At 37.0% G+C, this 57,671-nt stretch carries 49 protein-coding genes, 1 pseudogene and 2 riboswitches (2 of these 52 running past the window's edge); of the genes and pseudogenes, 37 read left to right on the forward strand and 13 right to left on the reverse strand.

Annotation, left to right across the window (positions count from 1 at the left end):
* The 6 genes from MMB69_RS19175 to MMB69_RS19200 all read left to right on the forward strand — a co-directional run.
* Positions 1–27: the end of an aspartate aminotransferase family protein gene (locus tag MMB69_RS19175; protein ID WP_269870559.1), read on the forward strand. 1,290 nt of this gene lie to the left of the window's left edge; the window shows 27 of its 1,317 coding nt (coding positions 1,291–1,317); its start codon lies off the left edge, out of view; its stop codon occupies positions 25–27.
* A 63-nt stretch (positions 28–90) separates the two neighbouring features.
* Positions 91–1,497, forward strand: a complete 1,407-nt coding sequence (locus MMB69_RS19180) for a sodium:solute symporter family protein (RefSeq protein WP_221782116.1) — start codon at positions 91–93, stop codon at positions 1,495–1,497.
* Positions 1,498–1,627: 130 nt separating this feature from the next.
* On the forward strand, positions 1,628–2,965 hold the full coding sequence (locus tag MMB69_RS19185; protein WP_277448232.1) for an MFS transporter: 1,338 nt from the start codon (positions 1,628–1,630) through the stop codon (positions 2,963–2,965).
* Positions 2,966–3,296: 331 nt separating this feature from the next.
* Complete coding sequence (locus MMB69_RS19190) at positions 3,297–6,326, forward strand: efflux RND transporter permease subunit (protein WP_277448233.1); 3,030 nt, start codon at positions 3,297–3,299, stop codon at positions 6,324–6,326.
* Between the two features lie 486 nt (positions 6,327–6,812).
* Positions 6,813–7,076, forward strand: coding sequence for an autorepressor SdpR family transcription factor (locus MMB69_RS19195; protein WP_013082079.1), 264 nt, complete (start codon positions 6,813–6,815; stop codon positions 7,074–7,076).
* The gene (locus MMB69_RS19200) at positions 7,077–7,715 is read left to right on the forward strand and encodes an SdpI family protein (RefSeq protein WP_221782121.1); all 639 of its coding nucleotides are present in this window, start codon (positions 7,077–7,079) and stop codon (positions 7,713–7,715) included. It abuts the gene before it with no gap.
* A gap of 149 nt (positions 7,716–7,864) precedes the next feature.
* On the opposite strand, the gene MMB69_RS19205 is transcribed toward MMB69_RS19200, so the two are convergent.
* Both MMB69_RS19205 and MMB69_RS19210 read right to left on the reverse strand, forming a co-directional pair.
* On the reverse strand, positions 7,865–8,857 hold the full coding sequence (locus MMB69_RS19205; protein WP_277448234.1) for a DUF3231 family protein: 993 nt from the start codon (positions 8,855–8,857) through the stop codon (positions 7,865–7,867).
* 153 nt (positions 8,858–9,010) lie between these two features.
* Complete coding sequence (locus MMB69_RS19210; protein ID WP_277448235.1) at positions 9,011–9,526, reverse strand: cupin domain-containing protein; 516 nt, start codon at positions 9,524–9,526, stop codon at positions 9,011–9,013.
* 247 nt (positions 9,527–9,773) lie between these two features.
* On the opposite strand from MMB69_RS19210, the gene MMB69_RS19215 reads away from it, so the two are divergent.
* The 6 genes from MMB69_RS19215 to MMB69_RS19240 all read left to right on the forward strand — a co-directional run bounded on the left by MMB69_RS19215 (position 9,774) and on the right by MMB69_RS19240 (position 17,712).
* Positions 9,774–9,992 carry a hypothetical protein gene (locus MMB69_RS19215; RefSeq protein WP_277448236.1) on the forward strand — a complete coding sequence of 73 codons (219 nt, stop codon included), beginning with the start codon at positions 9,774–9,776 and terminating at the stop codon, positions 9,990–9,992.
* Positions 9,989–10,249 (forward strand): hypothetical protein, encoded by a 261-nt coding sequence (locus MMB69_RS19220; protein ID WP_277448237.1) that lies wholly within the window; start codon positions 9,989–9,991, stop codon positions 10,247–10,249. Before MMB69_RS19215 ends, MMB69_RS19220 begins: the two co-directional genes overlap by 4 nt.
* Before the next feature lie 281 nt (positions 10,250–10,530).
* Positions 10,531–13,062, forward strand: coding sequence for an EAL domain-containing protein (locus MMB69_RS19225; protein ID WP_277448238.1), 2,532 nt, complete (start codon positions 10,531–10,533; stop codon positions 13,060–13,062).
* 57 nt (positions 13,063–13,119) lie between these two features.
* Positions 13,120–13,764 (forward strand): GTP cyclohydrolase I FolE, encoded by a 645-nt coding sequence (folE, locus tag MMB69_RS19230; protein ID WP_025749591.1) that lies wholly within the window; start codon positions 13,120–13,122, stop codon positions 13,762–13,764.
* A gap of 48 nt (positions 13,765–13,812) precedes the next feature.
* Positions 13,813–14,739 (forward strand): NAD(P)/FAD-dependent oxidoreductase, encoded by a 927-nt coding sequence (locus MMB69_RS19235; protein WP_277448239.1) that lies wholly within the window; start codon positions 13,813–13,815, stop codon positions 14,737–14,739.
* A gap of 528 nt (positions 14,740–15,267) precedes the next feature.
* The gene (locus MMB69_RS19240; RefSeq protein ID WP_277448240.1) at positions 15,268–17,712 is read left to right on the forward strand and encodes a sensor domain-containing protein; all 2,445 of its coding nucleotides are present in this window, start codon (positions 15,268–15,270) and stop codon (positions 17,710–17,712) included.
* 33 nt (positions 17,713–17,745) lie between these two features.
* Here MMB69_RS19240 and MMB69_RS19245 read toward each other — a convergent pair whose 3' ends face one another.
* Positions 17,746–19,248, reverse strand: a complete 1,503-nt coding sequence (locus MMB69_RS19245; protein WP_208756107.1) for a glycosyltransferase family 2 protein — start codon at positions 19,246–19,248, stop codon at positions 17,746–17,748.
* Positions 19,249–19,271: 23 nt separating this feature from the next.
* Positions 19,272–19,357, reverse strand: a riboswitch (cyclic di-GMP riboswitch).
* An 839-nt stretch (positions 19,358–20,196) separates the two neighbouring features.
* Between MMB69_RS19245 and MMB69_RS19250 the strand changes: the two genes are divergently transcribed.
* A complete protein-coding gene (locus tag MMB69_RS19250) occupies positions 20,197–20,838 on the forward strand; it encodes a hypothetical protein (RefSeq protein ID WP_277448241.1) in 642 nt (213 codons plus the stop codon).
* A gap of 242 nt (positions 20,839–21,080) precedes the next feature.
* On the opposite strand, the gene MMB69_RS19255 is transcribed toward MMB69_RS19250, so the two are convergent.
* Positions 21,081–21,395 (reverse strand): hypothetical protein, encoded by a 315-nt coding sequence (locus MMB69_RS19255; RefSeq protein WP_277448242.1) that lies wholly within the window; start codon positions 21,393–21,395, stop codon positions 21,081–21,083.
* 299 nt (positions 21,396–21,694) lie between these two features.
* Here MMB69_RS19255 and MMB69_RS19260 point away from each other — a divergent pair, with 299 nt between their 5' ends.
* The 3 genes and pseudogenes from MMB69_RS19260 (at position 21,695) to MMB69_RS19270 (ending at position 24,453) form a co-directional block, all read left to right on the forward strand.
* Positions 21,695–22,435 (forward strand): flagellin N-terminal helical domain-containing protein, encoded by a 741-nt coding sequence (locus MMB69_RS19260; RefSeq protein ID WP_277448243.1) that lies wholly within the window; start codon positions 21,695–21,697, stop codon positions 22,433–22,435.
* A 344-nt stretch (positions 22,436–22,779) separates the two neighbouring features.
* A pseudogene (locus MMB69_RS19265) lies at positions 22,780–22,893 on the forward strand (flagellin); the annotation flags it as partial.
* 555 nt (positions 22,894–23,448) lie between these two features.
* The gene (locus tag MMB69_RS19270) at positions 23,449–24,453 is read left to right on the forward strand and encodes an endonuclease (RefSeq protein ID WP_277448244.1); all 1,005 of its coding nucleotides are present in this window, start codon (positions 23,449–23,451) and stop codon (positions 24,451–24,453) included.
* Positions 24,454–24,555: 102 nt separating this feature from the next.
* Here MMB69_RS19270 and pcp read toward each other — a convergent pair whose 3' ends face one another.
* From pcp to MMB69_RS19285, 3 genes are read right to left on the reverse strand one after another with little or no spacing between them, the layout of a single operon-like run.
* Positions 24,556–25,197, reverse strand: a complete 642-nt coding sequence (gene pcp / locus MMB69_RS19275) for a pyroglutamyl-peptidase I (RefSeq protein ID WP_277448245.1) — start codon at positions 25,195–25,197, stop codon at positions 24,556–24,558.
* A gap of 14 nt (positions 25,198–25,211) precedes the next feature.
* The gene (locus MMB69_RS19280; RefSeq protein ID WP_221782146.1) at positions 25,212–26,177 is read right to left on the reverse strand and encodes a DUF979 domain-containing protein; all 966 of its coding nucleotides are present in this window, start codon (positions 26,175–26,177) and stop codon (positions 25,212–25,214) included.
* Positions 26,178–26,882: a DUF969 domain-containing protein gene (locus MMB69_RS19285; protein WP_277448246.1), complete on the reverse strand. Its 705-nt coding sequence runs from the start codon at positions 26,880–26,882 to the stop codon at positions 26,178–26,180.
* Positions 26,883–27,258: 376 nt separating this feature from the next.
* Here MMB69_RS19285 and MMB69_RS19290 point away from each other — a divergent pair, with 376 nt between their 5' ends.
* Entirely contained in the window at positions 27,259–28,164 is a 906-nt protein-coding gene (locus tag MMB69_RS19290) for a zinc ribbon domain-containing protein (protein WP_221813174.1), read from the forward strand.
* A 65-nt stretch (positions 28,165–28,229) separates the two neighbouring features.
* Positions 28,230–29,696 (forward strand): zinc ribbon domain-containing protein, encoded by a 1,467-nt coding sequence (locus MMB69_RS19295; protein WP_221813173.1) that lies wholly within the window; start codon positions 28,230–28,232, stop codon positions 29,694–29,696.
* Positions 29,697–29,738: 42 nt separating this feature from the next.
* Here MMB69_RS19295 and MMB69_RS19300 read toward each other — a convergent pair whose 3' ends face one another.
* Positions 29,739–30,680: a thioredoxin domain-containing protein gene (locus tag MMB69_RS19300; protein WP_277448247.1), complete on the reverse strand. Its 942-nt coding sequence runs from the start codon at positions 30,678–30,680 to the stop codon at positions 29,739–29,741.
* A 307-nt stretch (positions 30,681–30,987) separates the two neighbouring features.
* Here MMB69_RS19300 and MMB69_RS19305 point away from each other — a divergent pair, with 307 nt between their 5' ends.
* From MMB69_RS19305 to MMB69_RS19315, 3 genes are all read left to right on the forward strand, one after another.
* Positions 30,988–31,878 (forward strand): zinc ribbon domain-containing protein, encoded by an 891-nt coding sequence (locus tag MMB69_RS19305; RefSeq protein ID WP_221813169.1) that lies wholly within the window; start codon positions 30,988–30,990, stop codon positions 31,876–31,878.
* Between the two features lie 78 nt (positions 31,879–31,956).
* A complete protein-coding gene (locus tag MMB69_RS19310) occupies positions 31,957–33,393 on the forward strand; it encodes a zinc ribbon domain-containing protein (RefSeq protein WP_221813167.1) in 1,437 nt (478 codons plus the stop codon).
* Positions 33,394–33,395: 2 nt separating this feature from the next.
* Entirely contained in the window at positions 33,396–34,655 is a 1,260-nt protein-coding gene (locus tag MMB69_RS19315) for a glycoside hydrolase family 3 protein (protein ID WP_277448249.1), read from the forward strand.
* Between the two features lie 50 nt (positions 34,656–34,705).
* On the opposite strand, the gene MMB69_RS19320 is transcribed toward MMB69_RS19315, so the two are convergent.
* Positions 34,706–35,263: an HPP family protein gene (locus tag MMB69_RS19320; RefSeq protein ID WP_257041210.1), complete on the reverse strand. Its 558-nt coding sequence runs from the start codon at positions 35,261–35,263 to the stop codon at positions 34,706–34,708.
* 232 nt (positions 35,264–35,495) lie between these two features.
* Here MMB69_RS19320 and MMB69_RS19325 point away from each other — a divergent pair, with 232 nt between their 5' ends.
* Genes MMB69_RS19325 through MMB69_RS19335 form a run of 3 tightly spaced genes read left to right on the forward strand, consistent with a single transcriptional unit; the run spans position 35,496 to position 36,728 of the window.
* Positions 35,496–36,287 carry a histidinol-phosphatase HisJ family protein gene (locus tag MMB69_RS19325; RefSeq protein WP_277448250.1) on the forward strand — a complete coding sequence of 264 codons (792 nt, stop codon included), beginning with the start codon at positions 35,496–35,498 and terminating at the stop codon, positions 36,285–36,287.
* 1 nt (position 36,288) lies between these two features.
* Positions 36,289–36,474, forward strand: coding sequence for an SMI1/KNR4 family protein (locus MMB69_RS19330; protein ID WP_277448251.1), 186 nt, complete (start codon positions 36,289–36,291; stop codon positions 36,472–36,474).
* A gap of 20 nt (positions 36,475–36,494) precedes the next feature.
* Positions 36,495–36,728, forward strand: coding sequence for a hypothetical protein (locus tag MMB69_RS19335; protein ID WP_277448252.1), 234 nt, complete (start codon positions 36,495–36,497; stop codon positions 36,726–36,728).
* A gap of 46 nt (positions 36,729–36,774) precedes the next feature.
* Here MMB69_RS19335 and MMB69_RS19340 read toward each other — a convergent pair whose 3' ends face one another.
* Together MMB69_RS19340 and MMB69_RS19345 are read right to left on the reverse strand one after the other, a co-directional pair.
* The gene (locus MMB69_RS19340) at positions 36,775–36,897 is read right to left on the reverse strand and encodes an anti-repressor SinI family protein (RefSeq protein WP_195695136.1); all 123 of its coding nucleotides are present in this window, start codon (positions 36,895–36,897) and stop codon (positions 36,775–36,777) included.
* Between the two features lie 20 nt (positions 36,898–36,917).
* Positions 36,918–37,004, reverse strand: a riboswitch (cyclic di-GMP riboswitch).
* Positions 37,005–37,115: 111 nt separating this feature from the next.
* Positions 37,116–37,451, reverse strand: coding sequence for a helix-turn-helix domain-containing protein (locus MMB69_RS19345; protein WP_088048741.1), 336 nt, complete (start codon positions 37,449–37,451; stop codon positions 37,116–37,118).
* Between the two features lie 554 nt (positions 37,452–38,005).
* On the opposite strand from MMB69_RS19345, the gene MMB69_RS19350 reads away from it, so the two are divergent.
* Positions 38,006–39,832, forward strand: coding sequence for a hypothetical protein (locus MMB69_RS19350; RefSeq protein ID WP_277448253.1), 1,827 nt, complete (start codon positions 38,006–38,008; stop codon positions 39,830–39,832).
* Between the two features lie 297 nt (positions 39,833–40,129).
* The gene (locus MMB69_RS19355) at positions 40,130–42,673 is read left to right on the forward strand and encodes an Ig-like domain-containing protein (protein WP_277448254.1); all 2,544 of its coding nucleotides are present in this window, start codon (positions 40,130–40,132) and stop codon (positions 42,671–42,673) included.
* 45 nt (positions 42,674–42,718) lie between these two features.
* Here MMB69_RS19355 and MMB69_RS19360 read toward each other — a convergent pair whose 3' ends face one another.
* Positions 42,719–44,701: an NPCBM/NEW2 domain-containing protein gene (locus MMB69_RS19360; RefSeq protein WP_277448255.1), complete on the reverse strand. Its 1,983-nt coding sequence runs from the start codon at positions 44,699–44,701 to the stop codon at positions 42,719–42,721.
* Positions 44,702–45,012: 311 nt separating this feature from the next.
* On the opposite strand from MMB69_RS19360, the gene MMB69_RS19365 reads away from it, so the two are divergent.
* Both MMB69_RS19365 and MMB69_RS19370 read left to right on the forward strand, forming a co-directional pair.
* On the forward strand, positions 45,013–46,020 hold the full coding sequence (locus tag MMB69_RS19365) for a serine O-acetyltransferase (RefSeq protein ID WP_277448257.1): 1,008 nt from the start codon (positions 45,013–45,015) through the stop codon (positions 46,018–46,020).
* Between the two features lie 296 nt (positions 46,021–46,316).
* Positions 46,317–46,754 (forward strand): VanZ family protein, encoded by a 438-nt coding sequence (locus MMB69_RS19370; protein ID WP_277448258.1) that lies wholly within the window; start codon positions 46,317–46,319, stop codon positions 46,752–46,754.
* A gap of 161 nt (positions 46,755–46,915) precedes the next feature.
* Here the strand turns inward: MMB69_RS19370 and MMB69_RS19375 are convergent, their stop codons facing one another.
* A complete protein-coding gene (locus MMB69_RS19375; RefSeq protein ID WP_277448259.1) occupies positions 46,916–47,365 on the reverse strand; it encodes a VanZ family protein in 450 nt (149 codons plus the stop codon).
* A 748-nt stretch (positions 47,366–48,113) separates the two neighbouring features.
* Here MMB69_RS19375 and galU point away from each other — a divergent pair.
* The 9 genes from galU to MMB69_RS19420 form a co-directional block, all read left to right on the forward strand.
* Positions 48,114–49,007 carry a UTP--glucose-1-phosphate uridylyltransferase GalU gene (galU, locus tag MMB69_RS19380; protein WP_277448260.1) on the forward strand — a complete coding sequence of 298 codons (894 nt, stop codon included), beginning with the start codon at positions 48,114–48,116 and terminating at the stop codon, positions 49,005–49,007.
* Positions 49,008–49,063: 56 nt separating this feature from the next.
* Positions 49,064–49,717, forward strand: coding sequence for a sugar transferase (locus tag MMB69_RS19385; RefSeq protein WP_277448416.1), 654 nt, complete (start codon positions 49,064–49,066; stop codon positions 49,715–49,717).
* 24 nt (positions 49,718–49,741) lie between these two features.
* Complete coding sequence (fcl, locus tag MMB69_RS19390; protein ID WP_277448261.1) at positions 49,742–50,683, forward strand: GDP-L-fucose synthase; 942 nt, start codon at positions 49,742–49,744, stop codon at positions 50,681–50,683.
* 58 nt (positions 50,684–50,741) lie between these two features.
* Entirely contained in the window at positions 50,742–51,821 is a 1,080-nt protein-coding gene (gene gmd, locus MMB69_RS19395) for a GDP-mannose 4,6-dehydratase (protein ID WP_277448262.1), read from the forward strand.
* A 252-nt stretch (positions 51,822–52,073) separates the two neighbouring features.
* Positions 52,074–53,354 (forward strand): glycosyltransferase family 4 protein, encoded by a 1,281-nt coding sequence (locus MMB69_RS19400; RefSeq protein WP_277448263.1) that lies wholly within the window; start codon positions 52,074–52,076, stop codon positions 53,352–53,354.
* A 14-nt stretch (positions 53,355–53,368) separates the two neighbouring features.
* A complete protein-coding gene (locus MMB69_RS19405) occupies positions 53,369–54,457 on the forward strand; it encodes a glycosyltransferase family 4 protein (protein WP_277448264.1) in 1,089 nt (362 codons plus the stop codon).
* Between the two features lie 233 nt (positions 54,458–54,690).
* Positions 54,691–55,815 carry a glycosyltransferase family 4 protein gene (locus MMB69_RS19410; RefSeq protein ID WP_277448417.1) on the forward strand — a complete coding sequence of 375 codons (1,125 nt, stop codon included), beginning with the start codon at positions 54,691–54,693 and terminating at the stop codon, positions 55,813–55,815.
* Positions 55,816–55,833: 18 nt separating this feature from the next.
* The gene (locus tag MMB69_RS19415) at positions 55,834–57,096 is read left to right on the forward strand and encodes an O-antigen ligase family protein (RefSeq protein ID WP_277448265.1); all 1,263 of its coding nucleotides are present in this window, start codon (positions 55,834–55,836) and stop codon (positions 57,094–57,096) included.
* A gap of 13 nt (positions 57,097–57,109) precedes the next feature.
* A protein-coding gene (locus MMB69_RS19420) for a hypothetical protein (protein WP_277448266.1) crosses the window boundary here: on the forward strand, positions 57,110–57,671 show its 5' portion. 353 nt of this gene lie beyond the right edge of the window; 562 of the gene's 915 nt are visible here — the first part of the coding sequence; its start codon is at positions 57,110–57,112; its stop codon lies off the right edge, out of view.

Raw genomic sequence — 57,671 nt, forward strand, 5'->3', positions numbered from 1 at the left:
GAAATCACAAGCCTTCACGTGATCTAAAGCTTTAAGAAGCTCTTTGTTTCAATAAAAGATAAATTGACCCATACTAAGGAGGAATCTGTTATGAACGGACTGGATATGACGGTTATGTTTGTCTATTTTGGCGTATTGGTTGTAGCTGGTATCATTGGCTCGTTAAAAGCAAAGTCATCAGAAGATTTTATTTTAGCCGGGCGAAACTTAGGAATGTTTATGTATTTAGGATGTTTGTCTGCCGTTATTTTAGGCGGAGCATCAACGATTGGAACGGCTCAGCTTGGCTATGAGCACGGGCTGTCTGGCATTTGGTTTGTGACGATGATTGGACTTGGAATCATTACGCTTGGCACGATTTTTATTAAGCGGATTTCGTCTTTGAAAGTGACGACTATCAGTGAGCTGCTAGGAAAAAGATATAACGCTCAAGCGCAAATTATCAGCGCGGTTGTTGCCGCTATTTATACACTCATGGTATCAGTCACTCAAGTGATTGGAATGGGAACAATCATTCATGCGCTGCTTGGATGGAACATGACGGCCTCGATGTTAATTGGCGGTTCGATTGTTCTGTTCTATACGATTTTAGGCGGAATGTGGAGCGTAACGGTCACTGATATTATTCAGTTTGTTGTGATGACGGTAGCGATTTTTGGATTTATGCTTCCAATGAGCGTATCAGAAGCAGGAGGTTTTAAAGCCCTTAGCGGAGACTTGCCATCATCTTATTTTGATTTTTCATCGATTGGATACGGTCAAATCTTTCAGTATTTCCTTCTATATACGCTTGGTATGGCAGTGTCTCAAGATATTTGGCAGCGAGTATTTACGGCGCGAACAGAAAAAATTGCGCGAAACGGCTCCATTTTTGCAGGGGTGTACAGCATTGCCTACGCGATTGCGGGAAGTGTAATTGGAATGTGTGCGTATTTGCTGCTACCAAATGCAGAAAGCAGTCAAAGCATTTTTGCGACGCTTGCAGTTCAGATCCTGCCTCAAGGATTATTAGGTCTCGTACTAGCAGGCGTTTGTTCGGCGCTGATGTCAACTGCTTCAGGAACGCTGCTTGCGTCTTCTACGCTGATTAGTAACGATATTATTAAAAAAGTGTGGCTTAAAAATATTTCAGAGAAAAATTATTTAATTTTAACGCGCGTTAATACGCTTATTGTCGGCGTCCTTGCTATTATTTTTGCTCTTTGGATTCAAGACGTGCTTGTTGCGCTAGACGTTGCGTATGCCATTTTATCAGGAGCGATTTTTGTTCCGTTTGTTGTGTCCCTATTCTGGAAAGACATTCATCCAAAAGCAGGAGTTTCGGCGATTGTTGTTAGTACGCTAGTAGTACTTGGAGGTCTATTGATTGAAGGACTTTCTTCTACTACGCCAATTCTATACGGAATTTCAAGCAGCATCATTGTAATGGCAGGGTTTGCGGTTATGGCTCGAAACAAAGAACTGTCTGATCAAGAAAAGGTTCAAGAAGATATGTGAATAAGGGGGTAAAAAGCTTCTCATAGTAAAGTGAGAAGCTTTTTAGCATTTTGTGTGCATAAATATAGACAACAAACGGCAAGGAGGAGTAAACTAGACGCTCAGATTATAGAGATAAGGAGATTGTTACATGAAAAGCAGAACGTCCGTAATGGTTAGTATTGTTCTGGCAATGCTAGTGGCTTCGCTTGATTCAACGATTATGAATACGACGATGCCCGTTATTGCAAAAGAGCTTGGAAGATTTGATTTGTACGCGTGGTCGTTTGCTTCGTACATGATTGCAAGCACGATTTTATCTCCGGTAGCGGGAAGATTATCGGATTTATTTGGCCGCAAAAAAGTATTTGGGTTTGGTATCATTGCTTTTTTAATTGGTTCGATGCTTTGCGGCGTGGCAAATACGATGATTCAGCTTGTTCTTTTCCGTGCGGTTCAAGGAATAGGAGCCGGGTTTATGGTGGCGTTTCCTGCTATTATTGCCGGAGACTTATTTCCCGTAGAGAAGCGAGGGAAAATTCAGGCGCTGTTTACAACAATGTGGGGATTATCAGCTGTGTTGGCTCCGCTTTTAGGCGCTTTTTTTGTGGATTATTTAACGTGGAGATGGATTTTCTTTATTAATTTACCCGTATGTATTGTTTCATTTCTGACGTTAATGCCATATCAAGAAAGCTATGAGCCGAAAAGAGCAAAAGTCGATTACATCGGTGCCATATTGTTTGGAGCAGGCGTTACGTCACTGCTGCTTGTGACGGTAGTGGAACAGAATCGAGTTGTGTATGCAGTCGCTGGACTTATTTTATTAGTGATTTTTTATCTCCATGAACGAAAACATGCTTCTCCGATTGTACCGCTGTCTATGTTCCAAAACAAAACGCTGTCATGGATTAATATCAATGCGTTTATTGGAACGGTGGCTTTATTCGGAACGTCAAGCTACATTCCGTTATTTTTACAGCGAGTAGCGCATTTGTCACTGTTTATGAGCGGAGTGGCGCTGTTAGGAACAGCGGTTGGATGGATGTCTGTGTCCGTGCCGGCGGGTAAATGGATTTTAAAACACGGCTATAGAAAGCTGTTGTTAATTGGGAATGTGCTGCTGGTTGGTTCGGGAACACTTCTGCTTATGCTAAATGAAAGTCATGGCTTCTTTTATGTGTTTTGCGTCATGATTGTACAAGGGCTATCGTTTGGTCTGCTGTCTACGGTTGGAGTCATTGGTGTACAGCAATTAGTAGGAGGACACGAAAGAGGTATTTCAACGTCATTTTTTATGTTTTGCAGAAACATGGGAACAGCAATCGGCGTTACAATTATGGGTGCGTTGCTGACTTCAGGCGGAAGCTTTATGGCAGGCATTCATCACTTGTTTTTATTTGGCTTTGCCGGAAGTATCGTAGCTTTATTGACTTCCTTAAAAATTCAAAACGATACGGAATCAAAGCACAATCGAGCTGCTAGTTAAGGGAATTTATGCTAAATATGTTTATTTCATAAAAAAACGGGAAGAAACCAAATAAGGTCATAGAATTGCCTGAGAAATCGTAGGCATATTCTTCTTCTTCTTTCACTTACTACATGTGGGACGCCGGGTATCGGCGTCTTTTTTTGTGCTGGAAAGAGACTGATTACATAACTAAAAGCATATACATAAACGATTTTGTTCAAATAATGGGACTTTTCACAAAAAATAAGTCTTTAAATGGTAAGGATCATTAGGTATAATTTAGTAGTTATTTAGCATATTTTAGAAATGTTTGACTGAGTTCGTACGAAAAAGTGAAAGGGGAAATTTCATGTCTTGGCTCACCAAATGGTCGTTTAAAAACAAAGCGGCTATCACCATTATGTCTATTTTAATTTTAGCTTTAGGAGTCATTAGTTATTTTACACTTCCGATGGAATTCCTGCCGACCGCTGATCAGCCTCAAGTGTCAGTAGTAGTTATGGGGCAAGGAACGGATGCAGACTCCATGGAAAAACAAGTGACGTCACCGATTGAAGAAGCGGTAGCCGGTGTTAAAGGAAAAAGCAACGTGTATTCAACGACGGGAGACGGCTATTCCAAAATCGATATTTCATTTGAATCCAAAACGGATATGAAAGAAGCAAAAACAAACGTCCAAGAAGCGCTGTCTTCGGTGCAGCTTCCAGTCAGTGTATCAAAGCCTAATGTTATTCAATTAAATACCTCTATGATTCCCATCGCAGATATTTCACTCACATTTAAAGAAGGATTAACAAGAGACAATCTGGATCTTGCAGAGAAAAAACTGATCCCTAAATATAAAGACATTAAAGGCATTGCGAGTGTTCAAACGTATGGAACAGCGGATTCCTACGTGTCTATTAAAGTTGATAATAAAAAATTGTCACAAAAGAACGTGACTATTGATAAAGTTATCAGCGTGTTAGAAGGAAAAAACACGTCGCTTGCAGTTGGAGAAAAAGTCATTAATAACAAGTCGAGCAATATCAACGTAACTGGTAAAATTGACAGCTTGGACAAAGTGAAAAAGCTGCCGGTTGCACAGGATGTAACGCTAGGCGACCTTGCAAAAGTAGAGGTGAAAAAGCCTGAAGGCGTCGTGACGCATATTAACGGAAAAGATGCACTTTTACTTATTGTTACAAAAGACAGTCACTCAAACGCCGTTAGCATCACAAAAGAAGTAAAAAAACTGTCTCAGCAAATTAACAAAGACTATAACAATGTGAATGCTTCTGTATTTTTTGCAACAGGGGACAGCGTACAAAACTCTGTTCATTCCATGATGAAAGAAGTGTTGCTAGGCGCACTTTTTGCGACCGTTGTCATCATGCTGTTTTTACGCAGCATTCGCTCTACGTTTATCACAATTGTATCCATTCCGTTATCGCTTTGCTTTACGCTTTTTTTATTATCCAAATCAGGCGTCACGCTCAATATTTTAACGCTTGGAGGAGTAGCGGTAGCGATTGGGAGATTGGTAGATGATAGCATCGTTGTCATTGAAAACATCTTCCGCAAAATGCAAAAAGAAGAGTTTTCGCTTGGACTGATTATTGATGCCACAAAAGAAGTAGGCTCTGCTATTACCGCTTCTACGTTAACGACAGTCGCCGTCTTTTTACCAATCGGCCTTGTAAACGGAGGGCTTCAAGACTTTATGCTTCCGTTTGCACTAACGCTGACGTATTCACTGCTGTCTTCATTAATTGTGGCACTTACGGTTGTACCGTTAATGAGTGCGGGATTATTAAAAAATGAAAAACTTCGCAAGCACAAGCAGCCGGTTCGTTTTACAAGGGTCATTACGTGGTCGCTTAATCATAAATGGGTTGTACTGCTGCTTTCGCTGCTTTTATTTGTCGGATCTATTGGCGCGTACACAATGATGCCTAAAGGAGCGGTGGATAACTCTTCATCTGACTTTGTAGGCACAACGTTAAGCTATCCAAATAACACGCCAATTAAAACCGTAGAAGAAAAATCACTGCAGCTTGAACGCTACATTTTAGCTCAAAAAGAAGTAAAAGAGGTATATATGCAGCTTGGTAATACGGATGAAGGAGCCAAGTGGGGAGACGTTGGTTCGCCTACTGAAGCTACGTATACGATTACCGTAAAAGACAGTGAAAACACTGATTCGCTAATGAAACGAATTCAAAATCAAAAGAAACTCTATGACGGAGGGGATCTTAGCGTAAGTGCAGCTTCCCTAATGGGAGCGTCCACTACTTCCATTACCGTTGATGTAATTGGAAACGATATGAACAAGTTAGAAAAAACAGCAAGCAGCATTAAGAAAGAAATCAGCGATATAAAAGGAGTAGACAAAGTTTCTACGAACCAAGACGAAAAGAAAACGATTTACTCTTTAGACGTAGATCCAACAAAAGCAAACACGCAGCAAGTAGCGCAGCAGCTTGGCGTTATGCTGAATAAAACGCCTATTGGAGCGATAGATTTAGAAGGCAAGCAAGCAAACGTACTTCTTGAATCTGTCTTAAATCCAACGTCACCAAAAGAGTTAAAAGATATTTCTATTATGACAGAGACAGGACCGTCGCCTGTTTCAAAAGTGGCTTCACTAACGCAAGCTGAAAAGCCAACAAATCAGTTTCATAAAAATGGAGACCCATATATTCAAGTAACAGCGGATGTAAATCCAGAAAAGCTTTCAGAGATTAATAAAAACATCCAAACAACGATTTTTGGAGACGGTAAGAATAAAGGACTGTCCATTTCAAAAGATGTTGACGTTGTAATCGGCGGAGCAAGCACTCAGCAAGGAGAAGATTTCTCTGACTTGTTTATTACGATGCTCGTGTCGATTGGGATTGTGTTCTTAATTATGGTCATTACGTTTAAAACAATCCGCACGCCGTTTGCCATTTTATTCTCGCTTCCGCTTGCTGCGATCGGTGCCGTTTTAGGGTTATTAATCAGCCGTATCCCAGTAGACGTAACGGCTTTACTTGGAGCCCTGATGCTGATTGGTATTGTTGTAACGAATGCGATTGTACTATTAGACCGCGTGAAACAAAATGAAAAGAAAATGATTATGCGCGATGCCATTGTTGAAGCAGCGGCTACGCGTATGCGTCCAATTGTCATGACGTCTGCTGCTACGATTTGTGCGATGCTGCCGCTTTTATTTAAACAAAGCGAAAGCGGAAGCCTTGTTTCTCAAAGTCTTGCAGTCGTTGTAATCGGAGGATTGGCCGTTGCGACTCTGCTTACACTTGTAGTCATTCCAGTTGTATATGAACTGCTTCACTTCAGAAAATCGAAAAAACAAAGAATACAGCAAAAACAGCAGGAAGACGTAACGCCGCTATAATGTTTAAAAGGGGCTAGGCCACAAGTATGTTAGGTGAAAAAAATCCGAACGATAAATCGTTCGGATTCTTTTATTGGTAGAATGAACGTAGGTTTCATGTCTGTAGTTGCTTCTAGCTAGGGTTGATTTGGTTACGTCCCAGCTTCTTTTTTATGAAACCTTTTGGCTAGTAAAACGTATAGTTATACAAAGGGACGGAGGGATAGTATGTTTGAAATCAAAGAGCGATGTTACGTTTGTCAAAAAGAAATTCAGCCTTATGAAGAAATATGGATGTGAATGAAGTATCCAAGTAGAAGAGGCATGACCGAAATCAAAGCTTTTCTACATCAAGAAGCGCAGTTTGTATGCATGGACTGCTTTGAAAAAACAAAAAAATGAGTCAAATGCAACTGTTCTCTTTTCAAAATATTGACATATTATACTTTATAGTTTAATATTTAGATAATTATCTAAATACTTAAATATGGTGGAGATGAACTTCAATTGAATGAAACGTTTAAAGCCTTAGCGGATCCTACTCGCAGAAAGATTTTAGAGCTGCTAAAAGAGCGGGATTTAACCGCAGGAGAAATTTCCGAGTATTTTAATATGACCAAACCAAGCATCTCAAATCATTTAAAAATCTTGAAGCAAGCGGACCTCGTTCAAGATGAAAAAAGAGGGCAGTTTGTGATTTATTCGTTAAATACAACCGTTTTTCAAGATTTAATCGGCTGGTTTTTCAGCTTTCAGAAAGGAGAGAGTTAAATGAAAAAGCACGTATTTCCTTTAGGCATTACCCTTTTCACACTAATTGCATGGCTGATTGCACTGCCGCATCTTCCAGCTACGATGCCCATTCACTGGGGAGCAAATGGAGAAGCGGACGGATTTGCCACAAAGATCAATGCAATGATCTTAACGGTAGGAATCATGGTACTTATTTATTTTGTCATCGCTTTTGTTCCGCGAATTGACCCGCGTAAAGAAAATTATAAGTACTTTTCAAAAACGTATAATATCCTGTTAAACGCCGTACTGCTATTATTCTTTTTTGTAAATATGAGCACTATTTTACAGGGGCTTGGCTATAACGTGCCGATGTCGTACATTGCTCCGATTATGGCTGGACTCGTTTTTATCATTATCGGAAACTACTTGCAGCGCGTGCGCTCTAACTATTTTATGGGGATTCGTACACCGTGGACATTAAGCAATGAAACCGTATGGAAAAAGACGCATCGTTTATCTGGAAAACTCTTTTTTATCGGCGGACTGCTGATTCTTATTAGCGCTTTTTTACCTGATGGATACAAGTCAGTTATCATGTGGGGTAGTATCGTTCTGTGCGTGGCGATTCCTTATTTGTATTCGTACTTGGCGTATAAAAAAGAAATGAATATGTAGTCATACCAAAAAATCCGGTGAACACACCGGATTTTTTTATGGATAACATATCAGCCGTAACGCCACCGTTCGTGTCACGCCGGCTGATGAGAATAAACAAAGCATAAAGTATGAAACGCGTTTCAGGTCAAGACGTAACGTAAAAAAACTTACATTTCTTTACGGTCGCTTGCTTCAGGCGGCTTTTCAATCCACCCGTTTTTAATCATCACTTCGCTGCAGCGCCCCGCTACTTTTAAGTCTCGTAAAATACACGCTTCACAGTGCCCGACAATATCAAGCCTCATGCTTGTGGTCATTGCCGTTGCGTAATAAGTAATGGCTACTTTAAACATTGCGCCTCCGTGAAACGTCATCAGCTTTTCTGAAAAAGGCGCGTGCGTAGACGTGGTGATTTCATTATCCAAAAGCGGAGGAGTATGAAGGTTTTCTTCGTGCATGATGGAAGAATAAAGCTCAATATGCTTGTGTGCCACATCAAGCCCCGTCTCCATTACTTTCCGCACGTCTTTTCGTTTGCTCACTTGTTTGAAGGCAATTAAAAGCGCTTTGGTTGCCATGCTTTTGCGTAAGTTAAAATAAATATTCCCGGCTTCCGTTGCGTTTAAAAGGCGCTGCTTGCCGACAAAATCAAGAGCGTAAGTCAAATCTGTGATTGGCTCTTGTTTTTTTGGGTTTGAAAAATAAGGAGCCGGCACATAAAGATTTTTTGCTAAAAGCAGATCGAGCGACCGATTATAGATCTCCATCGCATCTAAATTGCACTGATGATAATAATCTCGAAGATCTCGGCGAACCGAAACGCTAAATGAAATGCCATACCCTGACAAGCCGTGAATCGTCATGTCATGAAGATACTTCAGCCAAAACGAGTCTGTAAAAAGCGGAGGTGCGTGCAAATCCACATCTTCATCTGTAAATCCGTTCGGCAACGAAAAATGTTCGGCATGAAAAATGGCAGTAAGCAGCTTAATATGCTTTTTTGATAACTCCAGAGAAAAGGCAAATAGCGACCGAATCTCGGCATCCGTTACCGTTGCTAGAACGTGTTTCGCTACGCAAGCCGCCAGCGTATCCTGGTAATACTGCGCGCATAGACTTGTTATTTCAGGTGAAGTCAAACGCTTGCTTTCTGCGTTCAATTGGCTTTCCTCCTATCTATAAAAATGGCACGTATTTATAAAAAACAGATAAGTATAGTGTGGACAAGTGTGTGTTAAATTATTCCATGAGTGAAGAGGGATAAAATAGAAAAAAGACCTGCCCGGCAAAGAGCAGATCTTTATGTATAGGGTCTATTTTTTATTCAGTGCTTTTTCAATTTCAGGATAGGTAATGCCGTATTTTTTAGAGACGGTAACTAAACCGATAATTTCTTCTTCAGTAGGTGGTCCCACTTGCGGCAGAGGAGCACTTTCGGGAACGGAAGTACCGAGTTCTTTAACGAATGAATCAAAGCCTGCAGGAGAAGCAGTAAGGATAAATTCCGTTTCTTCTGGTCCGGTCACAAAGCGGTGCTGAATACCTCTAGGAGCAAAAACATAATCGCCCGCTTTTGCTTCAATTATTTCTTCTCCTATGTAAAAAATCATTGAGCCGCGCTTTACATAAAACGTTTCGTCTTCATGTTCGTGAAGGTGGAGCGGGGGACCTTGGTTTGCTGGTTTCACTACGTGCGCTACTGCGTAAGCTCCGTTTGTATCTTCACCTGGTACAAGAAGCGTTACTTTTTCATCAAGAAAATGAAATGTGTTTTGATCGTGTGGCATACGGTGAAATGCGTTTGTTAACTGATTATGAGTTGCTGTCATCCTTTTATCTCCTTTAAAAACATATTTTGAGATTATTGTATACTAATATGGACGTTTTGTGTGCAAAATAATAGTTAAAAAGAATTATTTATTTACATTTATTATCTTTTTATAGTTCTATTGTTGTTGTTCGTGGATTTTCAATAGAATTTCCTTTATCTATTTTCCAAAACTACCCAATATGCTAACATAAAGATAGAATTTCTAAAGAGATAAGTGATATATGAGATGTAAAAGGAGAGTTTCGATGAAGTTGTTTAAGGATGCCTCTAAGCAGGAGCATCGAAATTGGAATAAAGCTGTGTCAGCAGGTTTTTATATACTTTTATTGCTGCTGTTTGTGAACATAATAATGTATGCCTATAATGGCGCCGAGTTAGTGTCGTCATTTTCGATGTTTTGGACAGGGATGATTGTGACGTTTGGCTATCAGTTCATTTTAAATAGAAAAAGTGAGAAAAAATGAAGAAACAGCCTTGGTATCGTTCAGAAAAATTTCTGATGCTGCTGTGCTTTTTTGCACCACCCCTCGGTTATATAGCGGTGGTAGTAAATAAGAAAAAGCTCAGCCGAGAGCAGTGGCTGAGTAACTTAACGGTAGCCACTATTATCATGTCCATATGGCTGCTGAAGTTTTTACCTCATCAGTGGGGAACGATTATTTTATTCACGGGCGTGGGAATCTATTGGTATCACCGAATATTGAAGAAGTTTAAGAAATAGCAGTTGAGATAAAGAAAGTTAAATTTTCCCCCTTTGATATTTTTAAAAAAGAAGTTAAAATATTATAGTAATACAAATTTGTTCTACCCATGTAAATAAAAGTATGTATTTAATATATTTGATGATTAGTTAAGAATAGAGCCAACCAAAGCGGTTGGTTTTTTGCATGAGTTCATTCTTTTTTTTGTAGAAATTGAAGAATAGTATCCGATGTAAAGCTAGAGCATATAGGCAGGCTTTAAAACTGTCGGATCAGTTCTTTAAACAGGAGGCCATCACTAGTGTCGATAAAGAAAAAGTTGTCCGTATTCTTTACTTTGCTGGTATTGTGTATTCTACTAGCGAATAACACCTTGCACTACATTCGATCAAAAAATAGATTAACAGAGTTTAATCAAAGGGAAATCACGCTGGTCACAGAAGAAATTGCGTACGAAGTCGAAAATTCTAAAAATAGTGCTTCCTATATGGAAGATCGGATGGCACAGGAATTACGAACGGCTTCGATTGCGATTCAACAGTCTTTGCCTGCTGATTACCATGACATCAGCAATGATGAGTTAAAACGATTAGCTGAAAAACTGATGGTATCTCACATTACGTTATTAGCTCCTGTAGGAGATGATATTATAGGCGTGAAATCTTCTGATCCTAAAGAGATTAATATGTCTACAAAAGAGTGGGGCTACTGGTATACATCTTTTCAGCAGCTTCTTTCACAGCAGCCGGTTACTACCAAAAAAGGATTTGCTTTATCTCACTTTTGGAGCGGGCCGATTGAAATAGCTTCCAGCAACCCTAATCACATTGACAAATGGGGTTATTATTACGACGGGTCTACTAATTACATTATTGATCCTTATTTTCGAGATCGGCACGTACTGGATTTTGAAAAAAGGTTTGGTCCTACGAACGTGATGAACCGTTTTACGGAAAATCTTGAAGGCGTTCTCGAACTAACGGCTTTTAACCCGAAAAATTTCGGGAAAAGAAATCAAAACGTATATTTAAACGGCAATAAATATATTAGAATAAAAGATCAGCCGATTTGGTACGGTACATACACGTATCGAAATACCGAACGTGATAAAAAGTCCATTCAAAAGGCCTTAAAAACAGGAAAATCACAAAGCTATACTGCTGAAATTAACCATAAAAAAATATTAAAAACATTGGTACCGATTAAGGAAAAAAACTCTCCTGCTTACGTAATAGGCGTAGTGTATGACTACGGACTTATTAAAAAAGAGCTGCAGCAAGAATTAATCAAACATTTACTGCTGTCTCTTCCGTTTATCTTTATTGTTCTTATTATCAGCTTTGTTTTCTCTACATCCATTACGCGGCCGATTAAACATATTATGGAGCACGTAAATCAAATCGCCAAAGGCAATTTTGGCAAGGTGCTGAATGTAAGAAGAAAAGATGAGCTGGGAGGACTTGTAGCAAACATCAACCACCTTTCTCACTTTTTAAAAACATATGTGGACGATTTAAAAAAGAGTCAGGAAGAAAGTGAGTACCATGCCTACCACGACTTTTTGACAGGATTGCCAAACAGAAGATATTTTAAAGAAGAATTAAACAGGCGCTTAATCGAGTCGAAGGAAAAGTCCATTCGTCACGTAGCCGTGTTATTTATGGATATAGACCGGTTTAAAGATATTAATGATACGCTAGGGCATTCAAAAGGAGATCAGCTTATACAGCTGATAGCCAACCGTATTAAAGATTGTCTGCCTCCTGCTAACAGCTTTCTTACAAGGCAAGGAGGAGACGAGCTTGTCATTTTATTCAGCGATTTTACACCGGAAGAAGTTGAAGGTATCACCGAGAAGATCATGGCGTATGTTCAACAGCCCTGCTACATTGACAATGATGAAGTGTTTGTCAGTATTAGCAGCGGGTTAAGCTTTTATCCGGAGCACTCTACGAATTTGGACACGCTTATTACGTATGCAGATGTTGCCATGTATGCTTCAAAAAGACAAGGCGGCAGTAAAGTAAGTATTTATCATGATTCGTTAAATCAAAAACAAGCTGAAAAAGTTCACATCGAAACGCGCTTGCGAAAAGCAATTCAAAAAGGTGACATTGACGTTTACTATCAGCCGAAAATAGAAGCGAAGCGCAACGTAATCACCGGCGTAGAAGCATTAGTTCGCTGGAATGACGCAGAGCTTGGATTTGTTTCTCCAGAAGCGTTTATTCCTATAGCAGAAGAAGCAGGTTTGATTCAGTCTCTATGGGAAGTTGTCATGAAGAAAGCTTGTTCTCAAGTTAGTAAATGGAACAAGGATCGAAACGAAAAAATGACGCTAGCGGTTAACTTTTCTCCGCGGCAATTCCAGGATCCGATTGTGTTGGTTAAGGAAATACAGCAATTTCTTTCGCTCCATAGATTTGATCCCACATGGTTTGAAATGGAAATTACGGAAAGTACATTGCTGATGAACGCAGAAGAAACGATTAAAGCTTTACATCTGTTAAAGAAATATGGTATATCAATTTCTATCGATGATTTTGGAACCGGATATTCTTCGTTAAGTTATTTAAAAAAATTACCAATTGATTGTTTGAAAATCGACCGGTCTTTTATCCAAGATATTCAAGAAGATTACAGCAACAGTGAAATTGCTCAGGCGATTATCAGCTTATCTCAAAGCTTAAAGCTGCAGGTAATCGCAGAAGGTGTGGAAGAAGAGTATCAAAAAGCGTTTTTAATGGAAAACGGCTGTGATCACATGCAGGGATACTTGTTTAGCAAGCCTCTTGCTGCAAAAGATTTTGAAGCAGCGTTTTTAAATAGCTGAAGCAAAACCATCATTTAAAAATAAACTTACTAAGAAAAGGGAAGAGGACGTAAAAAGATGGCACTTAGTACACAAAATTTAATTGCTCAAAAATTTTTAGAAACAGTAGGCACGAATTCAACTGAAATAGATAAAAAAATAGGTCAAGCTGACACATTTATGAATGCGGTGAAAGAACTGATTGATTTATGCGGAGATAATCCGGAAAGAGACGGCCTTGAAGAGACGCCGTACCGTGTGTTAAAAGCGTTTTTAGAATACACGGAAGGCTACCGAGAAGATCCGAAAGCTCATTTAGAAAAAACATTCGACGTGAATCATAATGAACTGGTATTAATACGCGACATTGAATTTCACTCAATGTGTGAACATCACTTTGCACCGTTCTTTGGCGTTGCCCACGTTGGGTATATACCGGATAAAAAAATTACAGGTTTATCTAAAATCGCTCGTACGGTAGAAGGATATGCAAAGAGATTTCAAGTTCAAGAACGTCTAACAAATGAAATTGCAGATGCAATCGAAGAAGTGTTAGAGCCGAAAGGAGTTATGGTGATTATTGAAGCGAAGCATATGTGCATGTGCGGAAGAGGAATTAAAAAATCTTCAGCTTCTACAGCCACTTCATCCGTTCGAGGCACATTTATGGAAAAACCAGAGGTTCGAGGAGAATTTTTATCTCTTTTACAGCGACAAATGTAAAGAAACAAAAAGCCATATAAGCTGAGAAGCAGAAGCGAGGTGAGCTGCATGCAACATGTTGACGTACTGATTATTGGCGGAGGACCCGCTGGTATCTCTGCTGCCGTGTGGTGTAAAAGGCTAGGCGTTGAGTGCTTGCTTCTTGAAGAGCAGGCACAGTTAGGCGGACAGCTGTTTACTATTTATAATGAGATTATCGATTATCCCGGAATACAAGCGGAAAACGGAATTGAGATGCAGCGTAAAATGGTTCAGCATTTTATCGATATGGACTGCTTATATGAAGCGAATACAAAAGTAATTTCTATTGACGAACGTTCTAAAACAGTAAAAGTAAAGCAGCAAGAAACAGAAAAGGAAATTAGCTATACGTATCTTATTTTAGCAACGGGCTCTAGTCAGCGAAAGCTCGGAGTGCCGGGTGAGCAGCAAATGATTGACCGAGGAGAAGTGTATTCAGCTTCAGCAGACGGAGAACGGTTAAAAGGTAAAAGAGTTGCTCTCATTGGCGGAGGAGACCGGGCGTTTGAAGGAGCACATCTTTTAGCATCAAAAGCAAAAGAAGTATATTTGATTCATCGTTCTACGCATTTTAAAGCAAGAGAGCAATACGTTGAAAAAGTTCTTTCCGACCCCGGTGTTAAAGTGATGACAGACACGGAAGTGACGGCTATCCACGGAAAGCATCATGTCACATCAATCGATTTAAAGAGTAAAAACAGTGAAAATAAAAACCTATCAGTAGACGCAGTGCTGATCAGACTAGGCGTAGCGCCCAATGTTGAACTTATTAAAGAAAAAGTCACCACTACACAAAGCGGACTCATCGTCATCAATGAAGTGCATCAAAGCAGCAACCCGGCTATTTATGCCATTGGAGACGCGTGCACGACTCCCTTGTTTTCTAGTATCAGCTCTTCAGCCGGTCAAGGAGCGATTGTAGCCAAGCATGTATCGAGTCTTTTGAATGATTGATAACATAAGAAAAGCATCTATCAAGTTGATAGATGCTTTTTTACGTAACATAGTAGAAAAAACATAGGAGAAGTATGTTCACAGGCAGACAAATTGTTTGGAAAAAAGCAGTGTAGTTTTTAGGAGCAGAGCTGATTCTTTTTACTAGAATACACTCGGTGATGAAATTAAAAAGAATAATGATAGAGGCCACCGTTATATAGGCCCAGACGTTCTCCTGAAACAAACGAGTAAAAAGAGGCGAGAAAAGAAGTAGAAAAGCAGCGGTTTGAAGAGAACCCCTAGAAAATAAATCATGTTTTTTACCACTTTGTGTCACGTTATCCCTCCTTTATATGTGTTATTTTACCAAATAACACAGCCTTAAAAAATGCCTATGGCTATCTTTACCTGAGATGTTCCTCATTTGGGGAAAGTAGGGTAAAATATATGTCAAATATAACTTATTCTACTAGTATAGAAGAAATAGATAAAAGGAGGCAGCATGAGACCTTGCCAGATAAAAATACGGAGAAGGAGCAGTCGGTCATGATCATGAAACATCTTGATCGTTTGAATACACAGCTTTTAAAAGAATACAGTGAAGGTATTTTTTTTATCAACTGTGAAGGGGATATCATGTTTAGCAACGAAGCAGCCTTCAAGCTAACAGGAAACGAGCACAAACAAAAAAGCCAGCAGCTGACAGCTCTTATACATAAGTCGAAACAACAGCAGGCACAAAATCTCTTTCAACGTGCTTTAAAAGGGGAAAAAGTTCAGTTTTCTACGACGATTGACCATAAAATAAAAAAAGAACTTCATTTATATATTACGCTTATTCCTATTATCATAAGTGAGCAAGTAGCGGGAGTCTACGCCGTGTGCCGAGATGATTCAAAAGAACAGGAGCGCTCCAATCACATTTCTCAATTAGAGACGCATTTGAAAATGGAGCAAAAGCTTGCGAATGTAGGAAGCTGGTATTACGATGTGGCGGAAGATAAAAGCTATTGGTCGCCTCAGCTGCATAATATTTGCGGATTAAATCCTAATCAGCTCTTTACTCCTTCTTTAAAAGAAGTTCTTCAATTAATCAACAGCTGTGATCAAAAAAGGTTAGAAAAAGCAGTTATGGAGGCACTTTCAACGGGAGAAAGCTATAACATTGAATACACGCTGATACGGCCAAACGGTGAAGAACGTACGGTGTTTGAGCAAGCGGATGCACTAGTAGATGAGCAAGGAAAGGTCATACAGCTAATTGGCGTTGTTCATGATATTACGGAATCGAAAGTGATTACAAACGAATTAAAGCAAAAAGAACATCAGTTTCAAACGATTTATAACAATTTGGATACCGGAATATGGTCCGTTGATGTGCAAAGCAATAAAGTGATTGTATGCTCCAGTGGTGTGAGCAACATTTACGGAGAAGATGCGATTAAATTTTTAGAAGATAGAGATCTGTGGGAAAGCTTTATTCATCCTGAAGATAAACCAGCTGTGGCAAAAGCGCAGCATCAGCTGCAAAAAGGAAAAACGATTCGCCAGCAGTATCGGATTTATACAAAAACAGGAGAGATAAAGTGGGTAAAAGATCGATGTATCCCCACACTCGATGAGAACGGTACGCTAGTGCGCATAGACGGCATTGTTGAAGATATCACCGCAGAAAAAAAGTACATGGATCAAGTTGAATATCTTGCGACTCATGATCATGTGACAAACTTACCGAATCGAAGAAAGTTTGAAAGAGAATTAAAAAATTTTATTCGGCAAATGAAAAAAGAAAGGGATTCATTAGCGGTCTTTTATCTAGGATTGAATCGCTTCAAGCATATTAATGACACATTAGGACATGACGTAGGCGATCGCCTGCTGCAGTCTATCGCCAGTCGGTTAAAAAAGTTCGTAACGCCAGATGTGATGCTAGCTAGAGCAGGAGAAGACGAGCTTGCGATTTGTTTTTTATCTCTTGCACATATCAATGAATGTCAAAAGCTAGCTGCTGCTCTTTTTCAAGAAATTGAAAAAGAAATTACGATTGACGACTTTTCTCTGTACGTCACAGCCAGTATAGGAATCAGCATCTACCCGCATGACGGTGAAGATGTGAAAACCTTATTGACGAATGCCAACCTTGCTATGCGCCGTGCAAAAGAAATCGGGCGAAGCGACTGGCAGCTGTATTCGCCGTTAATGGACAGCGAGACGTATAAAAGCTATCATCTGGAAAAAGGACTGCGCAACGCACTTCTGCAAGATGAGTTTTTTATTGAATATCAGCCAAAGGTTCATACAAACAGCAGAGAGATTGATAGTATCGAAGCATTAATTCGCTGGAATCATCCGGAATGGGGACGCGTATCACCGGAAGACTTTATTCCATTAGCAGAAGAAACTCATTTAATTATCGAACTCGGCGACTGGGTAATTGATCATGTGTGCAAGCAGCTGCAGCAGTGGAAGAATCAAGGGTTACAAACCGTGCCCGTTTCGATTAACGTCTCGTCTAAACATTTGCTGAAACGAGGATTTGTAAAGCACGTTCAACAAACGTTAGCCCTTTACAACATCCATCCTTCATTCATTGAATTTGAAGTAACGGAAAGCTCCATCATTCAGTATGAAGAACACGTAAAAAAAGTCATGGACGAATTAAAGAAAATTGGCGTAACGTTTGCTTTAGATGATTTTGGCACCGGATTTTCTTCGTTATCACATTTAAAAGACTTTGAATTTAACACGCTCAAAATCGATAAAACGTTTATTCAACACGCGACTGATAAAGGAAAGCAGCAGGCGATTACAAAAAGCATTTTGTACTTAGCTCATGCTCTTAACATGAAAGTGATCGCAGAAGGCGTTGAAACAAAAGAGCAGCTCGCCTTTTTACAAAAGCACGAATGTTCATTTATTCAAGGCTATATCGTCAGTCAGCCGGCTGATCCTCAAAAAATCGCCGAATATTTAAAGAAACGATTTCTATAAAAAAGTGATGTCTCGACGGAGACATCACTTTTTTTACGCTTGAATAGGTTTTCGAAGCGTCCAAATTTGGTAAAACATATAAAGAGACTGATAGATGGTCAAATACGTCAGCAAGATCCAGCCGTTCATTAAGTACGGGTAAATGGCTTGCTGTACAGAAGGGCTCGTTAAGTAATCACGGAAATAGATGCATAGGACAACAATCATTCCTGTAAACGCAAAGCCCGTTAAAATCCCTTGCCCTAATTTACTGCGCGTTTTCCCGTTTTCTGCGTTGTATTGATTCGCCCAGCCGTCTTTTTTATTAGCCGCAAGCCTTTCCATCCATACTTGACCAAACGTAATTAAATTCACCCACAGATAAATTTCCGGACTAATCAAAAGACCGGCCAGTATCACATCAATTGGCCTGTGCATTGGCGTTTTCACAGCAAGCATAATATTTAACACAGAAGCTAAAGCAATTGGAATGATCCAAAGCCACGACCAGTAAAATTGATCGGTCGCAAGCGCAGCCGATAACAATACAATAAACAGCAGGCGAATAAGTAAATCACACAGCGTTTTGATCTGTGAACGCCACAGCTTTCCTTTATGCTTGGTTCTAACGTCCAAGTTTCCGTTTGTCAGTAAATCAACGGTCCCGGACTTCCATTTATTACGCTGTTCACGGTACGTGTGATAGCTTCTCATTGAGTCCACGAAGCATCGAGCACCTGGACTGATTAACGTTTTCCAGTTGGATTTTTGCAGCTGCCACGTCAGCAGCATATCTTCAACGTCGCTGTCATTTTGCCAAGGACCGTCAAGCTTATTTTCTTCCACTATATTTTGAAGCGCTTCAGGGCGAAACAGCGTAGCCTGACCGCCGAGTACGTACGTGCTTCCGCCGTGGTACTGAAGATCCAACAGCCAGCTCGCCATATCCTGCTTTTGCTGATGTGTCCACCAACGGGCAATCGGTCCGCCGTACTCGCCGCTTGCAAGCTTTTCCTCGTAGTGCACATCATCTTTTGAAAGCGAGCTTTTCTTTTTAGGCATTCTCATCGTATATTTTGCCATCACGCCCCCGATGTTTCGGGACGTCATTAAATCTTCCCATAAATTAATGAGTGCTTTTGGAGCTAAGCGGCTGTCTGCATCCATCCCTAAAACTGCTTTAATGGACTCTTTATACAGCTGCTGATATTTCGTCAGCGTCGTATTGTATAAATCCAGTGTATCTCCATATATCTTTTTCCAAGCCGTATTTAACGCGCCGACTTTTCGTTGTTTATTGCCTTCAGTGACCAGTACCTTTACATTTAAATCAAATTCATCTCCGGCCAGCTCCGCTTTTTCTTTTGTGCGGTCCGTACAGTTATCTGCAATCACAAATACATCAAGCTCCACATTATTCGGAAGAAGCTGATCGCCTAACCCTGCCAAGCAGTCGCGAATTGATTTCTCTTCATTGTGCGCCGGAATGAATGCCACAATGCGCGGCCTCATATACGAAGCTCCAATACTTCCAGTAACGACACGCTGATTGTTCATGTTTTCCTTTACCCCCTGATATATCAGGAAACCCAGCTATCCTAGTCCTAAGGACCTTAGACCTGAGGTTTTGCGTCCCAGCCTTTCGACTGGTTTGCCTTTAACTGAACAAGTTAAGTTCACTACTTTTGTTTTCTTTAAAGAACAAAACGCGTAAAATGATGCTATATAACGAATATCTTTTTAGATTTTACCATAAAAATAGGTTGAATTACCCTAAAAAAGTTTCGACAAATTCCGATAATGCTTTTATACATAATCAAATAAGTAATTTTTATGAAATAAATTGCATGAAAACTGAAAAACAAATGGTAAAATAATAAGTTTTTATATCTATTGTTATAAAAATACTGTAATATTAATAGGTAATTTGTAGTATTTAAGGGATATGGATGATTTTATCTACGCGAAAAGTGATTTTATTGTGTATTATTGCAGCGATTTAGTTTGTTAGAAATAGAAATAATTTTTACGTATGCTGCAACTTCAAATGCTGTACCAATAGAACTAAATAAAATATATAATGGCACGCTATATGAAGGAAAAAATGAACAAGATTCTATAAGTTTTCTTTAACAATCGATGGAAACATAACGTTATCTATGAAGAAAAAAATTTACGTGGGATGTAACAATTTTAAATAATAAAGATGGGGTATTTGAATCCCTTGAAACTGATGACAGTGAATTGATTGAGGGAAGTACTGCAGTTTTAAGTTGGATTGCCAAAAGGAGCTTATTATATCCAAGTTAGCCCTATTCCATATGACTACTCTACCTATGAGCAGCGACTACAAATTCAAGCATGACTGAAAGTACACGAACTGCGTTTAACTATAGCCCAGAACGATAATTAACGCAAAAGCAAAATGTTTCGGCATTTCGCTTTTTGTTCAAAAGTATCTTTTGAGCTTAAAGTATAAATAAGGTATAAAGAAAGGAAATTGAAATGGATAAAAAGAAAAAAGGGTTAATTTTTGCTGCAATCTTTGGGATGGCAACATTAACAGCCTGTTCAGAACAATCTTCTGCCGAACCGAAAGAAGAAAAGTCAAAAAGTACAAAGGTGGTTCTATCTGAAGAGAAACAATCAAATAACCTTCTAAAAAGCGATATGAAAAATAAGAATACAGAAGAAGAGGATTCGGATAACTCTCCAATAGAATCATTAACATTTAATGAATTCATAGATGGATGGAATAAAATTGAACCAAATATGTTAGACAAGCAAGTAGAAGAAGTAGGGGCTGATAAAGGATTAATAGTTAAAAGAGGGAGTTTGAGGAACGCGGATTCTTACATAGTGTTCTTAACAAAAGAAAACAAAAATATTCATCATGTTACCTTAAACCTGACCTATCCTTCAGTGGATGAAAAACAAGATTTGCCTAATCTCGTGCGCTATATTGATACGCTAATACAGGTGTTAGAACCTGATTTAAGCCGCGAGGAACGGACAAAGACAATAAAAACATTAGGTATTACAAATGACGACTGGATGGCAGAAGTATCAGTAAGGCTAAATAGAGTTGCATATACAATGAACACGGAAGATGATCGGCTTTATATTACTGCAACCTATGAATACTAGAAATAATAAATTGAATTGATTCGTGTAACTACGTCTATTTGAAGCTTCATGGTTTGGCACACAGTGAAAAGTAAAGCGAGATAATTTTCTAAAAGTAGTTATTTTTTAAGCATTATGGGTTAATACTTATATCATAGGTGTTGAATAATACATATCTGTTCTCTAATGTAAAATAACGATACTAGTTTTATAGTTAGGTAAAGTAAAAGACAGGGTAGATGTTTATCCTGTCTTTTTTGCTGTTATTTATTTAGCGTATGTAAAAAATCACTTAATTCTTTTTCTTTTTGAAACTTAAATGAATATCCGAAAGAAATAGGCTGTTTTCCACCATTTAACCGCTTTGGAAAGTGTTTTAAAGCGGTACTATGAACTTTTCCATCACTTTGACTTAAGTCCACATCAAATGAAAGGGGACTCACTACAAGGTTTATTTCTTTTGTTGGCAATAAATATACAATATCTTCAGTTTCTTGATGTTTGTATTCAAGCCCTTTTGTTGTTTCATTTGTTAGTTCGAAATTATGAGTTTCAAAAATGTGATGCAAATTGTGCATTAGTAGGACTCCTATCTTTTTATAGATTAAAAATATTATACAAGAATGCAAAGGATTATTGTAAGAAGGTTAACTAATTAAAATCTCGCTCTGGTAACAGTATCAATAAAATTTAAAAAGAAAATAAACAGAGACTGTAAACAAATTAATCTCATTGTCGATATATAGTATGAACATATTTCCTAGAGGCATATGTTTGAGTACAGTTATTCCTCGCTTAATCAATCAGTAAGCGAGAGACTTCTTGAATACAAGGATGTAACCAAGAAGTAAAACCAATTATATGGAGGTAAAGGAAAATGAGAATTAATCACAATATTGCAGCGTTAAACACTTATCGTCAGTACAACAATGCGAATGCTGCACAATCTAAGTCAATGGAAAAATTATCTTCTGGTCTTCGTATTAATAGTGCGGCGGATGATTCTGCAGGTCTTGCAATCTCTGAAAAAATGCGTGGGCAGATTCGTGGGTTAGATATGGCTTCTCGAAATGCACAAGATGGAATTTCTTTAATTCAAACAGCTGAGGGTGGTTTGAATGAAACACATGATATTTTACAGCGTATGCGAGAATTAACTGTCCAGGCAGCAAACGATACTAACGATGAGACACAAGATAGAAAAGCAATCAATACAGAATTAGGCGCGTTAACAAAAGAAATAGACCATATAGCGGAGCGAACAAATTTTAATGGTACAAATTTATTGAAGAGTGAAAATACTGAGTTTAAATTACAAATTGGTGATACTAAAGAAACATACGATACTTTAAGTTTAGACTTAACCAAAATTAAAAGTGATTCATCAACTTTGGAATTAGATGAAGCAGATACTATAGATGTATCTAGTAATAGTAAAGCAATTGCCTATTTAGCAAAAGTCGATAAAGCTATAAAAACTGTTTCAGAATCTCGTTCATATCTTGGCGGAAATCAAAACAGACTCGAACATACAATTAATAACCTAGACTCGACACAAGAAAACCTAACTGCTGCGGAATCTCGTATCCGTGACGTAGATTATGCTTTAGCTGCATAAGCAGTAACAAGCCAAGTCGTCCTAACTGGTAACGGTTAGTGATTATAATTGGGTGAATTGCTGGGAACCCCTCAGAGCTTTTCTTGCCACAACGTAGTTGGAAACGACAAGCGTGATGGTGTGAAAAAAGAAAAGATTGGGCAATCAGCAGCCAAGCTCCTGTCTTGAAAGAGTGGAGAAGGTTCAACGACTAGAATAGACCATCTAAGGTGATAACTATGATGATGAAATTCGTAGGTGAAGCAATATTCATCAGTATTGCGAATCCGAAGTGCCCAACCCCTAACTAGTATTTAGAGGGTGAAGATATAGTCTAGTCATTTATGAAAGTAAATGTTCGCACGATGGCGAAAGAAATGATGAATCAAACGAAGAATTCTATTCTTTCTCAAGCATCACAAGCAATGTTGGCTCAATCTAATCAGATTCCTCAAGGAGTTCTACAACTTTTGAGATAATGATTAAAGGGCGTCTAGCTTGGTAACGAGCTAGAGTATAACTGGGTGAATTGCTGGAACTTCCTAAAGCTTTATCAACCACAACGTAATCAGAAACGATAAGCGTGACGGTTTAAAAATGATGAAGATAAAACAATGGATAATCAGCAGCCAAGCTTCTGTGAGGAAACTCTGGAGAAGGTTCAACGACTAGAGAATACGGTCTAAGGTAAAAACTACGACTATGAATCTCGTAGGGCAGTGAAAACTGTTCGAAGTGCCCAGCTCCGTGAAAAACATGGATGAAGATATAGTCTATTCTGTAATCGAAAGATACAGTCGCAAAGCAAGCGAATCAACAACCACAAGGAGTTTTACAACTTCTTCGTTAATTTTAAATTATTTGGAAGAGGCTCTAGCTATTTTGCTAGAGCTCTTTTTTTAGAAGTTTTTTGAACGACATCACTGGGATGGAGTGAGAAAGAAATATATTACTTAAAAAATTCTTGATATTGAAAAAATATAAAAAATAAATTAAAATAGAGCAAATGTTCCTATTAGAGGGCGGTGGGATAAATGAACCCAGAAAAGCAGTTGAGAGAGTTAATTCCATACAATCAACAGTGTATGATAGTAGGCAAGTTATTAGGTGATGGCAATATTTCTATTGAAAAAGGGCGCCAGCCGAGATTTCGATTTAGCCATTGCTTAAAAGATAAAGAGTGGGTTTTCTGGTGTTATGAACAATTAAAAGATCATGTCGAATTATCATTTCCTAAATATAGAAAGGTTATGGATCAACGATTAAAAGCTGGATACAGCGAAAGCTACTACACACAATCGAAAGTAGGAGAAATCAGTACGCTACTAAGAGAAGTTTGGTACCCTACAGGTAAAAAAGTTTTACCACTGGAATTTGTAAATGCTCATTTCTCACCATTAACTTTGGCATGGTGGTATCAAGATGATGGTTCTTTAACAATTAGTAATTCTACTATCAGGAAGATTATTCTTTCTACAAATAGCTTTAGTAACCAAGAAAATAAAAAGTTAATTGAAATCCTTTTTGCAAATTTACATCTTTCATTTTCTTTAGATAACCAGAATAGACTAGTGATATACGACCAAAAGCAAATTCTTTATTTTCTCAGCTTAGTTAGGGAGTTTATTCATCCATGTATGTCTCGGAAGGTTAATATACCTAAAAATAACTCACCATCGTTGCACTTAAATAAGAGAACGACCATTACTCTACCCCTGACTATTCCTGTAACTTCCCCTACAAAAGATTTACGACATTTCCTTAGTTATTTACCTGAACTTTTATCTCAATTGCAAAATAGAGTTATTTATCACCACTTTTTTAAACACCAGTTTTTCATTGAAGATACTGATTGTAAGAGAAAGAGTTATCAAATTCAATTAGAACAAAATGAGTTGCGCCTATTATACGAATGCAGGCAACTTACAGGCCTAACTATGAATCAATTAACAGAACTATGTTATATATTGCAAAGAAATAGAAACAATAACTTAGTAAAAGAACAAAAGATAGCATATCAATTTTTCACTAGAAACTAAGAGAGTTAAGACATTTTACAAATATAAATAGCTGTTTTTAGTAAAAAAACCTTACTCACAAGTGGAGTAAGGTTCATGTTTTTATTAAGAAAAATTTGTAAGTTAATGCGTAGCCCCACCAGAGACCACAACATCCTCTTCCACTAAAATCGTCGTCTTTACCACGCTTAGCAATCCCTGCACAATCAAATCCAGCGACATACTCGCTTTCCCCGGATGATTCACAGCTTGTTCAGGAAGATAAGGAATATGAACAAATCCCCCTTTAATACAGCAGTTTTGAATCATGTTCATGAGTCCGTAAAACACGTGGTTACAGACAAACGTTCCAGCGGTTTGAGAGACGCCGCTTGGAATGCCTGCCTGGTGCAGATTTTCGACAGCTGCTTTGATGGGCAGTGTCGAAAAGTATGCGGCAGGCCCGTTTTCAATAATAGGACGGTCAATAGGCTGCTGGCCGATGTTGTCAGGAATTCGCGCGTCGTCTACGTTAATGGCAATGCGTTCGACCGTAATTCCTTCTCTGCCGCCTGCTTGTCCAACGCAAATGACGATGGCAGGGCTAATTTCTTCTATATACGTATGAAGCTTTGCGATTGATTCGCCAAACACAGTAGGAAGAGGCTTAGCAATAATGTAATAGTCTTCAACAGCTACACCGTCCAAAGCTTTTACAGCTTCTAAAGACGGGTTAATACTTTCACCTTCAAATGGTTCAAAGCCAGTTAGTAATACAGTTGTCATTCTACTAGTCTCCTTTAAAAGTGATATACAAGGTAATACATTAATAATGTGTTAACAACAAAAACGGATAGCGCAATCGGCACTTGAGCTTTAATCACGGCGTTTTTGTCTTTTAATTCAAGCAGCATGGCAGGTACGATGTTAAAGTTAGCTGCCATTGGCGTAAGAAGTGTGCCGCAGTAGCCAGCAAACATACCAAGTGCCGCCATAATCGCTGGATTTCCTCCGTGCATGTGTACAATCAAGGGAAGTCCAATACCTCCTGTAATAACGGCAAACGCTGCGAAAGCATTTCCCATTACAATCGTAAACAGCAGCATCCCCAAGCAATATGCAAGCACAGCAACAAACGCATAGTTAGTCGGCAGTATATCGCTTACAATATCCGAGACGACTGTTCCAACGCCTGATTTTGAAAAGATACCGCCAAGCGCTGCGAGCATTTGCGGTAAAATAACTGCCCAGCCAACTGCTTGAAGCAAGCGGCTTCCTTCTTTAACAGGTACGTCCATTTTTGCTTTTGTGACGCCCATTGAAGCGACAAATGCAATGACGGCTGCGATTGCCAGTGAAATTAACGTGACTTTTTCTGGGTCAATTAAAGCCCAGTTTCCAAATTTAATTTTGCCAAACAGAAGGGTGCCGATAATCGTAAAAATAGGAATAAATAAAGCCGGTAAAAAGATTTTGTTTTTTAATCTTTGGGCGTGAGCCACTCGTTCTTCAGCAGGCGTTTCGGCTTCATTAGACTTAGTTACTCGGTTGAATGAAGCAAGCAGCACCATGATAATGACCAAGCACCCTATATAAAAAGGAGGAATGACGTTACCAAATAAAAACGTAATGGAAAACAGCGCCCAGAATAGAGAAGATCCTAAACGGTTAGGATGGTTGTGATCGCGTGCGATTCGAATCGCGATAAAAGCAACAATAATACCGAGTAAGTAGTAAATCGTATCAAGCGTCAGGATACTTTTCATTTAACTCGCCTCCGTCTTTGAAGCTGATGTCGGTTTGTGTTTCGTCATTTTTTTGTGAATTCTTCGGTCTAACTGATGGAAACGAATGGCACTGATCAGCAGCGCTGAGATAGCTGTTGGAATTCCCCAAAGCGCCATATCCCAGACGTCAACGTGAATGCCCACGGAGGCGAAGAATCCTTTCATTAAAAGAATTCCACCCGTTGCGATAAAGATATCTTCGCCAAAAAACCAGCCCGTATTTTCAGCTGCGGCTGCGTGGGCGCGAATATCTTCTTTAACTTTAGGCGGAAGCTCTCCGTATTTTGCACGAGCAGCGCCTTCAGACATAGGTGCAACTAACGGACGCACGGATTGAGCATGCCCTCCAATATTTAAGCCTACTGCCGCTGAGATTTCACGGATAAAAAGATATACAAGTAAAACATTTCCAGAAGAAGCGTTTTTGGCTTTTTTGATTAATACTTCCGCTTGTTCCTTTAACCCGTATTTTTCTAACACGCCAAAGATAGGAAGAGTAAGTAAAATAGCCATAGACATATAGCGGCTATCTACAAAAAACTGTCCAAACATCGTGATTACTTCATGCAATGATAAACCTGACACAAGGCCCGTTACAATGCCTGCAACAGTCACAACAAGCAGTGTATTTAAACGAAATAAAAACCCTACTGCTACTAGCAAAACCCCAATTAATTTCAACATAAAAATCCCCCTTGAGTATGTATAGACCGTGCTGCAAATTCACCTCCTTTGTTTTTCTAGAAAAACAAAGATGTTTCGAGTATAAACAATTCTGAAAATTAAAACAAGATGCTTAAGGCATAAAATAGTTTTATTGGTGAAACAAAATTATAGAAGGAAGATTTATATAATGTGCATGGACTCAGAAGTAAAAGAAAGAATTCTGCCAGGGAGTTTGGGTAGTAAATTTTTTAGTTGATCCGTTGAAAACACTTCTCCTAAAATACCAAAAATGGTGTATAATTCTAAAAGGTATGAATATAGAATTATATAGATTTCAACAAAATAAATCTATATGACTATATTTTAAACAATTTATTGAAGGGGGAAGGAGTATTTGAATTGTTCAAATTGCGGCCATTTTAATGATGGCGGGAAGTTTTGCGTGAAGTGCGGTCATAAATTACAAGAAGAGGCAGCTGTCAGCCAGGCGGCGGCAGCATCTGAATATCAGCCTCAGTCGCAACCAGCGTATGCGCCTCAACAGCCTAATCAGCGTGTGCAGCAGGCAAAAAAGGTGTCAAAATCATTTTTTGGTTATTTTGTAGAAGGAATTAAAAATCCAACAGCTACAGCACAAGCAGCAGGCGAAGGCCAATTTATCAATGCTCTTATCACAGTCATTCTTTATGCTCTTAGTATACCTATTATGCTGTATGTGGGCTGGAAGCTACTATTGATTCAATTTGTTCGAAGTATGTTTAAACTGCCTGTTATCAGTGCAGAGATGGATCCATCTGATATAGAGGAATTTAATATGGGAGTTAATTTTATAAAAGCTACGGACATTAATAGTATTATTCATTTCAACTTTACTGATTTTGTCTTTAAACAAGGGATTTTTATTTTTATTGGACTCGCGGTCATTATTGGAGCAACATATGTTGCCGCAAAGTTTGGAAAAGTAGACGTTTCCTTTAAAGAGTTTTTCTCACGCTTTGGGACGTTCTTAATTATCCCGACAGCTCTTCTTTTAATTGGGCTTGTACTTGCGTTTCTTCACGTTGAATTCTTTTCATATTTTATGAACTTTGGTTTATTGAGCATTTTCCTTGTAGTTCCATTTACTATTGCTAGCTTTAAGCCAGTAGGAACAAATGGACTTGATCGTATTTATAGTACTCTTATTGTATACGTAGTCATTACGATTGTATCGGTATTCATTGCAAATGGCTTAGGAGAAGAAGCAAAAGCAATTATTACAAGAATGGGAGAAAGCACTGAATTGAGTGACTTCTTTTAATTTGACAAAAAGCATCGTTTTTAACGATGCTTTTTCATACCATTACGAAAAAAGGAGTGTAAAAATTGGGATATTGTAGAGAGTGTGGCCATCAATTAACAAATGAGCATGAATTTTGTCCAGAGTGTGGACATCCCGTAGAAAGAAAAGCCGCTTCTAGTGAAAGAGCAGAATCACAGCGTCACGTAGAACCTGCGTCATCTTCAGTAGAGGAAACGAGACAATCGGTAAAGCCTTCGAATAAAAAAACAAAGGTCATTGCTATTTCAGTGATAGCGGCAGCTGCCATACTTGGTGGTGCTTATTACGGAATAGACAAAACAATTATGGCTCCTAAAGCAGTATCAGAAGGGTTTGTCTCAGCCGTAAAAGGAAATGAGGTTTCAAAAGTAAAGGGATATGTAAATGACGGTCAAACGAAGCTAAAAGCCAATGACGAGCAAACAAAATCATTTATTACATATTTAAATGAAAACCCCGATGTAATGAAATCCATCTCTGAAGGGTTAGCCGCAGATAGCAAAGCGCTCAGTTCAGGTGTCCCAAGCGAAGACCACTCATCATACGCTAAGTTAGAACAAGACGGAAAGAAATGGGGAATCTTTGATCATTACACCGTACAAATAGCCCCAGTGTATGCTAAAGTACAATCTACAGAAAATGCAACAACAGTATACATTGACGGTCAAAAAGCTGCATCGGTAAGCAGTGACTCTTCTAAAAAAATTGGACCACTCTTACCTGGAACACATGCTGTAAAAGGTGAAGTTAAAAATGATTATGGAAAAGTTGAAAATGAACAAAAAATTGACGCCACTGACGGAGAAGTGAATGTAGATTTTGATTGGTCAGATTATGCGGTATACATTTCTTCAGATTATGATGACGCCACCCTATTCGTTAATGATAAGGATACAAAAACAGAAATTGGCGATATTGATTACTTAGGTCCACTGCCAATGGATGGTTCTGTAAAATTATATGCAAAGCGTGAATTTGATTCTGGTGAAAAGCAAACCGAAGAAGTGTCAATCAAAAAGGGAATGGAAGATGTTGCGCTTAATTTTGATGAAGAAAATACGACAGAGGCTACAGCAAAAGCATCGGCTTCTTCTTCTGAAGAAGAGTCGAGTGATGAAAAGGCTGAAGTAAGTTCTGGAGTGTCTGATAGTGAAGTATCTAGTTTCATGGAAGAATATATGGATGCTACAATTTCATCAATCGACAACGAAGATTTTTCTATCGCAGAGCCTTTTATCGATCCAAACGGACCAAAATATAAAGAGCAGAAAGAGTATACATCTTATTTAAGCAACAAAGGAATAACAGAAGATTTATTAAGCTTGAACGTAAATAGAGTAACAAAACTTGATGATTCGATGTATAAAGTCTATACATCAGAAGAGTATGATATTTCATACGGAGATGGATCTGTTAAGTATAAAAAATTCAACAGTATTCATAAAGTAAAAGTATTAGACGATGGAAGTTTAGGTGTTTACCAGCTAATTAGTTCAACTGAAGTAAAGTAAAACATACTGGAAAACCCTCGGTTATACCCGAGGGTTTTTTCCTTATTGTTTAGATTTATCAATGATCTCTAAAGCTAGTTCTTCAGTTGTCATCTCTTCAATACCATTTTCACCTATATCTAAAAGTTCTGTCCCATCTCCTCTTTGTAAATATACTGCAGGAACAAAGAAAGAACCTTTTCGTTCATCATACTGACCCAATTTATCTAAATAAACGGGAAATTTTAAAGATTCTCTTTGAATAGCCTGTTTATCTGCATATTTGGCTGAAGCGTTTGTCACTCCAATCACTTCAATGTCCGCATTTCTAAACCTAGACAGTTGACTATTTATTTCACTTAAAAAAGGTTCCTCTGCCTCAAATTCTGCACTAACATATACAAATAAAAATAGTTGATTAGATCGTCCAGCAATGACGTCTTTAGTACGACTAAAGTCAAAAGATGTAAGTTCTAGCACCTCAGCATCATTTTCTGTTTGCTTAGATTCAGTGTCTGTACTGTCTTCTTCAGAGGTTTCTCCACTTTTCTCGCTATCATTTGAAGCGGCATCTTTTCTTTTAACAATACTTGTATCAGCTTGTTCTGAAGATTCTTCTGCAGAAGGTTCCGTATAATCGTCCGTATCTTCTTCTGCTGCTGATACTTCTTCGGAAACAGAAGTGGAAGAAGTACTATTAAGGTCGGAAGCACCGCTCAGAAAGCTCATAAATCCACCAGCTGCCACTACCCAAAAGCCAATTTTGTATGCAGCTCCTCCTAAACCAAACAGAAGACCTAATACTGACATCCCTCTGCGATATTTTTTGCGAAGACCAATTAGTCCAAATAAAACAGCCAGTGCCCATACGGGTGCCATAAACCACCCTAAATAGGGAAGGAAGCCTATTACACACCCAATAATTCCTAAAACAAGTGCGGTAACAGCAGCTCCGTTTGTTTCTTTTTGAATATAAATTGTTTGCCCATTATCTAATTTTCCCAAGTGTTTTCTCCCTTTCTATCCTGCATGATGCGAAACTTTGTGGAAATTATTACAAACTATTTTCACTCATTATAATATGTCTTTAAGATCATGGGAATAATAAAATGTTAAAAACATAGATATAAAAGACTAACAAATTCTTATTTTTACTAAAATAAAAGAAAAAAATACATAAAAATAAAATAAATAGTACTAAATAACTGGAAATAGTGTATAATCCTAAAGTATGTGTTTTTTTAGAAAGGTAGATTTTAGCTTTTCTACATTTCTAGGAAAAATTTAAAATTTAAAAAGGAGGAAAAGAAATTTGCAGTGTTCAAATTGTGGCCATCTTAATAAAAGTGGCAAGTTTTGCGTCAAGTGCGGTTCAAAATTAGGAGAGGAAGGTGTAAAAGAGCAAGTAGCGGCAACAGCCGATCATTCAGCCACTCATACATATTCTCAGCCTGCCAGTCAACCTGCTCAGCCAAATCAGCATGTGGAAAATGCTAAACATATTTCAAAAATGTATATCGGTTATTTTATGCAAGGATTAAAAGCGCCTCTTGCTACAGCTCAGGGAGTACGAGAAGAACAGTTTATTAATGCTCTTATTACGTTTATTTTATACGCTATCAGTATTCCTCTTATGATGTATTTTGGATGGAAGACGATGCTTGTTAAGATCTTTGGAGGACTTTCTAGCGCGATAACAGGTGAAGATGCTGGTGATAGTCTAATTTCAGGGCTTTTAGATTCAGATTTGGTCGGAGAAGCAGGTAAGGTCAGCTTTGTGGATGTTGTCTTAAAACAAAGTATTTTTATGTTTATCGGTTTAGCAGTAATTGTTGCAGTTGCTTACGGTGCTATGAAACTAGCTAAGTTAGATATTTCGTTTAAAGCCTTTTTTGCACGCTTTGGTACATTTTTAATTGTGCCGACCGGTTTATTTATTGTGGGAATTGTTCTATCACTTTTACATATTGATATTTTCCTATACTTCTTACTAGTAGGGTTGTTAGGCATTTTATTTGTTATACCACTTACGATTACGAGCTTTAAAAGCAATGTGGCAGAAGGTCTAGATAAGGTGTATGGCATTCTTCTTACTTACGTGGTAACAATCATCGTTTTATACATGGTAAGTAAAGGCTTCGTAGGAGAAATCAAAGCCATTGTTCTTAATATAACAGGAGATGCAATCGATAGTTTGTTTTAAAGGGTGAAGTAGCACTAGAAAGCATCGTTAGCGCGATGCTTTTTAACTATGTATAGCACAATAAAGGAGCGAGTGAAGATGGATTTTTGCAGTAACTGTGGACATAAATTAACAAAAGAACAGGAATTTTGCCCAGAATGCGGTCAAAGCATTTCGACAAATAAAGAAGTGGCATCAGCTCACCAGCCTCAACAAGAGGAACCTCAGCGATCTCCCCGCAAACCTATGAGTAAAAAAACAAAAATTCTGTCTGCCTCTATACTGGCAGCAGCTGTTGTTTTAGGTGGGGGATATTATGCAGTAGATAAAATGGTGATGTCACCTCGAGCCGTTTCGGAAGGATTTGTGAACGCGGTCAAAGAGAAGGATATTGACAAGGTGAAAAGCTATGTAAATGAAGGACAAATTGAGCTTAGCGCAAATGATGAACAAACTAAGTCTTTTGTAGAATATTTACATCATAATCCAAAGGTTCTTTCATCTATTAATGATGGATTATTAAGAGAAACGGCATCTTATGAAGCAAAAGCTCCTCTCAGTGATGATTCGGATGACATGTCTTCACCATATGCGCATTTGCAAAAAGATGGGAAGAAATGGGGCATTTTTGATCACTATACCGTTCGTGTAAATCCAGCGTATGCCGCTGTAACTTCAAATGAAGAAGGGGCTACGGTGTATGTAGACAACCAAAAAGTGGGTAAAGTCAACAGCGATGAAGAAGAGAAAAATGTGGGTCCTTTCTTACCGGGAACTCATAAAATTAAAGCGGTCATTAAAAACGAATATGGAACAGTGTCTAATGAGCAAAGCATTGATACGTCCGAAGAAGAAGCAGCAAGAGTTGATTTTGATTGGTCTGATTATGAAGTGTACGTCTATTCAGATTACGATGATGCAACGTTGTATGTGAACGGAAAAAGCACCGATACTGAAATAGGAGACCTTGATTATTTAGGACCTTTACCAATGGACGGATCTGTCAAAGTGTATGCAAAACGAAATTTTGCATCGGGTACAAAGAAGACGAAGGTTGTAGAGGTTAGAAAAAATACGAGTGAAGTCAATTTAATGTTTGAGTCAGAAAATGAAGTAACAATTGATGATTCAGATGAGATTGAAAACCACGAGGAAACTGAAGCTGAAAATGATACATCTGCTGGAGAAGAAGCAGATATTAAAGATGCAATCACGTCTCACTACAACCTTATTACCAGTGATGATTTTTCATCAGCTTATAATTACTTTGCTTCAAGCCGAAAAAGCTCAGTGGATTTAGCAGACTGGTCAAAAGGGCTACAAGCGAACTCTAGAGATGATGTAACAGAAGTACAAGTAACAGAAGTAGATGGAAATGAAGCAACTGCTTATATCGAAATGACGTCTTACGACGATAATGAAGATGGCAGCACGTTAGTTCAAGATTGGGAAGGCAGTTGGGATCTTGTAAAAGAGAATGGAAAATGGCGTCTAAGTGAAGCTCATCTTGATAAAGTAGATTCAAGGACTGAATAAAAATGAAAAAACCTATCTTTCGCGTTCTATACGCAGTAATCGCAGTTGTGTTAATTACAGGAGCAGTTTGGGCTTATCAATCTATGTCAAAGCCTGCTTCTTCTGTCGTAAAAGCGCCAACTACAGAAAAAATCAGCACAAAACCAATAAAAGCTTCGGCAGAAAAAAGTGGAAGTCAGCCTAAAAGTACAGATCAGCAAGTACAAGAACTTATGAGTAACATGACGCTGCAAGAAAAAATCGGTCAAATGATGGTCGTTGGTTTTCAAACAGAGGAAATGGATGAGCATATCAAAACGATGATCTCAACCTATCATGCAGGCGGCGTTATTTTATTTGATCGAAATATGAAAACACCAAAGCAAGTAGCGACGTTAACAAATAGCTTGCAAGATTTAGCACAGGAAACCAAGAATCAAATTCCGCTGATGATGGGAGTTGATCAAGAAGGCGGTGATATTGTCCGCATGAAGGATCAAGTATCACCGATTCCTTCACAGCAAGAGCTAGGGCAGAAAAATGATAAGGATTTAGTATATCAAGCAGCAAACCGCAACGGAAAAGAACTTGCAGCGATGGGTTTTAACGTGGATTTTGCTCCTGTATTAGACCTGTCTGACACAGATACGCGTTCGTTCGGCACAGACCCTGAAAAAGCGGCTGAGTTTGGAGAAGCTGCTGTATCAGCATTAAATGCGAACGGTCTAACTGCTGCGCTCAAGCATTTTCCGGGCAACGGACGAAGCAATATTGATCCCCATCTAGAAACATCATCTGTTAAAGCAGATAAACTGGATTTAGAGAATGGAGATATTTATCCGTTTAAACAGATGATTACAAACGTAGATAACAATAACTTCTTCGTTATGGTAACACATATCAAATATCCGGCTTATGATAAAGAAAACCCGGCAAGTATTTCACCAATTATTATCCAAGAGCTCCTGCGTAAACAGCTTGGATATAAAGGGCTTGTGGTAACTGATGACCTTGAAATGGGTGCTGTAAGCAAATACTTTACGTATGAAGAACTAGGCGTGCGAGCTGTAGAAGCAGGCGCAGATGTTCTGTTAGTCTGTCATACGCTCGACAGCCAAGAAAAAATGTATAACGGTATTTTGCAAGCAGTAAAAGATGGGAAGGTATCAGAGAAGCGAATTGATGAGTCAGTAAAACGAATCCTAATGCATAAGCTAACGTCTGATATTCAGCTGCATGTAGATCCTGAAACGGCTAAAAAAGTAGTAGGAAAAAACAAATAAAAAAGACGTCTTCTCTTAGAAGACGTCTTTTTTATGTATGAAACCCAATATCAAATCCAATACTTGGGATACTGCCGATCTTGAAATAAATTATTATACGCGGTAGAAATCAGTACAACCACACATGCACAAATCATAATAATACCTAAGTATCCCCAGCCTGCTTGAGTATTAATTGCGACAATCGCGCTAGCTGCAGCAGGAGGATGAACGGTTTTGGTAAGAATCATTAAAATAAGAACAAAAGCCAGCACAATAGCGATAGTGATTAGACTTCGATGAAATAAGCTCCAAATAATAAGTGCGGAAACCGTTGCGAGCAAGTGCCCTCCAAGCACGTGACGCGGCTGTGATAAAGGTCCTTTGTGAGCGCCGAAGACAAGCACGCAGCTTGCGCCAATCGGAGCGAGGGCCATTGGGTAACCAAGCGCTAGTGCAATCGCGCTGCTGATGATAATCGCAATTAAGCCTCCAATAGAAGAAACAACCGCGTCTCTATAATTGATTTTCGGTTCTTCTTTTAGTTCTCCTTTCATCTTTTTAGCATAAGAGCTTAAGTAAGACAGAAAGGGGCTTTTTGTTTGAGCAAAACTTTTTTCAATCTGCATTTCTTCTTTCCTTTCTCCTTTGTAAGTAAAAGTTGTTTGTCAAGTTGTATGTCAGAACATCTGCTATATTAAGTTAGTTTATAAGAAAAGAAGGATTACTGGAAGAGGAAAAATATCTTTTTTTAGTGGAAATTCTTTTGATGAACGAAAAAAGGTGGGGGAGGCGGTAGAAGGGTCTCTATGTGCAGTGAGGGAAAGAGAAATGTATAATAGATTTAGAGGTGACTAAATTATGTATCTAGTAGACTACCATCATCACACAAACAATTCATTTGACTCACAGGCAGTCATGAAAGAAGTGTGCGAACAAGCTGTAAAAAACGGCATAAACGAAATTTGTTTTACCGAACACTTTTCATTAAATCCATTAGCGCCAACGTACGGTCATATGGATTTTGATAAATATGAAAGAGAACTAGCGGAATGCAGAGAGCAATTTCAAGGCCAGCTAGTGATTAAAAAAGGAATTGAAATTTGTGAGCCGCATTATTTAAAAGAGAAGTATCAAGAAACGATGAAGCAAGAGAACTTTGATTTTATTTTAGGTTCGGTGCATAACATTAATAACATCAAGCTTCGCAAACATTTGGAGCTGAACGACAAAGACGCAATTTACCGCGCTTATTTTAATGAAATGTATAAGCTAGTAAGCGAAGCAGACATTGACGTGTTGGCTCATTTAGATTTAATGAAGCGCTACGCGTTTGAGCAATACGGCATTTACGACTTTCATCAATTCAAAGATATTCTTGCAGATATTTTGAAAAAAGCAATTGAACGCAATATTGGAATTGAAATTAACACTTCAGGTATAAGAGGGAAGCTGGGTGAAGCATTGCCGGCACTTGAAGTTGTTGGGCTGTACCGCGATTTAGGCGGAGAAATCTTAACTATTGGCTCTGATTCACACTTCGCTGAAACCGTAGGAGCACATATGAAAGAAGCGATTGAAATGGCAAAACAGTGCGGATTTACGGAGATTTATACGTTTGATCAACGCAAGCCAAAAGGAATCCGTATTTAATATGAACGTATTTCACTTTCTTCATAATGAAAAGTATAAATTTCTTCCATTAAAAGAAAAAGAGATAGAAGCTGCGGAGCAAAGATTAGGAGCAAAATTCCCGGCAGAGCTCCGTCAATTTTATTTGGAAATAGGATATGGCTTTGCAAATAGGAACGAAGCGCAACTGCTTTTCAGCGAATTATAGATCCAGACAGCGTAGTAGACTTGCATTTACGTGAAGACTTTTACGAGCATGATTCTGATTTAGATATGTATGATGAAAGAGAAGGCTTTCTTTTCTTTGAAGTCATAGAAGGATTGTATTTTGAAGTAAGGTGGGGCACAGTGGATGCTTCGCCAGTGTACTTTATGAATACACGAATCTCAGACTCTCTTCAAGCGTTTTTTGAACAGCTTGATTGCGACAGCCATTTCTATGAAAAAATGTTAGAAGAATAATATTATTTGCAAAAAGCACGCTCTAATATGAGCGTGCTTTTTAAATTTACTGTTGCTTGAACTCCGATAAAAATCTCCGGACTTCTTCGACGGTCAGCCCTAGCTTGCGGGCTGATTCCATAAGGCTTATCCATTCTTGATCAATTGACAGTACATTTTCTTTTTTCATTACGACTCATCCACCCTTTGCCAGGGAACCCAGCCGTCGTAGCCAAAAGCGGCCTTAGACCTGAAGCTTTGCGTCACTATTTTTCAATAGTTTTGCCCTTATCTGGATAATTTGTAATAGTGTTCTTAGTATACAGTTATTTTACAAGATAAAATTTGTAAAAGGTGTCGAAACGGGTCGATTGTCATAAAAAAATTAAAAGTCAGATAATAGATGCATCAGTTTGTTCTTCGGAACTTTAAATAGTACTGAAATTCAATAAATTCTTCTTTGGTCATGCCGTCTCGAATAGCTCGTTCAATTAAATAAAGCCATTCTTGGTTGAGACTTGGCTTTGAAGTTAGAGCTGGACGGCTGATATCGCCTTCAATTAATTCATCGATTGTTGTATGAAGAGAAGAAGCAATTTTATCAAGCATTTGAAGAGAAGGGTTATTATTTAACCCTTTTTCTAAATGAGATAAATACGATTTTGAAATACTAGCTTCTTCAGCTAAGCGTGTAATAGAATAGCCTTTTTTTAATCGCAAATTTTTAATCTTTTCTCCTATCACTTCAGTTCATCCTCTTTTTATTGTGTTTTTTTGTTCATTATAACGTATAAAAACGGTTTGTGACCGTTTTTTTATCAAAAATGTTCTTTATAAAGAATTATTTAATGTTTTTATTATGAGACATATTAACCAATTTACGCCCAGTTCATATAACCGGTGCACAATAAAAACAGAAAACATTGAACAGGAGAGATAAACATGACTTGGAAAAACGAATGGACAAAGTGGATTACGCACAGCGAGCTGCCAAGCCAATTGAAAAAACAAATGAGTGAAGATTGAAATAGAGGTGTAAAAAGTCACTATGATTTGTAAATGGCTGCTGAGACTAATCACAGTGATCTTTAATTATAAAATAAAAAGATTTTCGATATGAATCTATAGACACTATTATATATAAATCTTTTTATCTACTTTAAGTAAAAATAAGTAAATATATATACCAAAAGTATGTATTTTGTTATAAAATAGTTTTGCTGCAAAATATTACATAAGGTCTTTGGTCTTATAACCTAAAGATAAAATTATATATTAATTGGAACGAGGGGATTTTTTTGCCTAAAACTGCACCTGTACTTATTTTTTCAAATAATGATTATCCAGAGTTAATGAAATTCAAGATTTATGAAGGCTGCTATTTTATGCCTTCTAACGTAGCTGTACATACACAAGTGAAAAGCGCTGACTATTTAATAGACAGCAGTGGTTCAGGAGTATATAGAAGTCAATTTATTATGAATCCAAACGACTGGGTTACTGCTTTAGAAGAAGCTGGTCATCATATTTCAGGTGACTTTATCGGTCGAGATATGAGAGGTTCGTTGTGTGGATTTATCGGTAATAAATCTGCTCAAGAAAGTATGATTATCCCAGATCCTTTTGGAAGCGCTATTGTCTTCTATTACCGCTCGCGTTCAATTACTCTTTTCTCAACGGATATTGATTCAATTGTTAGCGTGTTAAGCAGTGTAGGTATTTCACTTCAAAAGTCTATGGATTATTTGAATGAAGTTATTGGAACAGGGAATGGAGGCTTTTTTGAATCAAGCTATGAAGAGATTCAAGCGCTTAAACCTTTTGAATACGTAACTTCTACTAACAATAGTTTCTCGATTAATGAATACAGCTGGAAACAAGATTTCTTCTCAAGTGATAAGTCATATGAAGAGCAGCTTACTCTTGCTGTGGAAGAGATTAAAAATAACATAAAAGCAGTTAGTAACTATAAACATACAGCTCACAAAATATCTCACTTAACAGGCGGGTTTGATTCACGCTTAGTATTGGCTGCTATACTAGGTACGGATTCAGGGCAATCTTATCGTTTCTTTTGTTCGGGTCGCCCTAATATGCCGGATCGATATACAGCTGAACGATTATGTTCTGAATTTGAGTTAACAATGACGGAATACAATGGTTTTAATGCATTAAAGGCACCACAAACGCTAGAAGAACGATTTTTATGGCCATTGGATTTCTCCAGCGGCATTCTGGCTGCGTCTCCGCACCGTTTTTATGAGACGAACTCGAATATTGTACTAAGCGGCGGTTACGGTGAATGCTTTAGATCATTTTTTGGTTCAAGGGCAGAGCTCGAGCAAATCCATGACGTAGATTCTCTAATGCCAACTTTGTGGGGGAAAATCTTTTTTGATAAAGACACAGATAACGCTTTGCTGTCGGAAAAATTTAAAAAGCGCTTTTCACAAAAGATCAAACAATTTTTTAATGATTGCCGTGAAAATGGTCTTCGGGAAGATGCATATTTAGACTATATGTATCTCGTAATTCGAAACAGATATTACGTAGGAGTGACTTCTCACCGCTGGAGTAGCTTTGGAGCGCGGTTTGATCCGCTTTATACGCTAAATGGTATTAAGTGTGCTTTATCTGTTTCTCAGGAAATGCGTTCTGCAAATGTGGTTGGTATTGATCTGATGAATCGTTTATTCTCTGATTTATCGACTTTGCCTTTTGATCGAGAGATTTATACAGAAACGTATTCTAAACTGCGCGGAAACGTGACAATGAGAGAATTTAAAAGTGAAAGACGTCCGAAATTTGCGCTAAGTGAAATGGTTAAACCTGTTGAAGGAATGAAAGCCCCAAAGGCTCTGCCTGAACATATGGAAAGAGCTAAAAAGCTTAGAGCACCTCTTTGGCAAGTAGTTGAATTAGGTTCTGTGCAAGAGAAATGTTTGGAGTATCTATCCACGATGGAAACAAGAGAAATTGATGCGATGTTTAATCGTAAAATTCTATTTAGGTTGCTGCGATCACCAAATTTAAGCAGCAGAGTTCATATTCGAAAAGTATTTTCAGTGTATTCTATTCTCCTTTGGTATTTCGAAGAGAAAGAAGTATTGGAGCCTCAAGCCTAAATCGATTAAAAAAGAATCCTTTTCTACAAGTAGAAAAGGACTCTTTTTTGGTTTTAATTAGGTTTTAAATCAAGCATGATATAAAGTCATATCCTCAATATTATAGCATAAGGATTCGACAAATATAAACAAAAAGTTGAAAAAAGTAGATGATTTAAGGGTTTTATCAACTTAAGTAAAAAAAAGTAAAAAAATTAAGCGTGCCTCTGGCAAGTATGAAATTGTATCCGATATTAGGAAAGAGTGTTTTTTATGCAATATTACTAGAAAAATAGAGAAAGGTAAGGCGAAAAGAAAATGAAATTTATATTAAGAGTTGTACTAGGACTAGCTATCGTTTTAACTCCACTAGCCTGGTTCTCTACAGCAGAAGCAGCAGGAACAGAACCTCTTGTGTCGGTAAAACTAGAAAATTATCTAGGCAACAAAAGCAGCATTACTATTCATCCTTCAGCATTATACCGTGTAAAAGATGAAAATGTGACTCTGCAAGCAAACAGAGATTACGAAGTGAAAATTGCCGGTGCGAATGTAGCATTATATCAAGGAGAGGAAAAGTTAGGGGAGTTTCCTAGTTTTGAAGTTACCCCATCTACTTACGACGCTAAACTTACTATTAACAGCATGTCTTATTTAGGAGATATGAAGTTTACAAATGAAGGTAATAAGTATGTTCGTCCTATTAATACGCTTCCTATGGAAGATTACATAAAAGGCGTAGTAGGAAAAGAACTGTATTGGTCTTTCAAAACAGATACGTTTAAAGCCCAAGCGATAGCAGCAAGAACATACGTAATTAGCCTTCCAAAGACAGTATTAATTAATGACAAGACAGATTATCAAGTATACGGTGGTGACTATTGGGATGACCGTATCTCACAGGCTGTGGAAGATACGTTTGGCCAAGTTATAACATATAAAGGGGGTATTATAAACTCTGTATATTCTTCAAGTAACGGAGGAATTATTCAATCCAATACAAATATCTGGAAAGCTCCAGTTAATACATATTCCCAAGTAAAAGATGATCCTTATGACCCGCAAAGGGTATGGACGAAGACAGTTCGCAAAAAACAAATCGATTTATCAGACAAAAATTTAAAAAAGCCTGAAGAATGGTGGGGCAAGACAAAAGAAGCGGATACAGAAATGACAAATCGTATCAAAGCAAAGATGCTAGCTGACGAACTAAAAGGAAAAGATATTAAAATTACAAGCATTTCAAAAATTAAATATTACGCTCCCGACTCAGCTAAGCGTGTAACAAAAGGCGATATTAGTGTTAAATATATAGTGAAAAATGAATTTGATAAAAAAGAAAATATTGAAGAAAAGCAGTGGGATTTAATTGGAAGTTCAGCAGGGACGATTAACTACCTTATTACTGAAGGAGGAATAGCCAGCAAATACGTGACAGACATTGATGATAATGGAACGTCCATCGTTATTAAAGGAAAAGGATCTGGACACGGCATAGGTATGAGTCAATTTGGTGCTGATGCAATGGCTACTCAAGGTAAAAATTATAAAGAGATTCTTGACTTTTATTATCCTACAACTCTTTTAGTAAGTAGATATGACACAGCTTACCCAAGAGTATATAAAGTATTGCCTAATGCCCCAGAAGTAACCGATATCACATCAGAAGATACGAAAGTCACAGGAAAAGCAGCGCCTGGAAGTATCGTGTATGTGAAAAAAGGATCGACGTTGTTAGGCCGTAGTACAGTATCCAGTCAAGGTACATATTCAGTATCTATCCAGCCACAAGCAGCTAAAACGAAAATTGGCGTAGTCATTAAAGATAGTGTAGGATACAGTGCGTACACGTACAAAACAGTCGTGCAAAAAGTAACAAAACCAGAAGCGCCAACTATTAATAAAATTTATGATCAAGATACATCAGTAAGCGGAACAGCTGAAGCAAACAGTATTGTATATGTAAAAAAAGGCTCAACAGTGCTAGGAAGAGGAGTAGCAACGAAGCAAGGAACGTATAGTATTGAAATAGCATCTCAACCTGCTACTACAAAACTAGGCGTAACGGTGAAAAATAGCGCTGGGTATAGTGGATATACGTACATGACGGTTTCAAAAACTGTTCAAAAACCAACGGCTCCTGTTGTCCACATGGTGACTGACCAAGATACAAATGTAACAGGTACAGCTGAAGCGAATAGTATTGTATACGTAAAAAAAGGCTCGACCGTGTTGGGAAGAGGAGTAGCAACCAAGCAAGGAACGTATAGTATTGGAATAGCATCTCAACCTGCTGAAACGAAAATTGGCGTAACGGTAAAAAACAGCGCTGGGTATAGTGTGTACACATACAGTACAGTAGTGGCAAAATACAAAGCACCTAATGCACCAGCCGTTAATGATATGACAGACGAATCCACAGCGGTAACAGGAACGACTGAAGCAGGAAGCCTTGTATATGTTAAAGTAGGCGCAAATGTAATTGGAACAGGTACAGTGAATAGTAAAGGTGTATTTAGCGTTACCATTCCAAAGCAAGCAGTGAATACAAAAATTGGCTTAACGGCAAAAGGAAAAGGAGGGTACAGTCCTTATACCTATAAAACAGTTGTATCTTCTGGCCCAGTTGCTCCTAATGTAAATCGTGTTCTTAGTATGGCGATGACAGTTACAGGTACAACAGAAGCTAAAAGTATCGTCTATATTAAAAAGGGATCGGCGCTAATTGGAAGAGGCGTAGCAGATAGTAAAGGAACTTTTAATGTAGCGATTAAACCACAGGCAGCCAAGACAAAAATTAGTATTACTATTAAAAATCCAAAAGGTAAATATAGCCCGTATCGTATTCTAACGGTAGGCTAATAAAAAAGCCGGAACATGTGAAACTTCACATGTTCCGGCTTTTCTTTATTCTGCTTTATAAGCAACAGAAGTTTTAGCGCTTTCTACTTTACCTGTGCTAATTCTAGAAATTAGTACATTTCCTTTTCCAGTACCAAGCTGTTTAATAGAAATCTTAGTGTAGTTAGATGCAACAGGTTTAGATGTCGCAATCAGACTTCCTTTTGAATTATAAACTTTGATAACATCATTCTTGCTTAATGACTTAACCGTAATTAAATCGTTTTTGTTTTTGTTATTTTCAATCGTTACTTGTTTGGCAGCGACAGAAGGAGATGGAACAGGTTCTGCTGCATAAGGCACAGAGACAGGATCACTTTCTAAAACACCTGATGTTGTACGTGATACATGGATATTTCCTTTTGCCGTGCCAAGCTGTTTAATAGAAATCTTAGCATAATTAGATGTAACAGGTTTAGATGTAGCTAATAGCGCACCTTTAGTGTTATACACTTTAATTACATCACCTTTAGCTAATGACTTCACCGTTACAACGTCGTTTTGGTTGTAGTTGTTAGCCACAGATACTCGAGAAGCGGATAGTTTAGCTGATACCGGTAGCTTTTGGAATACTGCGTTTCCTAACACAACGTTATGATAGCCTTTTGCGCCTTGTTTTTGCTTAACCAAAATTTTAAATTCTTGCGCTTTTGAAGGGATTTGTACACCTACATTTAAAACACCCGTTGACTTTGTTAGAGCTTTTGAATATAGTACTCGATTATCTGCTAAAAGTTGAATGGTGGATGACCCATAGTCGCCTTGAAGATATGCAGAATCTAATGATAGTTTTGCTTTAAAGTAGTTGACTCCAGCATCTGAAAGATTGTAAGTAGTGTAAGCAGTACCGTAATAATCACTTTCAAAAATTAATCCCGAAGTCCCTAACGTTCCGTTTGAGAATCGAATGATTCCCCCAAATTCTGATAAACTAGTTTCCCATGCTCTGCTACTATCATTAGCACCAATTGTAGATGGCAAAGCTGTATATGGGACCGATGTGTAAGAAGAACCTGTTTTGGATACCACAGGCTGACTGAATGTCACTGCTTGCGTTCCTTTAGCACCTTTAATCTGATTTGTTACAAGGGTTACGTGATGTGTACCTTTGGGAATAGATATTTTCACTTTTTGAATCGGTGTTTTAGACGTAAATTCTTTTTCATAAAGAAGGTAATCATCAGCATAAATACCTACCACAGACTTACCCCAATCACCATTTACATATCTTGCATCAAGTGAAATAGACGTTTCTAACGTATTATAGTCGTTACCTTCAATAGAGAATGTTGAATAACTTAACCCTCCGTAGTCACCTGGAGTATCCAAAGAAAATCCATTCGTAATGAGATTGCCATTGATATCTTCTAGGTCATGATACTCATCTGTACTATAGTAACGTTGAGAGCTAGAGTTGCCTATAGTTACAAGAGAACTATATGAAGAGTAAGGGACACTTAAATAAGAACCCCCTTTAATAAATTGGCCGTCTTGTACAACAACGAAATGGTGACCTTTACTTCCACCTTTTTCTTTGACGACAATTGAAAAATGTTTTATGTTTTTAGGTAACTTTACATTTACGTTTACAACACCGCTATTCTTAGAGAGCGGTTTTTCGTATAGTAAATGATCATCCACATAAAAACCAACTACAGATTTGCCGTAATCACCGTTTACATATCGGGAATCAAGAGTGACTTTTCCTTGAAACGAAGAATATCCTTTTCCAGAAACGTTATAGGTTGCATAGGGGGAATCACCGTAAAAACCTAACCCATCGTTTACTGTTTTGCCATATACATCAGTAAATTTCTCATCATCGTACCAATAAGAAGTATAAAAATCTTCCTCCGAGTCCGAAGATAAGGAACTTAAACGTACACTTGAAGTTGCTGCCGAAGCTTCACTAGGTAAAAAGTTACTGTAAGTAGCAAATGTGAAGAAGAAAATCACTGCAATCATTGTTCTTAAAACTTGTTTATTCATACTAAAGTCTCCTTTAATTAAAATATTTTACCATTTTAATATTTTAATGGTAATATGAGGGTGGACGCAATTTAATTCACTCGACAAAATGTGACAAAAGAATTATTTTTATGGAATTTATGTAATCTTTAAGACCTGATTTGAAGTAAAGAGAAAACGATTAATCCATAATAGTAAGAGTTAAACCAAATTTTTCTCTTCATTTTTTCTAAATTGAGATAGAATAGAAATGAAGAATTTTACCAATTGTTAGAGAGAAGAGTATTGAGCTAAAATGTTTCCATTTGGTCAAGAAATAAAAGGAGCTACGAATGAAACTATCGACTAGTAAGTTAACCCTTGAACTTAAAAATTTTTATCAGCTTGTAGTAACATGTCACGGAGAACACAAACATACAAAAGTGTCGTATTATTTAATCAAAGATCAAGAAGTCATTGAAAAGATACCGTATTCCAGAAATCATTCACATACGTTTAACTTACATGAACGAGGAAGATATAGAGTGAAAGTCTTTATCCGAAATGCTGAAGGAGAACGAACAATAAAAAACAGCGAAGATTTTCGCTACAAAGACTTTGAAACGAAAGACTACCCAGTCTACCAACAAAAGATTTATTCCGTCGTAGGTGTCCATCGAAATGCAGCTTTTATTAAACTATTGATGGAAAAGCACAACCACATTAGAAGTTTTATTGATCCCACCAATCAATACTGCGGCCGAACTTTTTTTGACCTTCCAGTTGAAAGTCTTGAAGACATTAAAGAACAAAACGTTACGTTAATTGCGTTAGAAGGTCTTGAACTAGACGACTATCAAACTGAGAGCTATACCTTAAAAGTAAGTGAAACAAATATACTGACAAATAACTTACATCGTTTCCTTGCAATGGATCTTTACAAGTTATCCAGAACATTTTACGAAAATGGGTTAACAAAAGGAGCGGAATATGTAAAAGACTTTATTCGTCATAAATTCAACTCCTATATTCCATACACAGCAGAAATAGGTGAAGGAACAAAGCTAGGCTACGGCGGCATTGGAGTTGTTATTCAAAAATCAGCGAAAATCGGAATAAACTGCACCATCTCACAAAATGTAACGGTAGGCTCGCGCGGCAAGCAGCCAATTATTGGAGACAATGTATACATTGCTCCCGGGGCAATTTGTATTGGAGGAACGATTGGAGATAATGTTGTAGTGGGAGCTAATGCAGTCGTGACAAAAGATATTCCAAGCAACTGTGTTGTAGCTGGAGTGCCGGCCCAGATTATTAGTACGGATATGGAGAAGTACGAGAAATATGTAAAAAAAGAATAGAGGAAATGTTTTGTTTCTAGATTGTTATTTTATAAGTTATAAGCATAATCAACATAAAATAGAGGTTGAAATTTCTAAAACTTAAAGTATGTCTTTGAATGATGAAAATCTCATTTCTATAAAAAATTAAAGTAAATAAATTCTATGATTATAGCTATGATAAAAAAGAGGAATGAAATACAGGTCCTGTTTCTTGTTAATTGATTCATTTTGTTTCTTTGAAAAAAACTTATTTTTTAGATAGAGGATTTTAGAGTAGAATGTCTACCTACTGAAAATTCTAGGAGATGCCTTTAATGTCAAAGAGTAATTCGATTAATGTTTTATTTTTAGCTTCTATTGTATTTATTATTAGGTTAACCATGTTCCCAGAAAGTTCGTTAGGCATTGGTGAAGGAAAAGGTGGCATCAATCTTGTGCCATTCTACACAATGAGGGATTTATTATTTCATCATTCATTTAGTGACTTTATTTTAAATAATATAGGAAATATTATTTTGTTTTTACCGTTTGGTTTCTTCTTACCCATGAGATTTAAAAAAATAGATAATTTATCAAAAAGTTTACTCGTCGGAATGTTGTTGTCAGTGTCCATTGAAATAGCACAATTATTTATGCCAAATCGATGGACAGATATTGATGATGTTCTCTTGAATACTTTAGGGACAGGTGTAGGATATAGTCTATTTAAGGTGCTAAATAAGATAGAGATCTACATGAAAGAAGGCTGTTAACAGCCTTCTTGTGTTTTGTAAAGGGAAAAAAATTTATCGCGATAAATGTAGTTTATCCACATCATTGTTTGTTTTACTATATAGTTCTGTGAGGGAAACAAAGGTTTAAGAAAAGAAGCCATCAAATAAAGCTATCATGAGTATATATGTAAAAAAGATCTCTAATTTCTAGAGATCTTTTTGTATCTGTAGAGTAAAAATAAAAACAGTGCCCCACCAAATGAATCGATAGCCACATCGATAATTCGCCCGTCACGTCCAATAATAAAAGCTTGATGCAGTTCGTCTAAAAAAGCAAAACAAGTGAGTAAAAACCACGCTTTTACATATCTCCAAGAACTTTTTTTAAAATTCCAGTAAATTAATAGGGCTAATAAGCCGAAGAAAGAGATATGAGCAATTTTACGTAAAATAAACTCTAAATCAAATCCATATGTATAAGACGTATAAAATTCACTGCCAGGATGTAACACGGACCACAGAGTGGCTTTATGATTCCAAACTGAAGCATTGTTCCATGAGTTCGGGTCTGTTACTTGAAGATGTGGCGTATGGGAAAAATAAGAAATAGCAAGTATCATCGCAACAACACAAATTCTTTTTAGTATCATACAAAAAATTCCTTTTATTTTTAGATTTATCTTCATATCGTAAGAGAAAGGCAGTGAAAATGCAAGAAATATCCTTAAACGTCCTTCTCTTTGCATAATACATTAAAATATTTTCATATAGAAATATCTATTATTTTCGCTGCGTATGACAGAAGTTCTAACACGTTACTAAATTTAGAAAAATATGAGACTATCAGCATTTAACGACATGAAAAGGTCTTTTTAAGTGAAAATATTATCATTTCATTCAAAAAAGTTGTTATATCGCAAATTTCGACAAAAAATGTTGTCCCTCTTTTCCTATTTTTGTGATAACATTAATTTTACGATTGCGTCATAAGTTATAGGTCTAATGACTATCTATAAAAACTTATAGAAATAATTGAGAATAGATAAGATGAATGAACTATAAAAATCTTCTTAGATCATGTGTCCAGCCCTTAGAAAACTTGTTGAACTTAAAGACAAGTTTTTAATTTTTCTCTAATAAAGGATGAATATTTAAAAATAGTCATATAAAGCACAATATGTATGGTGATGTCTCCTCAGCCACTATCAAAGGAGGCACTCGGCTGCACTGTGGGTAGGAAATTACCTTAGACACGTTTGTTGTCAGGAGTGTGGTGTGAGGTGGGGTTAAATGCCCCAATTAATTTATAAGCACTTACGAATGCGCTGTTGCTGCAGCGTGTTCGTAAGTGCTTACAAAAAATATATATAAATAGGAAGAAACAAGGAGTGAATGACGGTGAAAAAAATTAAAAAAGCTATTATTCCAGCTGCTGGACTCGGCACGCGTTTTTTACCAGCAACGAAAGCGATGCCAAAAGAAATGCTTCCAATCGTTGATAAACCAACTATTCAATATATCGTCGAAGAAGCGGTTCAATCAGGTATTGAAGACATCATCATCGTAACTGGAAAAGGAAAACGCGCGATTGAAGATCATTTTGATTATGCTCCAGAACTTGAAAATAATTTAGTCGAGAAAGAAAAGTTTGATATTTTAGAAAAAGTGCGTCAATCTTCAAACGTAGATATTCACTACATTCGTCAAAAAGAACCGAAAGGATTAGGTCACGCCGTATGGTGTGCGCGTAACTTTATCGGCGATGAGCCATTTGCCGTGTTGTTAGGCGATGATATTGTCCAAGCAGAAACTCCTTGTCTTCGCCAGTTGATGAACGAATATGAACGAACTCTTTCTTCGGTAATTGGCGTGCAAACGGTTCCTGACAATCAAACGCATCGCTATGGCATCGTAGATCCGATTTCAAACGACGGCCGCCGTCACCAAGTGAATACATTTGTAGAAAAACCAGCCGCGGGTACAGCTCCTTCGAATCTAGCAATCATGGGGCGCTACGTCTTCACCCCTGAAATCTTTAAATTTTTAGAAGAACAAGAAGTCGGAGCAGGCGGTGAAATTCAATTAACCGATGCTATTCAAAAGCTGAACGAAATTCAGCGTGTATTTGCTTACGATTTCGAAGGCAAGCGCTATGATGTAGGAGAAAAGCTAGGATTTATTCAGACAACTATCGAATTTGCTCTTCAACATGATGATTTACGTGATAGTTTATTAACAATTATGGAAGATTTATTAAAAAAAGAAACAAAGAAACCGGTAGAAATAGAGTAGAATAGAAGGAGTGAGTTGCGTTGCCATCAGTTGCTGAACCTAAAACGGAAACTTCTATTCAACAAACACAGGTTGTACAAAAGAAAGTTCAGCCTAATAATCAAGCCGGATACCTTTTGGCTAAGAGATGTATAGATATAGCAGGAGCACTCGTTGGTTTACTTGTTTTGTTTGTTGTTTTTCTTATTATTGGTCTTTTAATAAAACTGGAAGACCCTAAAGGTTCAATTTTCTTCTCTCAAAAAAGAGTGGGGAAAAATGGTGAAGAATTTAATATGTATAAATTTCGTTCCATGGTTTCAGATGCCGAAGCAAAATTAGCTGAACTGCTTGAACAAAATGAAGCTACTGGCGCGATGTTTAAAATGAAAAACGATCCGCGTATTACGAAGATAGGGAGATTCATCCGAAAAACAAGTATTGATGAACTGCCTCAGTTAATCAACGTCTTAAAAGGCGATATGAGTCTAGTAGGTCCACGGCCGCCGCTTGTAAGAGAAGTAAACGAATATACAGAATATCAAATGCAAAGGTTGCTTGTCACTCCTGGCTGTACAGGACTATGGCAAGTAAGCGGAAGAAGTAATGTAGGGTTTGAAGAAATGGTCGAATTAGATTTAACATACATAACAACACGCTCCCTAACGGCTGATATTAAAATTATATGCCGAACTATTTTTATGCTGTTTGGCTCCAAAAATGCTTATTAACCCAAAGAAAGCTGGTGTCATAAAATGAACAAAAATTCAAAAATTTATGTAGCTGGTCACAGAGGTCTGGTCGGGTCAGCTATTGTACGAAAACTACAAGAAAAAGGCTATAGCAATCTAGTATATCGCACAAGTGCTGAGCTAGATTTACGAGATAAGCCGCAAGTAGACGCATTTTTTGCTGAAGAAAAGCCGGAATTTGTTTTCTTAGCAGCCGCTAAAGTAGGCGGTATTGTGGCAAACAATGAATATCCAGCCGAATTTATTCACGATAACTTATTGATTCAATCAAATATTATTGATGCAGCATATCGCAATGATGTAGAAAAACTATTGTTTTTAGGAAGTACATGTATTTATCCAAAATTAGCGCCTCAGCCATTAAAAGAAGAATACTTATTAACAGGTGCGCTTGAACCAACAAATGAACCGTATGCAATTGCGAAAATTGCGGGAATCAAAATGTGTGAATCGTACAACCGCCAGTACGGCACAAAATACATCTCAGCAATGCCGACTAACCTTTACGGTCCAAACGATAACTTTGATCTTCATACATCACACGTTCTTCCTGCACTGCTTCGTAAGTTCCATGAAGCGAAAGAAAGTAATGCGCCGTTTGTTGAAATGTGGGGAACAGGCACACCAAAACGTGAGTTTCTATATTCAGATGACCTAGCAGATGCATGTGTGTTCTTAATGAATACATACGAAGGTAACGAAATTGTAAATATCGGTGTAGGAGAAGATATTACGATTAAAGAGCTTGGCGAAAAAGTAAAAGCAGTTGTTGGTTATGAAGGAGATATTCAGTTTGATACGTCAAAACCAGACGGAACCCCTCGTAAATTAGTAGACGTAACGAAGCTGAACGGTCTTGGGTGGAAAGCAGAAACAGCTTTAGAAGACGGTCTTCAAAAAGCGTATCAATGGTTCTTAAATAACGAACTTGCTGCAGCAAAATAAGTAAAGACTTTAATTAAATTAAATACTAAAATTACAGTTGATATATATGGAGGATACGATGAAAACAGCTTTAATCACAGGTGTAACCGGACAAGACGGATCATACTTAGCAGAATTTTTACTTGAAAAAGGCTATGAAGTGCACGGGTTAATCCGTCGCAGCTCTTCTTATAACCAAGAGCGTCTAGAAGATCTTTTAACAGAAGAAGCAGCAAGCGCATTATTAAATAATTCAAACTTCCACCTTCACTACGGTGACGTAACGGATGCACTAAACGTAACGCGTATTATTGGTGACATTCAGCCAGACGAAATTTACAACTTAGCTGCACAATCACATGTACGTGTGTCTTTTGATATGCCAGGATACACATTAGATGTTGATGCAAAAGGCACGTTAAATATTCTTGAAGCTGTACGTATTTTAGGGCTTACAGATAAAACGCGTGTGTACCAAGCTTCTACATCTGAGCTGTACGGTAAAGTTCAAGAAGTGCCGCAAAAAGAAACAACGCCTTTCTATCCACGTTCTCCATATGGCGTAGCGAAAATTTACGGATTCTGGATTACAAAGAATTACCGTGAGTCTTATAATATGTTTACAGTAAATGGTATTTTATTTAACCATGAATCAGAGCGCCGAGGAGAAACGTTCGTAACGCGTAAAATTACGCTTGCTGCTTCACGTATCGCACAAGGTAAACAACAAAAATTAACGCTAGGAAACTTAGACTCTCTACGCGACTGGGGTTACGCAAAAGACTATGTAGAATGCATGTGGTTAATTCTTCAGCATGACAAGCCGGAAGATTTCGTTATTGCAACAGGTGAAATGCACTCAGTACGTGAATTTGTACAGCTTGCATTCAAACACACGGGCATTGAAATTGAGTGGAGCGGTGAAGGGTTAGAAGAAAAAGGCACAAACAAAGCAACTGGTGAAGTTATTGTAGAAATCGATCCTAAATTCTTCCGTCCTGCAGAAGTAGATCAATTATTAGGTGATCCGACTAAAGCGAAGACGTTATTAAAGTGGAATCCAACTAAGACTTCATTTGAAGAGCTAGTTCGTATTATGGTAGAAGCGGATATGAAGAAGGTAGAAAGTGAAGAAAAGATTAAGGTGATGTTTGATTAATTTTTTAGTTGGAATTAATAACTAATTACATTCAATATATGGCTGTTAAAAGGAGCTAGCTTCTTTCTATTTTAATGTACTCATTATATAAAAATAGGAGAGAAGCGCTCTTTTTGACGTTTTGGAATATAGTGATAAAAGGCTTGAGAAATCAAAGGTAGTTTATAAATAATATAATACAGAGGTTAGTAAAGAGGTTTCTTTGCTAAGGTAAGTAAGTATAGCCTCGAGCAGATAGGAAAGAGATATTCTATGATCGAAAAGGTGAAAACTGATAAGAAAAAATTATTAATTTACGCACATTATTACATTCCTGATGTAGCTTCGACTGGTCAAATTCTAAGAGAGTTAGCAGAAGGAATGATTGATGAATTTGATATAACGATAGTCTGTGTAGTTCCATCCTATACAGGGAAAGTTGCTGCTGAATATAAAAAGAACATGTTTTACAAAGAAGAAATTAACGGTGTAAAGGTTGTTCGTATTCGAGTTCCAGAGTTTTCTAAAAGCAACAAGTTAAGCAGAGTTAAGAACATTCTTTCCTATTTTATTGGAGCAATGATTGCTACTTTCAAAGTTGGAAAGATGGACTATGTGTATTCTATTTCTCAACCGCCTATTCTTGGGGGTCTACTCGGTGTTTGGGGAAAGTGGATGAAGCGAGCTAAATATATTTATAATATTCAAGACTTCAATCCAGAACAAACAATGGCTGTTGGTTATAGCAAAAATAAGCTAATTTTAAAGGTTATGATGTGGTTTGATAAATTTAGTTGTAAACAAGCCAATAAGGTAATTGTTGTTGGTCGAGATATGCTTGAAACATTAAAAGGTAGGTTCAAAGAGAGAAAAGTACTTAATCAAACTTTTATTAATAATTGGATTGATGAGAAAGAAATTTATCCGTTAAAGGCAGAAGAAGAACGTGTTGTTGAATTTAAAAGAAAGTACGGTTTAGAAGATAAATATGTCATCATGTACTCTGGTAACTTAGGGCTTTATTATGACTTAGAAAATCTCATACGTGTAATCAAGAGATTCCCTTCTGGAACAGAAACAATAGATGGAAAAAGAGTGGTTTTTGTTTTTGTCGGAGAGGGTTCTGTAAGAGATAAATTAGTGTTTTATAAAGAAAAGAATGAACTAGATAATGTAATATTTATTCCCTATCAGGACAAGTCAGATCTTGTATATAGTTTAAATGCTTGCGATGTCCAGATGTGTATTTCAGCAGCTGGAATTAAAGGTGTGTCTGTTCCTAGTAAGATATACGGTATTATGGCTGCTGGTAAACCAGTTTTAGGTGTACTGGAACATGGAGCAGAGGCTCGTCTTATTATAGAAGAAACTGGGTGTGGTCTTGTTTGTGAACCTAGTGACTATGAAGCCATAGAAGAAAACATTAATAAGTTCATTAGAATGGATTCCATTAAAGGTACACAGATGGGCATGGCGGGTCGAACATATCTTGTCGAAAAACTGACTAAAGATGTAAGTATAAAGAAATATATTACAGAGATTAATTCTTGTTAAGGGGTAGAAATTTATTGAAGAATAAAATATGTTTTATAGCACAGTTTCCACCTCCAATGCATGGGCTTTCGAAAGCTGTTGCTACTTTATATAATTCAGCTCTGGCAGATGAATTTCAATTTGAAAAAGTTGATATTGCTGATAATAAAAAATTTTTGAAAAACTTAATTAAAATTTTTAGAAATAATTCAGATTTGTTTTATTTCACACTTAGCCAAACTAAGGGAGGGAATTTACGGGATTTAATAATCTTTAAGCTATTGGAGTTTCAGAAGAAAAGTTGTTTAATTCATTTACATGGAGGTTATTATCGTCAGCTTGTAGATAATGATATGAGTAGTTGGCAACGTAAGGCGAATTATAAAGCAATTAAGAAGTTGAATGGGGCAATTGTTTTGAGTGAATCGCTAAGAGGTATTTTTAAAGAAATGATTGCGGACGAAAAAATTCATGTTGTTCCCAATTGTGTAGATGATGAATTTTTAATGACTAATGCTGAATTTCAAGAAAAAGTAGCAACAATTAAACATAAAAATGTGCTTAATGTCTTATATCTTAGTAATTTTATTAAGAGTAAGGGATATAGAGAAGTTCTGAAATTGGCAAAATTAGAAAAAGAACGTGTGGAAATTGGAGAAAAGAAGAGGTTACACTTTAATTTTGCGGGTGAATTTTTCTCTGAAAGTGAGAAGAATTACTTTAAGGAATATATCAAAGAAAATGAACTAAGTGAATTTATTACTTATCATGGTATAGTTGAAGGTCAGCAGAAGAAACAGCTTTTGAAACAATGTAATATATTTACGTTGTTAACACGTTATCCAAAAGAGGGACAACCAATTTCTATTTTGGAAGCAATGGGAAATGGCATGGTGATTATGACTACAGATCACGCGGGTATTCCAGATATTGTACAAGATGAAGTGAATGGAATCGTGGTCACGAATACGGAACAAAGAGATATATCAAGTTTGTATAAAAAAATTTCTTGTGAAAAAAATATAATGAATAATAATAGAAATAAAATATTGCAGGAGTTTGTTGAAAAAAGATATCTTTCTGACCTCCATCAGATATTTAAAAATTGTAGTAATTCACGGTAGGAATCTGATGAAAGTATATAAAAGTTTAAATCAATTACATTCTCACGTATCAAACTCTTTTCTATAGCTGCTTTCAATTTAAAGAACTTTTTATATGAAGGTAAATAATGTTATGTTAATCATTATATAAATTATCCCTAGTTAAATTAGAGTGTATTTTTAGACATTTTTCCTGTGATCTTTAATGAGATATTTAAATTCTTTAAGATTAAGCAGGAAGTTTGGAGTTGAATATGAAAAAAATCCTTTTTTTAAGCGATTTTAGTTTTAATGTTCCAGGTGGGGCACAAAAGTCTATGGAAATAATCATGGATGGATTAAGTAATGATTATGAATTTTACATAATTATGCCAGGGCCTAAATATGAGTATAATAAAAGATATAAAATATTATTCTTAGAAGAATTAGATAGTTTACTTGTGAATGAAAATATTTTTAAGAGCTTTAAAATATTAAATGAAATTTATAGACTGATTAAGAAAATACGTCCGGATGTCATTCATACACATATGGTATCGAGTATGAGTGCCGTCGAACTTTTGAAGACACTGGGTCTGCTCAATTGTCCTTTAGTATATACAGAGAGAGGGGTAGCGGATCAATATAGTCGTATAAATCAATTCATACTGAAAAGATTAGCGAAAAATTTTGATAAAGTTATTACTACCACTAATATTAATAAAACGCTTTATATAAACAACTATCTTGCTAAACAAGATAAAGTTACTGTTATCCCTAATACTGCTGGACCATTATTTGATTATTATGATGAAAGTTTCAAAGAAACGGTGAGAAAGCAGTATGGCTTAACAAAGAAAGTTGTGATGTTAAACGGCAGGTATGCTCATGATAAGAATTGGGAACTAGCTAAAAAAATAATTTCGTTCATTAGTAAAGAATATGATTATCAGTTTATTGTAGTAATTGGAAGCGATAAGACTGAAGGGGTTATTAAGGAATGTAAAGCACTTATTTCTGAAATTGAGGAAATCGCTGGTGTAGATAATGTGAAGGGGTTTATTGACTTATCATTAGAAGATTTAAGTAGATTATATTACGGTGCAGATATATTTATTTTAACGTCAAGAAGAGAGTCATTCGGTAGAACTGCTATAGAGGCTATGTCTAGAAAAGTTATTGTATATGGGACAAACATAGATGGTCTTGCAGAAGTAATTGCATATGAAAATTATAAGTATCAAGACTTAGAAGACTTTAAAGCAAAATTTTTAGAATTACAAACTGCAAATTTAGAAGAGGAAAAAAATATGTTTCATGAACGATACTTAGAAAACTTCAGCCAAGAAATTAATATCAATTTGCATAAAAAACTCTATTCTGAAATTTTAGATACATAAGAAGGGCAGGATAATAGAGTGATTCTGAAAAAATATAAAAGAGAACACGGTGCTATGGCATATTGGATAATGCTTACAGGGTTTATGATGATTGCTTTACCATTGTACCCGAGCAATAAAATACTAGATTATATTAAATTATTCAATACGGATGTTAATATATTTCATATAGCATACGTTATTATTTTATCCTTAATAATTTTAAGAAAAAAAAGAATAGATAAAGTGTATAAAGTATATTTTTTCGTAGCAGGAATGGTTTTAGTGATAACAATGCATTCATTCTACGGAATTTTTATAGGTCATTCTAGAACGTATATTTTAAGAGATCTAAATTTATTTATACTACCTTTATTAGTATTTATATCTTTTTCCTCCTTGTTTAGACGTATACAATTTACTCTTCTAGATTTATTAGATTATTTCTTCTATGGGGTATTGGCATGTAGCACTATTAACATCATCATGTACTTAACTTCAAATTGGTCCTTCTGGGGACTTACAACCTACGCTGGTAACAGGTTTGGAGGGAGTTATTTATCTAATATAATATTTATATTCTGGTACGGTATACTAAAAAATACTTATACTAATAGAAAAAACAATAAATTTATCACAATATACTTTATTGTCGTAACAGTTTTATCAATCATATTATCGCAATCTAGGGCGTTGTTAATCTTAGCGCTCATTGGAACCTTAATAATCTCTTTTCAAGCTGTATTCACTAAAAATCATAGGGTGAGTTTTAAAAATCTTTTCATAGCGATGATGCTTATTTTTGTTATGAGTATTGGTATCTACTTTATTTTATATGGTGGCTCAGATATCGCTACTAGACTATCTAGTACTAATATCTATAGTCAAGATGATTCAGGAATGGTTCGAATAAATATATACGAGCAAAATTTGAAGTTATTTTTAGAAAAGCCATTGGGGGCTGGATTAGGTAGCTTGTTCCCTTATTATAATGGATATGGTGAACTTCTTGGTTATTCAAATACTATTGATAATGCTTTTTTAACATTTGCTGAAAAATTAGGGGTTTTTGGAATTGGTTTTTATTTATATTTTATAGTTTATAATCCAATTAAGTATTTATTAGGGATGTATAAAAGTACGGAAAATAAAATATATTTATTTACCATGACAGGGTTTGTTACATACTTAATCAATACTGCTTTTTTAACAACGCAAACAATAACAGGAATAGGTGTTTCTACTCTGTTATGGATCTTTAGTGCTTATACTACTGTAAGTAAAAAAACAAGAAGAATGTAGGTGGGTACATACAATGAATAATAGAAAGTTCAAACTAAGAAAATTATCTACAAGATTTATATATTCACCATTAAGTAAATTTATAAAAGTATGGATAAATTTATTATACCCAATTTTGTTTCATTTTAAAAATAAAGAGTTTTTATACAAAAAAAACCTTCAAAACAATGTAATAGTGTCTTTTACTAGTATTCCTAGTAGAATTGATAAAGTGCATTATGTTGTCAAAAGTTTGTTATTACAGTCTTATAGGCCTGATAATATCATTTTATGGTTATCTAAAGAGGATTTTCCGGATGTTGACAAATTACCTAAAAGTTTAACTTCGCTGCTTCAAACGGATTTTGAAATTAGGTGGTGTGAGAATATCAAGCCTCACAAAAAATACTATTTTGCGATGGAAGAAAATCCGAAGGCAATTGTTATCACAGTTGACGATGATGGATTGTATCGCAAAAATTTGATAAAAGACCTTATGAATTCATACAAAAGATTTCCTAATGCGATTTCTTGTACAAGAGCTCATAAGATGGTTTTCGATGAGAAGATGAATCTAAAGTCGTATAATGAGTGGG

This window comes from Priestia sp. P5 (genome assembly GCF_029522155.1).
In the GTDB taxonomy this organism is placed as follows: Bacteria; Bacillota; Bacilli; order Bacillales; family Bacillaceae_H; genus Priestia; species Priestia megaterium_E.

What these genes read in the sequence shown, in the direction of transcription:
- pcp (WP_277448245.1), bottom strand. Translation starts at nt 25,197, where the DNA reads ATGACAACTGTATTACTAACTGGCTTTGAACCATTTGAAGGTGAAAGT.
- MMB69_RS19355 (WP_277448254.1), top strand. Translation starts at nt 40,130, where the DNA reads ATGAAATTTATATTAAGAGTTGTACTAGGACTAGCTATCGTTTTAACT.
- MMB69_RS19310 (WP_221813167.1), top strand. Translation starts at nt 31,957, where the DNA reads ATGGATTTTTGCAGTAACTGTGGACATAAATTAACAAAAGAACAGGAA.
- MMB69_RS19235 (WP_277448239.1), top strand. Translation starts at nt 13,813, where the DNA reads ATGCAACATGTTGACGTACTGATTATTGGCGGAGGACCCGCTGGTATC.
- MMB69_RS19215 (WP_277448236.1), top strand. Translation starts at nt 9,774, where the DNA reads ATGAAGTTGTTTAAGGATGCCTCTAAGCAGGAGCATCGAAATTGGAAT.
- MMB69_RS19325 (WP_277448250.1), top strand. Translation starts at nt 35,496, where the DNA reads ATGTATCTAGTAGACTACCATCATCACACAAACAATTCATTTGACTCA.
- MMB69_RS19360 (WP_277448255.1), bottom strand. Translation starts at nt 44,701, where the DNA reads ATGAATAAACAAGTTTTAAGAACAATGATTGCAGTGATTTTCTTCTTC.
- MMB69_RS19185 (WP_277448232.1), top strand. Translation starts at nt 1,628, where the DNA reads ATGAAAAGCAGAACGTCCGTAATGGTTAGTATTGTTCTGGCAATGCTA.
- gmd (WP_277448262.1), top strand. Translation starts at nt 50,742, where the DNA reads ATGAAAACAGCTTTAATCACAGGTGTAACCGGACAAGACGGATCATAC.
- MMB69_RS19200 (WP_221782121.1), top strand. Translation starts at nt 7,077, where the DNA reads ATGAAAAAGCACGTATTTCCTTTAGGCATTACCCTTTTCACACTAATT.
- fcl (WP_277448261.1), top strand. Translation starts at nt 49,742, where the DNA reads ATGAACAAAAATTCAAAAATTTATGTAGCTGGTCACAGAGGTCTGGTC.
- MMB69_RS19280 (WP_221782146.1), bottom strand. Translation starts at nt 26,177, where the DNA reads ATGAAAAGTATCCTGACGCTTGATACGATTTACTACTTACTCGGTATT.
- MMB69_RS19190 (WP_277448233.1), top strand. Translation starts at nt 3,297, where the DNA reads ATGTCTTGGCTCACCAAATGGTCGTTTAAAAACAAAGCGGCTATCACC.
- MMB69_RS19410 (WP_277448417.1), top strand. Translation starts at nt 54,691, where the DNA reads ATGAAAAAAATCCTTTTTTTAAGCGATTTTAGTTTTAATGTTCCAGGT.
- MMB69_RS19255 (WP_277448242.1), bottom strand. Translation starts at nt 21,395, where the DNA reads ATGCACAATTTGCATCACATTTTTGAAACTCATAATTTCGAACTAACA.
- MMB69_RS19220 (WP_277448237.1), top strand. Translation starts at nt 9,989, where the DNA reads ATGAAGAAACAGCCTTGGTATCGTTCAGAAAAATTTCTGATGCTGCTG.
- MMB69_RS19260 (WP_277448243.1), top strand. Translation starts at nt 21,695, where the DNA reads ATGAGAATTAATCACAATATTGCAGCGTTAAACACTTATCGTCAGTAC.
- MMB69_RS19285 (WP_277448246.1), bottom strand. Translation starts at nt 26,882, where the DNA reads ATGTTGAAATTAATTGGGGTTTTGCTAGTAGCAGTAGGGTTTTTATTT.
- MMB69_RS19400 (WP_277448263.1), top strand. Translation starts at nt 52,074, where the DNA reads ATGATCGAAAAGGTGAAAACTGATAAGAAAAAATTATTAATTTACGCA.
- MMB69_RS19250 (WP_277448241.1), top strand. Translation starts at nt 20,197, where the DNA reads ATGGATAAAAAGAAAAAAGGGTTAATTTTTGCTGCAATCTTTGGGATG.
- MMB69_RS19340 (WP_195695136.1), bottom strand. Translation starts at nt 36,897, where the DNA reads ATGAAAAAAGAAAATGTACTGTCAATTGATCAAGAATGGATAAGCCTT.
- MMB69_RS19315 (WP_277448249.1), top strand. Translation starts at nt 33,396, where the DNA reads ATGAAAAAACCTATCTTTCGCGTTCTATACGCAGTAATCGCAGTTGTG.
- folE (WP_025749591.1), top strand. Translation starts at nt 13,120, where the DNA reads ATGGCACTTAGTACACAAAATTTAATTGCTCAAAAATTTTTAGAAACA.
- MMB69_RS19270 (WP_277448244.1), top strand. Translation starts at nt 23,449, where the DNA reads ATGAACCCAGAAAAGCAGTTGAGAGAGTTAATTCCATACAATCAACAG.
- MMB69_RS19210 (WP_277448235.1), bottom strand. Translation starts at nt 9,526, where the DNA reads ATGACAGCAACTCATAATCAGTTAACAAACGCATTTCACCGTATGCCA.
- MMB69_RS19370 (WP_277448258.1), top strand. Translation starts at nt 46,317, where the DNA reads ATGTCAAAGAGTAATTCGATTAATGTTTTATTTTTAGCTTCTATTGTA.
- MMB69_RS19320 (WP_257041210.1), bottom strand. Translation starts at nt 35,263, where the DNA reads ATGCAGATTGAAAAAAGTTTTGCTCAAACAAAAAGCCCCTTTCTGTCT.
- MMB69_RS19180 (WP_221782116.1), top strand. Translation starts at nt 91, where the DNA reads ATGAACGGACTGGATATGACGGTTATGTTTGTCTATTTTGGCGTATTG.
- MMB69_RS19365 (WP_277448257.1), top strand. Translation starts at nt 45,013, where the DNA reads ATGAAACTATCGACTAGTAAGTTAACCCTTGAACTTAAAAATTTTTAT.
- MMB69_RS19330 (WP_277448251.1), top strand. Translation starts at nt 36,289, where the DNA reads ATGAACGTATTTCACTTTCTTCATAATGAAAAGTATAAATTTCTTCCA.
- MMB69_RS19245 (WP_208756107.1), bottom strand. Translation starts at nt 19,248, where the DNA reads ATGAACAATCAGCGTGTCGTTACTGGAAGTATTGGAGCTTCGTATATG.
- MMB69_RS19375 (WP_277448259.1), bottom strand. Translation starts at nt 47,365, where the DNA reads ATGATACTAAAAAGAATTTGTGTTGTTGCGATGATACTTGCTATTTCT.
- MMB69_RS19240 (WP_277448240.1), top strand. Translation starts at nt 15,268, where the DNA reads ATGATCATGAAACATCTTGATCGTTTGAATACACAGCTTTTAAAAGAA.